This window comes from Ochrobactrum sp. BTU2 (assembly GCF_024539785.1).
Classification (GTDB): domain Bacteria; phylum Pseudomonadota; class Alphaproteobacteria; order Rhizobiales; family Rhizobiaceae; genus Brucella; species Brucella anthropi.
In genome coordinates this window covers 575,074-632,569 of record NZ_JAHWRG010000003.1, presented here as the reverse complement: position 1 = coordinate 632,569, position 57,496 = coordinate 575,074, and the positions used below count along the sequence as shown (strand labels likewise).

The window sequence follows — 57,496 nt, the reverse complement described above, 5'->3', positions numbered from 1 at the left end:
CATTGGGCCGGTAAGGACTATCTGCGATACCGTCACCATTGAGATCGAAGGCCGGATTGTCGCTCCAGTAATTGCCGCGCCCATTGACCGACCAGTCGAGGTTGCGCGTGCCGACATATTTCACCTGATTGCGGTTGTTTATGAAGGCGTTGCCGCTCATGGCATTGCCCTCGGAACCGGCAGTAAAGTGAATGCCTATGCTGCAGTTCTCGAAACTGTTTTCGGTGAACTTGTTCTTGTTGGCATTGTAAATAAAGACGCATTTTTCCGGACCGAGCCGCGAGGTTGCGCCCGTCTGGGTTTCCGTCTGGTCGTCCGCAGGAAGGCCGTGTTCAGCCTTCTGGACACCGGCATCGAGCCAGCGATCTATCGGTTGCATACGCCCGATCACGCGATTGCCGGAAATGACCGAGCTATTTGCATAATTGAGCAACAAGCCATGATCCCGGTCGCCGTCGGACAGGTTATCCTGCACCTTGAGACGGTTGGTGTACATGATCGCGAAACCGACCGAATTGTTGCGCGAAACATTGCCGATGACCTGGCTGTCATCCGTGTACATGTAATGAACAGCGAACCTGACATCCTCCATCACATTGTCGCGAAAGATATTTTTGCGGCTGGCATTGGTATAGATGCCGTCGCGCCCGTAGCGAATGACGTTGCCAATAACCTGTGCGCCGGGCGCATTCCAGATGGAAACGCCGCTGCCGGTTTGCGCCATGCGTACGCCTCGACGGCCAATGATCTCATTGCCGCTCGCGATGGAATTTGCGGCGCCATGCAAATAAATCCCGTAGAGGTTATCGATTAGTCGATTGTTCTCGACGCGTGCGCCCGTGGCGGTTTTGGCCACGAAAATTCCGGAGTTGAGGTCGGGCATGTTATCGCCCGAACCGCGCACTTCCAGCCCGCGCACGATAGCATCCGGTGCGTTGACCGTTATGGCATTGCCCGAGCCAAGTCCGTCCACAATGGCGCCCTGCTCGCCGGTCAGTTCAATGGCGCGGTCGATCGTAACCGCGCCATTGTGCTTGCCTTTCAGAAGCCGGACGACATCGCCCGGCTCCGCTTTGTCGATAGCCGCCTGTACGCCTTCGCCTGCTACGACATCGATCTGCCGTGCCTGCAAACCGTCGCAAAGAACGACGGTCAGCAGCATTGCGGCACTGAAGGACTGAAACCGGCGGGGGAACCTCATGGCAGTCAGGCCTTCTTCGGTTCCACGAGCATCCGGCCCTTCATTTCCATGTGCATGGCGTGGCAGAACCACGAGCAGTAATACCACCACACGCCCGGCTTGTTGGCCGTGAAGGTGACAGACGCGGTCGCCTGTGGCCCGATCTCCATGTTGACCCCGTAATTGATGATGGCGAAGCCGTGCGTAAGATCTTCGATCTCGTCGATATTGGTGACATACACCGTCACCTCATCGCCCTGCTGGACGGTGAACTCGGTTAGACCGAAGGCTGGCGCGGCAGACGTCATATAAACGCGCACCTTATTGCCATCCCGGATCACCTCATTCGCGTCCATCAGGTCGAGGCCATCGGCTTTCGCCTGAGTGACAGCATCGGCGAAGAATGGATCCTCACGGCTCCAGAAGTTGACGGGATTGATCTTGGAACGATGAACAATCGTTGCATCGTGCGGCTCAGCAAAACTTGGCCCGTCATGGACAATCATCATCTTCTCACCGGAAATATCGATGAGCTGGTCATTTTCCGGCTTGAGTGGGCCGACATTGAGATAGCGATCCTTGGAGAACTTGTTGAGCGAAATCAGCCACTGACCGTCGGCTTCCTTGGTTTGCCCCATGGAAGTGTGATTGTGACCGGGCTGATAATGCACATCGAGTTTCTGACGGATCGGATCGACCTTTTCACCCTTGAAGGCTCGCTTGGCGTCCTCGATATTCCATTTGCAGATCTGGCTGTCGATGAAGAGCGTTGTATAGGCGTTGCCCTTGCCATCATAAGCCGTATGCAATGGCCCAAGTCCGAGTTCAGGTTCCGCAACGACTGCATCGCGGGGCTTGATCTTGTCGTCGAAAAGCTCATCGAACTTGCGAACGTCGAACACGGTAACGGTCGGCGAGAGCTTGCCGTTGGCAACCACATGGATACCGTCTGGCGCAGTGTTGATGCCATGCGGGCTGTTCGGCACAGGAATGTAACGCGTATATTTGGAACCGTGACGTCCATCGATGACCGGCACACCGTTGATTTCCTTGAAATCACCCTTGGCAACCGCTTCTTCGATACGCTTCAGGTTGAAGATGACGATCCAGTCCTGCTCGCTCGACATCATTTCGGCGAGCGTCGTACCCTCTTCCGAATTGTAGCAGGTGGCAAAAGCATATTTGCCCTGATAATCGCAGTCGACATTGTCGAGATTGCCATCGACCATGATCTGCCAGGCAACCTTCATGGTCTCGCCGTCAACGGCCGTGAAGATCGCGTGATATTGCTTGGTATCGGTCAGATTGCTGCCGTCGTTCGGGATCGGCGCGCGATCTTCACCGTTGCAGAAGACATATCCGGTTTTCGGATATTTCTGCACGCGCAAGCCATGCACGGTGTGCTGGTTCGGGAGCTGAATGATCTTGTCGCATTTCATCACATCAAGACGGATGCGGCAGACACGCGTATTGGCCTTGTCGTTGGCGTAGAGATAGCGTCCGTCATAGGTGCCTTCCGTGAAGGACGGGTGCGGGTGGTGCAAGTCACCATTCAGGAAAATGCCCCCGCGATCTTTGAGGAACTCTTGGTCCTGCGGCAGAAGGCCTTCGGTCAGCACCTTAAGGCTTTCATTTGTCTGGCCCCAGCCGGTCGCGCTATCGCGATTGAACACCGGAATGCGCATCAGTTCGCGCATCGACGGCAAGCCGACAATACGGACCTCACCGCTCTGACCGCTGGAAAAGAAGACGTAATATTCGTCCAGTTCTCCAGGCTTCACCTCTGCACTGTGGCCAGCACCGCCGGCAGCAGCTATTGCCGGTTCGGTTGAACCTGCAAACAGCGCTCCACCAAGACCGCCTGCACCGGCAGCAGCCACAAAGGCTGACGAGCCGAGCAGCTGTCTTCGACTAAGCTGCGTTTTTTTGGTTTCTTCAGACATGCTTCTCTCCTTTAGAAAAGTCAGACAGCAGGACCGGTATCGGCAATGCCTTCAACCGGCTTTCCTTTGACTGAGATGACGGGTCTGGCCGGTCCACCGCCACGTTCGGCAGCCGCTGCGAGGGGGGCATTGCGGGCTGCGAATTTTTCACGCTTCACGCGCACCTGGATCATGTGCGGGCAGCGTTGGTCGTCGTGATAGAGTTCCTGACAATGCATGCAGTAGATGCATTCATTGACGTTGATCTGCCCCTCCGGATGGATCGCCTCGACCGGGCATTCCTTGGCACAACGGTGGCAGGGCGAACCGCATTCCGGCCAACGTTTCAGCCATTCGAACATGCGGATGCGCCCGGGGATGGCGAGAGCCGCGCCGAGCGGGCACATATAACGGCAGTAGAAGCGCTCGATGAACAGGCCTGCAGTCAGAAGTGTCAGCGCATAAATGACGAACGGCCACTCACGTGCGAATTTGAGAATTATCGAGGTCTTGAACGGCTCGACTTCCGCGAACACTTCCGCCAGTGCGACCGAATAGAGCGACAATCCAAACAGGCCGAGGAAGATCATGTACTTGAGAGGCCAGAGGCGTTCGTGCAGTCCCCATGGAAGCTTGACCTGCGGCACCTTCAGCCATTGGGCGAGATTGTTGGTAAGCTCCTGCAGGGCGCCAAACGGGCACAGCCAGCCGCAGAAGGGTCCACGCCCCCAGAACAGCAGCCCCGCCGCCACCGATGCCCACAGAATGAAGATCAGCGGCGATGTCAGGAAGAATTCCCAGTTAAAGCCGGTAATCAGGGAGTTGGTGAAGGTCAGGACGTTGACGACCGACAATTGTGCATTGTTGTAGAAACCGAGCCAGACAAGGATGAACAGAAGATAGCTGCGCCGCAGCCAGGTGAAGAAGCGCGGATGCCTGACCAGACTGTTCTGGAAGAAGAAGATGCCGACAAGAACCGTGATGGCAAAAGCGGTGATGATCACATTGGCACGATTCATCTCCCACATCCGGACCCAGAGCGGATTGCCCTCGCCCAGAATGTCGGCCGCATTGGCTTCGCCGACCGGTTGCGGCTGACGCGGTGCATCTGCAGTCGTTGCTGCAGGCTGCGCGGGAGCTGGTTCCGGCTGCTTCGCCAGATATTTTTCCGGCAAACTGTAGCCGAGATCGTAACTGATATTGGCCTTGTCCCGCGCACCGAAACCGCGCTGTACCAGAAGCTGCAAATCCCACGGTTCCGTCACGTCGAAGGCAAACCCGTCAGGCACCTCGAACAGTGCTATCTCGCGCAGACGCGGTGCGCCTTCGGCCATGATATCGCCGATACGGGTATGGTTCTTGTCGCGGAAACGTACGCCCTGCCCGTCCTGCATCAACTCGATGCGGTCAAAGATACCGCCGCGCACATATCCGGAGCCCTTGAAAGAATAGGCTCCGTCGCCCGCAACCAGGATCGCCTGATGTCCTGGCTTCAGCCGCTTTTGCAAGCGTTCGAAGCCATCCTTGCCAAGCAGGCTGATACCGATCGACGGCACTGATACCGGCGCAACATAAAGCTCGATGAATTCGTCTTCGGGATTGGTTGTTTCAGGATTGTCGGCGGCGCGATCGTGCTTTGCGTCACGGAATGCCTGTGTCACATCACCAACCGACAGTTTCAGGCTGCGGACCGAACCGTCACCGATCAGTGCCTGCCAGTCCTGCTCGTCGCGGATCTCCAGATCAACCGTGCGCTGCGCATCAGCTGCGGCGACCTGCACAGGCGCGTTGCCAAGACGCCCGCTGCGGACAAGCCCAACGGCCGAGCGAACGACACTGTCTCCCATGACGAGCACGGTAACCGTGGCACCGCTGACGATTTCCACCTGCGGAGGCTTGTTCTGGCCAGCCGCGACAGCACTCATGTCACTGTCGACCAGCGAGTTCAGCGCAGCCACAACCTTGGCTTCGGGAATGCCGATCAGCACGATCGGCTCTTTGTGGTCGACCAGTTTTATGCCGCGTATGACGCCTTTGGTATCAATGCCGACGACGATATGGATGGGTTTGCCGGAATAACCGATGGAACTGGTGAAGTCAGAATTCAAATAAGCATAACCGATCACCTCGCCCCGCTTCATCAGTGGTGCGATTGGCGGCTCGCCCTGCGGCTTGCCGATAGCATCGGCCTCTTTGAAGAGAGCGCCTGCCTCAACCTTCGGAAGGTATTTTTCCAGATCAGCAGCGGATGCTGTGGTCTGCCAGCAGAGCGCCAGAACCATCGCCGCCAACGCGACGACCCTGGCGGCTTCTAGTAAAAATGAAAATGGCTGACTGACACTTGGAAAACCCTGTTCCGGCAGTCGGAAAGCTGGAGCGACCACACGGCCCAATAATGCTATTTTCACGTCCAACCTGCATTTGCTCTGCTATTATTTGCGAGCATGTCTTTCGGTTGGAAATTATCCGATCAGACAGAGAGTTCATTGATTTGGAACAAATACAATAAGAAATCACCCAACAACACGACAAACAGAAATCCAAAGTGTTAAAGGCTCGCCGACACCAAGCCGGGCAAAGCATCCGAACGCGGCTTTCTAGAATCCTGCCACGCACCTAAGGTATCTCGCCGCGCAGATGGCTCGACAGGAAGCCCAGATTGTCCTGTCCCCAATAAACTTCATCTTCATAGATGTAGGTTGGAAATCCGAACACGCCCTTTTCGACGGCAATCTCGCGATCATTTCGCCATTTTCGCAGGACGTCCTCGTCCTGCTCCCGTGACAGGAGATAGGCCCCGTTGAAGCCTGCGGCGTCAGCCACCGCGCGGCGGACATTCGGTTGCCCTATATCCTTCGCTTCTTCCCAAAAGGCATGTTGCAGCGCCCGCGCCAGCTGCAACCAGTTCTCGCCGTCAAGATAGGCGGCGATCACCAAAAAGGAAGCAGACGTCGGGTCGCCGAGTGCCGGGCGATTTTCCACCAGCAAAGGTTTACCACGAAACTTCGCCCATCGTTTCAGATCACGCGTGCCATAGGCACGACGCGCATCGGGACGGTTTCTGGCGAATATTCCGCCATTCTCCTCGATGACAGTCGCCAGATGAGGCTTGATTTCAACCAGATGTCTTGAGGACAGCTCCTCCAGCGTATCCAGCCCGAGATATGACCACGGCGATCCGATGGAGAAGAAATATTCGATAGTTTTTGGCACCTTCGATCCTTCAGTTGCGGGGAAATAATGTCCGGCTCAGTTGAACTTCGGCAGTCCCGGCGGGTTTGTTTCGGAGCGGGGCAGCGCTTCTTCCTCCAGCTGCCAGCGCTCGAGAATTCTGGCATAGGTTCCATCCTCGATCAGACCATTGGTAGCTACCGTCAGTGCATCGGCCAGACCGCTCCCCTTGCGGGTTGTGATCGCGACATCGGAACGATCCGGCCAACCTGCGCTCAATGTTCCGACCCGCTTGATATTCTTGTCACGCGCTGCAATGAAAACGAGCTGCGCATGTGGCTGCACAATCACGTCGGCCCGTCCTGACCGGAGCGCAAGCAGGCTTGCGGCTTCATCGTCGTAATATTGCAATTCAATCGGTTTCAGACCGGCGGCAACGTTTTCCTCGCTCCATTTGACGAGAATGCGCTCCTGATTTGTCCCCGCACCTACAATGATGCGCAAACCCGCAGCATCCTTCGGTTCCTTAATAGAGGTGACCGGACTGTCCGACTTGACGAAGAACCCGTGCAGACCCTGCCGATAAGTCGAAAAGTCGAATTTTTCCTTGCGTTCCTCGGTCACGCCAACGTTTGAAATGACGGCATCATACTTGCCGGAAGCCAGCCCCAGCGGCCAGTCGATCCACTCCACCGGAACGAGCTCCAGCTGCAGGCCCAGACTTTCAGCGATCGCAGAAGCATATTCCGGATCGGCGCCGACGACCGTTCGCGCATCAGTGGCATAAGTCGCCAGAGGCGGGCCACCGGGAGCCACGGCCACGGTAAATTTACCCGGCGCAACGAATTTGAAGTCAGAGGGAATGGCTGTGGCAGCCGTCTCATTTTTCTTCGTATGAATACGACCCGGTTGCTCCGGAGAAAGGTCGAAACCGTCCCCTGCCACTGCCGTCAGAACCGGAAATGTTACCCATGCAAAGGCCGCGATCAACAGAGCTCCTGCTCTCATGTAAATTTTCTCCAATATCTCAGAAATATGCGGGTCAGTTCGCGTCCCCTCAAACCAACCCGCCCCTCGCCTTTCAACTCACGAGCCGCTCTTCGGCAGTCCCTGCGGGTTGGTTTTGGCTTCGGTGATTGCTTCCGGTCCAAGATTCCAGGTTTCCAGAACCTTCTGATATGCCCCGCTTGCGATCAAATCATTCAGGACATCGGTCAGCGGCTGGGCAAGGCCACTTCTCTTGCGCGTCGTGACGGCAATTTCAGCCGTAATCGGCCAGCCCCCGCTCACAGTGCCGACCAGCTTCGTCTTGCCGTTAATGCCTGCAGAGTAAGCTTGCGTCGCATTCACGCTGAAAACGGCGTCGGCGCGTCCGCTCTGGACGGCGAGATCCTTGACCGCATCATCATCGTAATACTGCACCTCAACGGCTTTCAGACCGGCAGCTACGTTCTGGCGGTCCCATTCCAGCAGGATTTTTTCCTGATTGGTGCCCGCATCTGTGATGACCTTGAGACCGGCAATATCTTTCGGAGACTTGATCTCGCCGATCTCGCTGTCGGATTTCACATAGAAGCCAAGCTCATCCTTGCGATAGGTGGAGAAATCGAATTTCTCCTTACGTTCTTCCGTCACCGTCACATTCGAAATCACTGCATCGAACTTGCCAGAGGAAAGCCCCAGCGGCCAGTCAGCCCATGCGACAGAAACCAATTCCAGCTGGAGGCCCAGACTATCGGCGATGATCTGCGCCAGATCGACATCGTAACCGATGACGGTCTTGGAATCCGACGCATAGTCATGCAGTGGCAGATGACCGCTGGTGCTGATGCCGATAGTCAGAACGCCGTCCTTGACGAACTTGAAGTCCTTGATCTCCTCGACACGCTTGGCGATCTTCTCGACGCGCAGCCGGTTCGGCTGTTCCGGGCTGAGATCGAATTTCCCCTCGCTGCGTGCGGCACCGGAACCAAGCAACCCAATAGCGATAACTCCGGCGGTCCAGTAGCTCGCTTTTCTGATAAATGTCATTTCCCGTCTCCTTGTTGTGTCGGTTCTTCCAGCACCGGTTCAAAGAACCTTGGCCAGAAATTCACGTGTGCGCGGATGCTGCGCGTCGTTGAAAATGCGGGATGGCGGACCGGCCTCTACGATCTGCCCGGCTTCCATAAAGACAACCGTGTCGGCAACTTCACGCGCAAAGCCGGTCTCGTGAGTGACGATCACAAGGGTGGTGCCAGTACGGGCAAGTTCCTTGATGACGTCGAGCACCTCACCGACCAGTTCCGGATCAAGCGCCGAAGTCGGTTCGTCGAACAGGATGACCTTCGGACGAAGCGCCAATGCCCGCGCTATCGCCACGCGCTGCTGCTGTCCTCCGGACAATTGACGCGGATAGGCTTCAACCTTGTCACTGAGGCCGACACGGGCGAGCAGATCGAGCGCCAATCGGACCGCTGCATCCCGCGCAAGACCGCGTACCTGGATCGGCGCTTCGATGATGTTTTCAAGAACCGTCATGTGCGGAAAGAGATTGAAGTTCTGGAACACCATCGCGATATCGGCACGGCGTTTGAGAATGTCCTTTTCCTTCAACTCATAGAGCGTGTCTCCGTCCTGACGATAACCGACCAGCGCGCCATCAACGGAAATGAAGCCTGCATCCACACGCTCCAGATGATTGATCGAGCGCAGCAGCGTGGACTTACCGGAGCCGGACGGGCCGAGAATTGCCGTCACACTGCCTGCCGGAAGGGACAGTTCCACATGGTGCAGCACCGTGTTCGTGCCGAAGCGCTTGGAAATATCGTGGATATGAATAGGTGCGCCCGCAGCCACTGTGCCGACATCGCGGAAACCCGCGACCGGAACCGTCTTATGCACTTGTCCCGACAACTCCGAGGTCAGCGGCAAGGAGCGCTTGTAGCGATTGAAGAATGCCTGGAATGGCAGGGGAACCGGATTGCGAACCGCGCCCTTGGCGAAATATCGCTCGATATAATACTGTGCCACCGAAAGCACGGTCATGATGACCAGATACCAGACCGTCGCGACCATCAGCAGCGGAATGACTTCCAGATTGCGCCGGTAGATCACCTGAACTGTGTAGAACAGCTCCGGCAAGGCGAGCACGTAGACCATGGAAGTGCCCTTGGCGAGACCGATGATCTCGTTGAAACCCGTCGGAAGGATAGAACGCATGGCCTGTGGCAGAACAATTCGCAAGGCTTGACGGTTGCGCGGCAGGCCAAGCGCGGCAGCAGCTTCATGTTGACCCTGATCGACGGAGAGAATGCCGCCGCGTACGATTTCGGCGAAGAAGGCTGACTGGTTGAGGGTCAGGCCGAGAAAGGCAGCTGCAAACGGTGTCAGCAATTGTACCGTCGGGTAATCGAACAATACGCGATCTGTGAAAGGCACACTCAGCGTGATGTTCGCATAGAGGTAACCGAGATTGTTCAGGATAAGCAGCAATACGATCAGCGGTATGGAACGCAACAACCATATATAACCCCAGGAAAGGCCTGAAAGCAGCGGCGACCTCGATACACGGGCTAAGGCCAGCAGCGTGCCGAGAATAGAACCTGATACAGCCGCGAGTGCTGTCAGCAGCAGCGTCCGCCCGAGGCCAACGAGCACCGGTTCGGCAAAGAACCATTCAGCAAAAACGTTCCAGCCCCACTGCGGATTGGTAAAGATCGAATAGAGCACAAGCCCGATCACGAGGGCCGCGAACACACTACCCACAAAGCGTGCTGGATGCTTTGCCGGAACGATCCTGTAGCGCGAATAGTCCTGCTTGCGCTCCACGGGGCGGATTGCAATCTGCACGTTTGAGAATTCTGTCGTTACTGCCATCTGGTCATTCCTTGGCCTTCAGCTCTGTGATGATGTTCACTGGCTGGCGATATGTTGTCGGTCCGTGATGTGATGATCGTTGCCGCGCCCAAGCGGAGCGGCCAGATGGCCGATCTCCTTTTCAAAAGGCAGCGTCTTGTAAATTTCAGGATCCGCACCTGTGTCGAAAAGCGCCGTATAGCCGTTGTGGAGATAGAGACCGACGGCTTCAGGCTGGCGGAAGCCGGTCGTCAGATAGATGCGGGAATAGCCCTGTCTTGCCGCCTGTTCTTCCAGTTCCACGAGAAGCTTGCGCGCCAGCCCCTGTCGCCGCAGATCCGACCGCGTCCAGATGCGCTTGAACTCCGCAGTACGCGCATCAAAAGCCTTAAAGGCACCGCCGCCGATGGTTTCACCGTCCCGGATCAACAGCACAAAATTACCGCTGGGTGGCGCAAACGCCTCGGGCGGATAGTGGTTCATTTCTGCCGCCGCACCTTCCGCGTTGAAATATGTGCCGTAACGACTGTCATATTCATACAGAAGCTCATCGATGAGCGGCTTCGCACGTGGATCAAGAGAACTGGTGTACAGAAAGATATCGCTCATCATCATCACCATCTGTTTTCGTTGAGAAAGGCTTCGGCAAGCTGCACCCAATAGAGGGCAGCTGGCGCGATGATCTGATCGTTGAAGTTGTATTCGGCGCTGTGCAGTGGCGCGCTATCGCCGTTACCGACGAAGAGATAGCTGCCGGGCTTTGCCTGCAGCATGAAAGCAAAATCCTCGCTGGCAGTGCGTGGCGCAAATGCGCTGTCTAGGGCACCATCGCCGAAGGCGTCGACTGCAACCTTGCGGGCGAATGCGGTTTCCTCAACCGGATTGATGACAGAAGGAAAGCCCAACCTATAGTCGACTTCCGCAACGGCACCAAAACTTTCAGCCTGAGCGCGAGCAAGCGCCGGGATGCGTATCTGCAATCCGCGCCGCACCTCTTCGCTGTAGGAACGGATCGTCAGTTGCAGTTCCACCGAACCAGGAATGACGTTCGAAGCTTCACCGCCATGAATGGAACCGACCGTGACGACCGCCATTTCACGTGGATCGACATTGCGCGAAACGATGCTCTGCAAGGCGGTAACGAGAGACGCAGCGGCGACAATAGGATCGACAGCATTGTGCGGTTCCGCCCCGTGACCACCCTTGCCGACGATCCTGATGACAGCCTTGTCTACAGATGCCATAGCCGGTCCCGCGACAAAGCCGAAACGTCCTGCACTGACACCCGGCCAGTTGTGCAATCCGAACACCGCATCGGCGGGAAACCGCTCGAAAAGCCCTTCGCTTATCATCTTGCGTGCTCCGGCACCGATTTCTTCTGCCGGTTGGAAAACAAGATCGAGCGTACCGCTGAAATTCCCCTCCTTGGCCAGATATCGCGCAGCCGCGAGCAGGATCGTCGTGTGCCCGTCATGGCCGCAAGCGTGCATTACACCTTTGTTTCGGCTGGCATAGGGAAGTCCCGTTGCCTCTTCTATCGGTAGAGCGTCCATATCTGCCCGGATCGCGAGACGGCGCTGACCTTCCCCCCGCACCAAGGTTGCAACCACGCCGGTTCCCGCAACTCCCGTCGTAACGTCATAGCCCCAGGAGGCGAGTTTTGAAGCAATGAGGCGGCTCGTGCGATGCTCGTTGAAGGCAAGCTCCGGATGCTGATGAATGTCATGACGAAGCGCTATGAATTCATCGAGATGCGCGGCAATGCCTTCTCTCGCGGCATCAAGCCTGTTGCGGGATCGGGAGGTAACATCCATGAAACCGGCTCCTCAGGCCCGTGCGGCCTTGTTTACCGGTTGATCTACCGCCGACGAATAACGGCTTTCGCGGAACGGCAGCCCCAGATGATCGCGCAGCGTTTCACCGCTCAGTTCCGGGTTGAAATAGCCACGCTCTTCCAGGATCGGCAGTACGTGTTGGATGAAATCATCGAGACCTTCCGCAATGACGGGAAAGCCGAGAATGAAACCATCGGCGGCTTCGCTTTCCACCCAATCGATGAGTTCATTGGCAATGGCCTCCGCCGTTCCAATAAAGGCAGTGCGTGGTGTCGCGACGTCGAGTGCGATCTCGCGTAATGTGGCGCCGGTTTCCCTTGCCGTCTTCTTGATGCGATCTGTCGTGGCGCGGAAACTGTTCTTGCCGATTTCGCCGAGTTCAGGGAAAGGCTCGTCGAGCGGATAGATGCTGAAATCGTGATGATCGAAGAAGCGACCGAGATAAAGCAGCGCCTCTTCGACCGACACCAGATTACGGATCGCCTGATACTTCGCGTCGGCTTCCTCCTGCGTCCGCCCGACAATCGGGCCAATACCCGGGAAAATTCCTACATCGGAAGAACTGCGCCCCTGCGCAACGGCACTTTGTTTGACCTGTCTGTAGAAAGATCGCACGTCCTCAATCTTGGCACCGTTCGTGAACACTGCATCGGCATGTTTACCGGCAAGCCGGATGCCCGAATCCGACGATCCGGCCTGAAACACCACTGGCTGCCCCTGTCTGGAACGGCTGATATTTAGCGGTCCTTCGACATTGAAAAAGCGCCCTTTGTGATTAATGCGACGTAGCTTGTTTTTATCGACATAGACGCCGTTTTCGCGATCGCGGACGAAGGCATTGTCATCCCAGGAATCCCAGAGTCCTTTGATGACGTCGAGATATTCGTCCGCGATTTCATAGCGTAGTTCGTGTTCCGGATGCGGGCGCCCGTAATTACGGCCTGACCCTTCGAGTGGGGAGGTGACAGCATTCCATCCGGCGCGTCCGCCAGAAATAAGATCCAGCGAAGCGAACTGGCGCGCGATGGTGAAGGGGTCGCTGTAGGACGTCGATACCGTACCTACCAAACCAATTTTTGAGGTGGAAGCAGCGAGTGCCGAAAGGATCGAGATCGGTTCGAAGCGATTGAGGAAATGCGGTATCGACTGTTCATTGACGTAAAGTCCGTCAGCAACAAAGGCAAAGGCGATCCCCGCCGCCTCTGCCTTACGCGCGGCATTGACGAAGAACTCGAAATTGGTGCTTGCATCGACGGGTCCACTTGGATGCTTCCATGCGTTCATATGGCCGCCAGCCCCCTGCAGCATGACGCCAAACGTGATTTGTTTTCGTTCACTCATGTCTTTTCTCCAAGGAAGAGTTCGACGCCATGCGTCCATCTTGCAGTTTCCGGTCGTGCTGCATTCGCACCGAGCAGCTAGACGTTTTCCATGGGGAGCAGCGTAAGCACCCCTTGGCCTGCCGATAAGAAAAGTAATTCTATAATTTTTGTATACTTTAAAATTGCAATGCAGCTTAAAACGGCACAATACAGAATATGCCATAGAGTCAATTAGATAGCGTGGTTATGACGTCATTCATTCTTGTCAGTGACAAGCTCAAAAGAAAAATCTGACTGAAAAGAGGTGGATTTTGAGACGTCTGTTCCTTGAGGAAGAATGTTTGGTGGCCCACCATTCAAACATGGATACGAGCTATACCTATATCATCATCGCCCTGCTCCCGTTTCTGCTTTGGAGCGCGATTATCTTCGTATTGTCGGAAGCCGACATCCAAGCCGATTGCCGGGACTCCGAGGATATGAATGACGATCGCCCGACCGACGATCAGATGGCCGATATCGTGACCATTCCCTACGGTCTAATTTTCCCGCTTTATTATCATACACCGACCGCATCGCGCGAAATCGGTTAAAACAGCCACTATACTGCGACACTCGGCCAGCCACCGTAAGCTATTAATTCTCTCGATTTCATGCAAAAGCATTCCGGCGAAACATCGGCGGAGTGGTTATGCTTACGAAGAAGGGCAAATACGGTCTGAAGGCTCTGGCTCATCTCGCCGCACTTGAACCGGGAGAAAGTGCGTTCGTCGCCGATATTGCCACCCAGAACAATATCTCCAAGAAATTTCTCGACGCAATCCTGCTGGAATTGCGCAATGACGGCATTCTACGGTCGAAGAAAGGTCCCGGTGGCGGTTATAGCCTTTCCAAGCCTGCGTCGGAAATTACCATTGGTCAGGTCGTCCGTGTTCTCGACGGACCACTGGCACCAATCCGTTGCGCCAGCCGCACAGCGTACGAGCCGTGCAACGACTGCGTGGATCATCGCGCCTGTCAAGTACGTCGATCCATGCTGCTGGTGCGCGAAGCAATAGCAGGCGTTCTCGATAGGATGACGCTGGAACAGTTTACCCGCAACGGTGGGTTGGAAGACGACCGCTCTGCGCCCGCTTGGGCGCAGTTAAGCGCCTGATATAGCGTCCAGAAGGCGATAGCCGCCATTGTGATACAGAAGCGGTTCACCGGAACCCGTAACGATTTTCAGAACGCGACCGATCACGATTGCATGTGTATGGCGTTCGATCACGTCTTCCACGGCGCAATCAACGGAAGCCAATGCGCCAGCAAGTGCCAGCGCACCGCTTTCTAGTGCATACCATTCAGCATCCGCGTAACGTTCAACACCCTTGATGCCACCCTTGCCAGCAAAACGATCGGCAATGGACTGATGGCCGGAGGACAGCACATTCACGCAGAAATGGTTATGGCGACTAATCGCCGACCAGACCGATGAACCACGATTGATATTTACGATAATCGTTGGCGGCTCAACCGAAAGCGCTGTGGCTGACGTCACAGTCGCCCCGGTGCGCCCTTCATCGAAACCCGCCGTGACAACACTCACGCCACCTGCAAGCTGTCTCATGGCTGCTTTAAGTTCGCCAGGAGAAACCTCGATATCTTCAGGCTCTTCAACATATTGCGGAATATTCTCGCGGAGATATGTTACCGTTGATCCCATCTCTGTTTATTGCTCCAGATTTATCAATCTGCCATACGGTAGCAGCGCTCGGCAAATTGGCCGAGAATGCCATTTCTATAATCGACTGATTTTGTAGAAAATTAGAACCCGCCTCTAAAACGGAAGTAGATGTGCGGCGGTGTCACTATGTGCCACTGATTAATGCTCGCAGCAGTTACGCTGAAAGACCCAAATTACTTACAATGTTGGTTCATTAGAATCATCTCGAAACATACTCAGAAACAGATCTTGAGATTTGTTTCATGACTTTATTCCAATCGTAAGTGAATTGATCGGAGGGCTAACCTGCCCGAACGACACTGAGTTCCGGTTTCCTTGTGCCAGATGCGGGAAGCAGCCGCCCAAAGTCCGTGAGGATTTGTGCATAATCCTCTGCGTGAAATTCATAGGGCAGCTCCAGGCGGAATTCAGACACAAGCGGCAGAACCGGGTCGACTGCCAGCTTTTCGAGAATTTCTTCCGTCGTCCCGACAATATCAGGCAAGAACAGCGTGCGGCGTGGACCATGAGAAAGCCCCGTCCGCTTATCACGTTCAGCCGCAAATTCCGCATAACGACGACGCGCGTCCGGGCTGGCGCCATCTGTAGGCAATATTACACGCCCAAGTGCGACGCGCGGCGCACGTTCATGCGCCCATTCCTGACGGAAACGTTCAATCAATGCTTTCTGCGCAGTCAGAAAACTGTCGGTGTTTTCACCGCTGACAATATTTCCAGTCAAAAGATTAAAGCCGGCTTGTCCCGCCCATTTGGCAGAATTTTGCGAACCCCCGCCATACCACAGGCGTTCGGTCAGCCCTTCCGCAAACGGTCTCAAACGCGGGATTTGGGCACCAGCGGCATTGCCTGCCTCCGTCTTGCCGGACAGTGGCTCTGAACGTAGGGCACGCGCCAGCTTTTCAGCCCGTGAGTGACTGTAATCTGCAATTGGAACGGCATCGACAAAGTCCGCGATCAGATGAGCGAAGGGCGGTTCGCCGACTGAAACACCAACATTCAGCCTGCCATTCGAAAGCAGATCGACCGTCGCCAGATCCTCAGCCAGACGAAACGGATTTTCATAGCCAAGCTGAATAACCGCGGTGCCTAGACCAATCCGTTTCGTCCGCTGCGAAGCTGCTGCGAGAAAGGTGGCCGCGGATGAAATACCGCGCTCCAGATGGCGCTGCCGCACCCATGCACTGTCGTATCCCAGCCGCTCTCCATGCTCGAAAAGCTGCAATGTGTCCTCCAAACCCTGCGCGGGATCATTTTCGCGATGACTGCCAGGAATGAGGAAGGCAAAATGTCCAATGTGTGAAAGGGGCATGGTTTGTTTCCCTGCTCATGCAGCGGCTTCGCGATAGCTTTGAAGCCGCGCCAGAATGTTTGCTTCCTGCGCCGCCTTGCGCTCCTGCACACGCTGGGTTGCTTCTTCGAAGGAGGCAGATGCTGGATAAAGTGGCGAGGAGATCTGCTGGCCCAATTTGGTGCCAATGTGCTTTTCAAAGGGCAGTGAGCGATATTGCAGAACATCGACGGATGTATCGAAAAGCGGACGATAGCCGAGTGCGATGTAGAGCGCAGTTGCTTCTGGTTGGCGGAAGCCCGTAGACAGATAAGCGCGCGTATAGCCCAGATTGCCCGCACTTTCTTCGAGCGCCAGCACAATGCGGCGCGCCAGCCCCTGCCTGCGCAAATGCGACGCGGTCCAGATACGTTTGAGCTCCACGGTTTCATCGTCGTGGCTCATATAGGCGCCACCGGCAATGGTTTCCCCATCGCGTTGAAGCAACAGGAATCCGCCAAGCGGCGGCGCAAATGCGTCCGTGGGGTAACGCAGAATTTCTGCGCGCGCGCCACCGGATCGGTCCAGATCGGCATAACGAAGATCATATTCGTGAGCCAGGCCATCGATAAGGGGCTGCGCTGCCGGATTCAAAAGAGAGGACTGGACAATAATATCAACCATGGAAAGCCTCCGCTGAACAAATGCTGCCCGACTTTGTTGAGTGGGAGCAAAAAGCCGCCGTCGAACAGTATCTTCCCTTAACGGTGCCTCTTTGCTTGCACGTTTGCACGGCATGAACGTTTAATGAGCGTGCAAATATTGGAAGATCGTTGCTCGATTAATATTCTACAAAAAACATAGATTACTCCTCATCAAATTGTTGATGAGGATGAAATGCCCTACGCGCTCAGTTTTCTCGATAAAAGTCCCATTCATGACGGCGAAGCAGCTCAAACGGCACTGGCCCGCACGATAAAGCTTGCGCAGAAAGCAGAAACCGCAGGTTTTCATCGCTTCTGGGTGGCTGAACATCACAACTCACCAGAGCTCGCCAGTTCATCACCGGAAGTGTTGATCAGCTTTTTGCTGGCACATACCAAACATATCCGAATTGGTTCAGGCGGCGTTATGCTGCAGCATTACAGCACCTACAAGGTCGCAGAAAATTTCAATCTCCTGTCTTCACTTGCGCCCGGACGTGTCGATCTGGGTGTGGGTAAAGCCCCTGGGGGACTGCCGCTTTCAACCCGTGCCTTGCAGGGCGCCTATGACCCTGATCGGAAACCATCCTTCAATGAGCAACTGATTGAGTTAGATAAATTTCTCGACCAAAGCCCGGAAAATACCGCCGACCGGAACGGCCTTGCCGCTTATCCGGTTCCGCCACAAAAACCTGAACGTTTCCTGCTGGGTGCGAGCGTCGAAAGTGCTGAGCTTGCCGCACGTCTCAACTGGGACTTCGTCTATGCCGGTCATATTCAGGGTGACCCGACAGCCATAAAGGAAGCCGTTGACGCCTATCAGGCAATCACAAACCGTCCTGCCATTTTAGCTGTCGGCGTAATCGTTGCGGAAAGCGATGCCGAGGCAGAGAGGCTTGCTGTTGATATTCGGCGCTTCCGTGTTTCAGCCGAAGGTTTGCAGCCGGTCAACGTCGGCAGCCACGAACAAGCGCTCGAATATGTAAGGCAGGCAGGCGCCACGCAATACACGATTGAAGAGCGCACGCCACGTGTGATCCGTGGCACGGCCATCCACGTTCACATTGAGCTTCAACGCCTGCACCGTGAGTTTGGCATCGCTGAGTTTATCATCGACTGCCCGGTTTCCGAAGGAAGCCATCGGCTCAAAACGATCGAACTTCTCGCCGAAGCGCGCCCGGCCATAGCGGCATAACTCTGCCACTTTCCCGACACCGGATGGTGGTTACGCATCGGTTGACGCTATGGGAGAATAGCCGTGAGTTCACCAAAATCTGCTTATTTGCTCATTCATTATCGGGCATGCCGTTCTGCTTGAGTTCGGCAAACTTGATAGCCATCGTTGGGTTACCGCGCGTGAGCCGCTTTACCGTCAGGTCCTCTGCCTTGTCGTTTGCAAGCCGCAAGTTGTTGGCCGACTTGTGAAGCGCTTCCTTCGTTTTCTCCAGATCCTTGATGGCCTCGTCGATGCGTTTGACTGCTTCCTCAAAGCCATCTGAAGCCAGACGCCAGTTGCGCCCGAATGCGGCTTTAAAGTCATCAAGCTGGGATTCGAAGTTTGTTATGTCGACATTTTGCGCCTTCACCAGTGCCAGCTCATTCTTGTAGTGGAGCGAGTTCATCGCCGCATTGCGCAGCAGCGTGATGATCGGGATGAAAAACTGCGGTCGGACGACGTACATTTTCGGATAGCGGTGGGATACGTCAATGATCCCGGTGTTGTAGAGCTCATTCTCGGGCTCAAGCAACGAGACCAGAACAGCGTATTCACAGCCTTTCGCGCTCCGGTCCTTGTCTAATTCTTTGAAAAAATCTTCGTTCTTCTTCTTGGTAGCCGTCTCGTCATTTTCGTTCTTCATCTCGAACATGATCGAGACGATTTCAGAACCTGCATCGTCCATGTCGCGGAAGATGAAGTCGCCCTTGCTACCGTTGCGCGCGTCGTTATCCTTCTCAAAATACGCACGGGGGAAAGCCGTCGCACGAATGCGGTCAAACTCGATTGAGCAGTGCTGTTCCAGCGTCTCGCCGATCATTTTTGTCGATAGTTTCGCTTTCATATCCCTCAGACGCTCGATTGCGTCGTTGCGATCCTTCAGCTGCGTTTCGTACTTGTCCCTGAGTGCAGTTTCAGCAAGCTGTTTTTCGAGCGTGATCCGAGCAAGCCCATTCTTCAGTTCGTCACGCTCTTTCTCAACCGTATTGACGGCTTCGGTGACCGCGAGCTTCTGCGAAAGCTCCCCTGCATCGAGCCTGGCCTTCAGGCTCTGGATCTCCGCGTCTTTAGTGGTGGCTGCTTTCTGTAGTTCGGCAATAAGCTTCGCCTCGGCCAGTTTTGATGCAGCCTCCTGCTCCCGTCTTGCTTTCTCAAGCTCATGCAAAAGAGTATCGCGTTGTTTTTCGACAGCACTCAGCGCCTCAGCAACTGCGAGTTTCTGCGCGACTTCACCGGATTCAAGTCTTGCCCTCAGTTCCTGGATTTCAGAATCCTTGGCTGCGGCAGTCTTCTGCAATTCATTGGCAACTTTAGCCTGTGCAAGCTCAACAGCGTTACGCTTGTCCTGATCAGCCAACTCCAAGCGCTCATGCAGCTGCTTCTCGAAATCACTGTCACGCACCTGCTTCAGGATATCGGCATAGCCCGTCTCATCGATCTTGAATGCCTTGTTGCAATGCGGGCAGATGATTTCATGCATGATTATTTCCATTAGCCTTGGCCAGACGCTCTTGGAGAAACTCCGGGAGCTGCTATTGATCCGTCATCTTGTGAACGATCACTGTCTACGCGGTCAAGGTCATTTACGGTTGCTTAACCAGGCCTGCGGTCTAGCGAACCGAAGAACCCGGCTGAAACAACATGAAGCAGTGCTCGCCGACTGACAGCACAGATGACCGGTTGATGGTCAAACGGCTGTACCAACGAATGGATAGCGCATCCGGCTTGCTTGTAATTTCAGCTATCGGCTTTAAACCAATAAATACGTCGTGGCCTGCGGGTCGAAGCCAACAATACGCTTACCTTCGTCGAAGGCAGTCAGCAGCTGTTCGCGAAGCGACAACCTTGCATTCATTGCCGCCGCCGGATCAACTGCAAGCAGGTGATCGATATCGCCCGGTATTTTCACGCGTCGAGCATCTGCGGGAAACTCAAGTTTCTGGCCTCGAGATCGAGCCTCTACACGCAGATCGTCCAATTGCCAGTCAGCCACGATCCGGTCCGAAGGCAACCCAGAATTGATGCCGACCATAGGGCCGTAATAGTCGATATGATAAGTGGACGATGTGGCCCCGAGGCTCGCAATGTTCAGACTGGCATTGACCGCCCGGATCGGATCATAGGTCCAGCGCACATGCGTAATGCCTCTCGCAAGGCACCAATCGCGCTGGAACCACTTCATCCGCGCGCCAAGTTTCAAGCCTCTTGCTTCCGGAAGAACCGCCAGACGGTGAGAATGCTGAACGCCCGGCGTTGCGCTTGGGAAACCAAAGATGAAGCCTATCATCTTCCCGCCATCGAACGCTCCGGCGACAAGGCCGCCTTCGTGCTGGATCGCAAGCAATAAGTCTGAGGCATCGACAGGATCGTCCTCTCCCCACACCAGCCGCTGCACGTTCTCCGAATCCTTCATCTCGTCGAGAGAGGCGAGCTCGCGGACCAATATTTCGCTCATACGACGAAATCCTCGCGATGGCTGGTGACCGTATCGAGAAATGCATAATCCAAGGTCACACCGATACCCGGGCCGTTCTTGGGAACGGCCATTCGTCCATTTTCGGCTTCCAGCGGCTCGTTGACAATATCGCGCGGGAAGTAGCGGCTGGCGGACGATGTGTCCCCCGGCTTGGTGAAATTTGGCAGTGTGGACAGGTGAATATTGTGCGCCCGACCAATGCCTGCTTCAAGCATCCCACCGCACCATACAGGCACATCAAAGGCTGCGCAGACATCGTGAATTGCGCGTGATGCACTATGTCCACCGACGCGACCCACTTTGATATTAATGACACGGCAAGCTCTTGCGACAAGCGCCTTGCGCGCATCCACCGAAGACCGGATGCTCTCATCCAGGCAGATGGCAGTCAGCAGCTTTTCCTGCACATGGACATGATCGGTAATGTCATCGAAAGCCAGCGGCTGTTCGATATAATCGAGTGCAAAAGCATCCATCGCTTTCAGAAGCGGCAAGTCGGAAAGCCGGTAGTCTGTATTGGCATCAACCGTCAGCTTGGCTTCCGGGAAACGCTCGCGCACCGCCTGAATCATTGCGAGATCATGACCGCGCTTGATCTTCAGCTTAACGCGCTTGTAACCGGCATCGAGCGAGGCCGCGACCCGGTCAATCGTCGTTGGAATATCGGCAATGCCAAGGCTGACACCCACATCGATAGCATCGCGAACGCCACCAAGCGCAACGCTCAATGGCAGGTTCAGTGCTTTCGCCCACAGGTCCCACACGGCCATTTCGACCATGGCCTTGCTCATTCTGTGCCCGCGCCACGGATCAAGAATTGCGGAAAGATCCGCCGGACCGGCGAAGCGTTTCCCAACGATTTGTGGCAGCAGGACGTCGCGCAGGAAAGAGAGCGAACCGGAGATGGTCTCCTCCAGATAATCCGGCAACGGATCCATCACGCCTTCAGCATAACCTTCCAGGCCTTCAGCCCGCAGGGTGAGGATCGGAATGATCTTTTCGGTCATTGTTCCGGTGGAAATCACGAAAGGCACGAGCAGCGGCAAACGTATGACCCGTATTTCAGCCGCCTCGATTTTTAACCCGGCGAAGATTGGCGCTGCGTGCATCGGACACTCCATCCGTGAGTACAAATGATCAATCTGGTCCAGGAGTTCCATGGTGACGAAACGTCATCCTAATTGTTCCCCTCGACCGAATTAAATTCCCTGTTCGCTGTCAAAAGTCCAATAGTTTCGTCAGCACTCTTACTGATGCTGATCCGACAGTGTGTCCAGGGGGAAAACCGGACGCCGCAGGCGAGCGTAGATCCGTTTCGACAGGTCCGGTGAGCTCAGACCACCAGCATCGGTAACAATAATCTGTGTTGCAATCGGGCCGAACGCCCCTTTGAAATGCTGCATTGATTTGACCGCCAGAACGGATTTTTCCTTCGGCTCGATGCCGACGATACGGAAAATGTTCTGATCGAGCATCTGCATGCGTTCCGACACGATCATAATATCGATCCCCTCCACACGCAGGCACACGGCTTTTCCGGTCGTTCCAGGCAAACCTGTAAACATCGGCCCTTCAAAGACGAAGGTACCGTCGCTGACCGACATGACACGGCCTGTCACAGTCAAAGGACCGCCACCAACAGATGGATCGGATTTGCCGCCAATCGTCACCGTAACAGTCTCGCCTATCGCCTTGGCTGCAATCTCTGCCACCGCTTCAGGATCGAGAAGCGCGCCTGCAGCGGCATTGGTCACACCCGCCTGAAGCATCGCCGCAATGAGCGCAGTGCAATCGCTATAGGCCCCCGAACCGGGATTGTCGGAGAAATCAGCGACGACAATCGTACCTTCAGCACCCCGAACCTCCTTCAATTGCCGAATACATCCATCGAGAGGCATCGGCTGCGACCACTGATCCTTATAGGCCCAGATTTCATCGCACATCTTGTCCGCGACATCGCAAGCGGTTTGTCGGCTAACGCATTTACGATCGAAGGTCACGATCACACTCGGCCCGGCCGCCCAGACATCAGCATCGGTAAACCCGGCATTGACCGCCACATTCAGGATTCCCGGTTGTTGCATCTCACGGCCTGCACTTTCGAGCAGGCGGCACATCGGACCGTTATCTGTCGTGCGACCATCATCACAACCGAGAAGCATTGGTGGGCGCCCAATGGCCAGCGCAGGTTCGATTTCCCCTTTCATCGCTTGATCCAGCAACGAACAGGCCTCAACTCCGACCTCACTCATATCGATATGAGGATAAGTCCGGAATGAAACGGCGATCTGCGCCAGATCAGCCAGTTCATCAAAAATATTCGCGTGAAGGTCTAGGGTGATGGCGATCGGAACATCGTATCCGACCACGGACCGGATCTCCCGCAGGAACTGGCTGTCGCCATCCTGATCGGTCTCCGTCACCATGGCACCATGCAGGGCAACAAATATGCCGTCAAAAGGTCCGGCTTCCTTTAGCCGCCGCAAGCACTCGCCGGTGATTTCCTGACGCGCAGTTTCAAGCACCGGTCCGTTCGGCTCCGCATGGGCTGCGGTGATATAAACAGGCGTCCAGCCCTTTTCATCCGCGACCTTTATCGCGCCACCGACCTCAGAGCCTGTACCTCGGAAATTGGCTGGAATCTCATCGCCCTTGAAGTAATGCGACGCCCGAAAATCGCTGATGCTCGTGCGATTTTGCGTGAAGGTATTACTTTCATTGATGAGTTCGATGATCGCAACACGATAGGACACGGATCGACCTTTCTTTTGTCGGCGAAGACCACTCTGTGTTGGTCGAAACGAAATGGCTGAGGCCTGACTATGCCACACGCAGTGAGCACCTGATCTGATGTGGTGTCTCAAATCAGGCACTCTGTATGTGAGGGTGGAGCGAACTACTTCGCGAAGATTTCGCTCGCGAATTTCGGCTTTTCCCTGATGTCAAAATCAAAGTACTTGGCACTGATCTTGTCGTAGCTACCGTCCTGGATGATCTCCGCAAGCGCCTTGTTGACGCGCATGCGCAGTTCTTCGTCATCCTTGCGGAATGCCATTCCAGCACCCAGGGTTCCATCTAGAAGGAACTCGTTGCCGACAAATTCGCAGCAATCCGCACCCTTCTTAATCCAGTCGCTGAGCGCGAATTTGGATTCCAGCAAGAGGTCAATGCGGCCGTTCTCGATATCCAGGAAGGCTTCTTCCAGTGTCGGATAGAGCTTCACCTCATTATCCGGGAAAAAGCGCTGCAAAGCATCGACGGCGATGGAGCCTGTCTGGGTGCCTATGACCTTGCCCTTGGCACTTTCAGGCGTCACATCCTTCAGGCCAAGCTCCTTCAAAGCGACAAACCGCATGGTGTTGTAGTAATACGGATCGGAGAAGCTGACCTGCTGCATACGCGATTCAGTAATAGCCATCGAAGAAGCCATGATGTCGAACTTCTTTGACTGAAGCGCCGGAATAATCCCGCTCCACTCGTTGGCGCTCCATACGCAATCAGCTTTCAGTTTTTCACAGATCGCATTGCCGACGTCGATATCAAAGCCTTTGAGCTGCCCGCTCGGGTCCAGATAATTGAAGGGCGCATAGGCACCTTCGGCTCCCATGCGGATTTCCTCAGCATGGGCTGGAAGGGCACCGCATACAGCGACAAGAGCGGCAATAATTCCCATTTTAGCTTGCTTAAGCACGTTTCGTTCTCCTGTTATATGCCCTTACCGGGTTCGTCGCCTGCGCGCGCCGTCATCCATGATCAGGAACAGCAGAGCTCAAACACCCAGGGGCGTTTTTTTGTTTATTGACGATTATGCTTGTGCCGAGGGTCGATCAATGCAAAAGATCTATTCAATGGTATTAGAAAAATTCATAGTGTTATGACGTCAAGGGCGAAGCGGCGAAAACTCCCAAGCTTGAGAGCCTTAAGGGCTTTTGAAGCCGTTTCGCATTGTCAAAGCTTCACTGCCGCCGCAGAAGAGCTTGCAGTCAGTCAGGGTGCTGTGAGCCATCAAGTCAAGCTTCTGGAACAGGCTTTGGGTTGTCAGTTGCTTATTCGCGGCTCGCGCGGTGTATCCGTTACCGCAGAAGGTGCGCTGCTGCTGGAGGTTTGTGCTCGGGCATTTGATGAAATCGGCGCGGTTACGACGCTGATCGGACAGGACAACAAGACCCAAATTCTCCGGGTTCGCGCCGGTCCTTTTTTCGCAATGGAAGTGATCGCAAGCAGGATTGCTGGCTTCTTGAAGCAAAATCCAGGCATCCAGCTTCACCTGAATAATCTCGATATAGATTCCATCGCTCAGGATAGAGAAGACGCACAGATAAAGTATTGTCTGCATCCGCCTGCAGGCATGTACAACATCGAACTTCTAAAAGAAAAACTGGTGCCTGTCTGCAGCCCCTCACTTCTGGCCAATGTGACAAATCCAGAAGATCTTCTCGTGAACCCTGACATTCCTCGCTTGCATTATCGGGACGTAAACGACTGGAAAAGATGGATATCCCACCACGGATTTGATGATCTAACCGCCAATTCAAACCTCTTTTTTGACGACCAACACACATTGTTGGCGGCTGCTCGTTCCGGACAGGGCATTGGTTTTTCTCATCGGCCTCTGGTCGAAAACGACGTGCAGCGCAGAAGCCTCTGCATCGTGTCCGAGCGATATTTCGAGCCCAAAGAATCCTACAAATTTATATGCAGCCACGAAAACATTGCCTCCAACCCGGCGTTGCAGCTCTTCCGCGACTGGCTTGTCAAAGAGGTTTCGACCATCAGTTAGGTTCAGACAATTATTCCAGATGGAGGAGGTAGCGGATTCACGCTTGTCCAGCGGCAGTCGTTTACGATCTGCTGACGCAGATATGCATCTCGAACCGCTGCTCGTTTGCAATTGCAAGGCTGCCGCCACTATGCGTGGCGGCCGTTTGGTCATGCTCAGAGGTTTTCCTTGTAGAATGGAATCAGCTTCGCCAATGCCTTTCAAACCGGCTCCGGCTAGCAATCAGAACCCGACGATGCGTAACCAAGTGGTTTAGCGCGATGTCGGGGTCTGCCAACATTTCCTTCAGATTGTGAAGGGCCGATCAGCTGATAAAGAGTCGGAGGACCAGAGTCTTCGTCGTGGGCAGAACTTTATCAGCCATTCGCTGATCTTCTTATGTGTTTGCCGAAACGAAAGCCGACATGCTGGTGATCAGCAGCATACCGACAGTTGCGCCTGCATCCTGAAGACCGATGGTCTTTTCCTGAAAAGCTGCGGCCTTGCCGTGCTGGGCAACCATCGTTTTGGTTGCTTCAAGCGCATCTTCTGCAGCTTTGGCTGCGGCTGCAAGCGCATCAGTAAGTGAGGCACCCGCTGATGCTTGTGCTTCAAGCGTTACGGCGATTGGATCAAGCACATCGAGAAGTGTCTTGTCGCCAACCTTTGCCTTGCCGCGCTCGGCGATACCATCGCGATAGGCACGCCAGAAGGCGGCAATCTCTGCAGTGCCCAACTCGTCGATACCATCGCAGGCCTTGCTTGCACGCAGGAAGCCCGTTGCGGTCAGCGTACCCATGGTCGATGGCGCAACGCGCGCCATGGTGGCGCCAGCTGTGCGCAGAAGCTTCGCGATGCCTGCAGCTTCACCTTCCACATGGACAGCCTCTGCCGCTGCTGCAAAGGCCTTGCTCATGGTGATGCCGAGATCGCTGTCGCCAACCTTACCGTCCAGCGCGATAAGGAATTCGCGCTGTTCTGCAAAAAGCTGCTTCCAGCTGTCGAAGAGATTGATCAGATCAGATGCTGTGATGACGTTCATGACTGCACCTCAACCCGCAAAATGCTTGAAGAATGGGGTGTTGGCGGAAGCGGCAACCAGCGGTTCCAATTCGTCATCGAGATGCAGCACGGAAACTGACGCGCCAGCCATTTCCATGGAAGTGGCAAACTCGCCGATCCAGACATGCTTGACCTTGACGCCACGCTCGTCAAAGAGCTGCGAAACGCGACGGAACATGATGTAAAGTTCTTCCAGTGGTGTGCCGCCAAGACCATTGACCAGCACGGCAACTTCATCGCCCTTGGCATAGGTCTGCTCGGCGAAAATACGTTCCATCAGCTCGTCGATAACGGCGTCGGCACTGGCAAGCTTCTTGCGGCTGATGCCGGGTTCGCCATGGATGCCCATGCCGATTTCCATTTCATCTTCGCCGATGGAGAAGGTGGCGTGACCGATTTCCGGCACAACACAGCTGGAAAGCGCAACGCCCATGGTGCGGGTGCGCAGACGTGCCTTGTCGGCAAGGCGTGTTACTTCATCAAGCGACAGACCGTTGGCTGCAGCTGCACCGGCTGCCTTGTAGACAAAAAAGATACCGGCAACGCCGCGACGTTTGTGTTCTTCGCCGACAACGGAGGACGCCACATCATCATTGCCGACAACCTGTTTGACTGCAATGCCATCAAGATCGGCAAGTTCTGCAGCCATATCAAAATTGATGATGTCGCCGCTGTAGTTGCCATAGATGTAAAGAACGCCAGCGCCCTGATCGATAGCCTTGGTGACCTGATACATCTGTTCCGAGCTTGGCGATTGGAAGACGCCGCCGACAGCTGCTCCATCGATCATGCCTTCACCGATATAGCCGAGGAACAGCGGCAGGTGGCCGGAGCCGCCGCCTGTTGCAATGCCGACCTTGCCGGATTTGGTATTGGCTGTGACCATGCAACGCTTGTCGTTGTCGACAAAGGTAAGCTCGGGATGCGCCCGATAGATGCCTTCGAGCATCTCATCCACGAAATTGACGGGATCGTTCAGGAATTTCTTCATGATTTCCTCTTGAGAGTATCGGGTTATTTCTTGCGTTGGCGGGTGACGAAGAAGGCAGCAGCCAGCAGGATGAAGCAGCCGACGACGAGACGCTGCCATGTGCTGGGGATGCCGACGAGCACGAGAACACTGTTGATGACGGTGATGAGCAGCACGCCAAGAAGGGTGCCGAAGACGGTGCCGGTGCCACCGGTGATGCGTGCACCACCGAGAACCACAGCGGCGATGACCGCAATTTCGGTTCCGACAAAATCGAAAGGGCTCGACTGGCGATTGGCGCAGACATGGATGATGCCTGCAAGGCCGGCCAGACCACCTGCATAGCCGAACAGGAAGATATGGATGGTGCGTAGATTATAGCCGAGGCGGCTTGCGATCTGGCTGTTACCACCCATCGCAAAAATCGCGCGGCCCATCAAAGTGCGGTTCAATATCCACCAGGTCAGGATTGCAGCCGCAGGCAGCACCAGAAAGTAGAATGGCATGGTGATGGTGGCACCGGTCGCCGATTCAAACTGGAACAGCGGCAGGCGACCGAAGGCGCTCATTGTCGGGGGCAGGGACATGATCCAGACCGTGCCGACAAAGGCCAGCAGGAAGCCACGGAAGAGATATTGCGTGCCGATGGTGACGATCAGTGACGGTACGTTGAGGTAATGCACCAGAAGACCATTGAGGACGCCGAGGAAAATACCGCCCGCAATCGCCATCAGAATGATGAAGATGATCGGCAGTTCCGGCATATAGGCCTGCACCAGAAGCGTCAGCGAATAGACTGTCGTGGCAGCAATTGCCGTAAAGGAAACATCAATGCCGCCAGCGGCGAGAATGATGAAGACGCCAAGCGCAAACAGGCCCATCACCACACTGGCACGGCCAATATCGATCAGTGTCGAGGCTTGCAGGAATGCAGGGTTGATGATCGAGACAATCGTGCAGATTGCCACGAGCAGGAAGAAAGTGATCGATTCCGGGCGCCTGCGAATGAAGTCACCCAGTTTGAAAGATTGGACTCGACCCAGATCCTGTTGATACTGCGACGCACTCATTAGGCAACTTCCTTCTGCGACGACATCATGGCTTGATAGAGCTGATCTTCGGTGGCCTGTGCAGCATCCAGTTCTGCGACGATGCTGCCTGAGTTCATGACGAGAATGCGGTCTGCATTCTGCAGAAGCTCCGGCAAATCATCGCTGACGATGATGAGGCCCATGCCAGCTTCGGCCAGCGCCTGAATTGCGCGGTAAATTGTGTCTTTCGATCCCACATCAACGCCGACGGTCGGACCGTGCAGGACCAGAAGCTTCGGGCCAATGCTCAGCCAGCGACCAATCAAAACGCGCTGCTGATTGCCGCCCGAAAGCGCGCCAACCGGCAGGTCGAGATTGGTTGTATTCAGCCGCATCTCTTTCATCAGCGAGGCGGCGATGTTGCGGCCCTGTTTCTGATCGACGATGCCAAGGCTGTTGCAGAGCTTTCTGAAGATCAGAGCGATCTCGTTTTGAAAGATCGATTTATCGAGGAAAAGGCCTTCTGCAAGGCGGTCTTCCGGCACATAGCCAATGCCACGCTCGATGGCTTCCGCCGGGCTTTTAACTTCGGTCTTCTGACCTTCGAGGCGGATTGAACCTCTATCAGCAGGTACAACGCCGGTGATTGCCATGGCCAGCTCGTTGCGGCCGGAATCTGCAAGGCCGGTAATGCCGAGGATTTCACCCTTACGAAGGGTAAAGCCAATGTCCTTGAAGCCCGATGCGGTAAGGCCGTCGAGTTTGAGCAGTTCGGTGTCGCCAGGCTGTGCCGTGCGATAACGCTCGGCATCAATTTCTCTGCCGATCATCAGCTCGGAGAGCTGCTTTTTGGTGTAGTTTTCGATCGGGCCCTGTGCCACACACTGGCCGTCGCGGAAGACGACTGCATTGCCGCCGATGCGATAGCATTCATCAAGCTTGTGGGTGACGAATAGCACCGCGACGCGTTCTGCGCGCAGGCGTTCAACGACTTCAATCAGATTGTCCACTTCGCGACGGGTCAGCGATGTGGTCGGTTCATCCATGATGACGAGCTTGGCACGGGTTGCGATTGCGCGTGAGATGGCAACCAGCTGGCGCATGGCAAGCGGCAGCTCGGAAACGATTGTGTGTAGAAAGGCTTTGTCAGTTGGCAGGCCAACCGTGCTCAATGCCCGTTCTGCAGTTTCGCGGAGCTGCGAAAGCTTGACACTGCGGAACAGTCGGCCATTGCCTTCAACAAGCTGCTCATTCAGCGCTACGTTTTCAGCGACGGTCAGATTGGGGATAAGTGACAGATCCTGATAGACGGTCTCGATACCGGCTGCCAGCGACTGGATCGGGTTCAGCGAAGTATAGGTTTTGCCATCGAGAATGATCTCGCCTTCGCTGGGTGCATGTGCGCCGGACATGATCTTGATGACCGTGCTCTTGCCGCAGCCATTTTCACCCAACAGGTGATAGGCCTGGCCAAGATCGATTGTCAGATCAATGCCGCGCAGCGCGTGAACGCCGCCAAACCGCTTATGGATGTTGCGCAGTTCGAGAAAACGATCCGGCGACCGGTCGCTGCTCGTCCCATTCTTCGTCGTAGTTGACACGTTAAATTCCTTTGTCGCCGCACCGCTCGCCAAAGCGATTGGGCTGGCTGTAGGACCGTTGGCTTTCGTTCGCCACGCGCTAATGTCTTGATTTTAGATAGTTCGTTTGGTTCAGGCGCCCGGATGCAGTGAAGCATCCGGGCTTTTGACACCACCGCGTGCGGCTGAACGATGTCCGCACACGATGGTCAGTCAGCCTGTAGCAGCGCTCTTAGAACAGGTGTTCCTTGTAGGTCGCCTTGTCAGCGATAACCATGCCGTTACCGATTACGAGCAGGCCTTCACCGGCACCCTTTTTGACGCTGACCTTGTTATAGCCTTCAACGCCGAGGTCGGTGCCTTCCTTGACTTCCTTCTTTTCGAGCAGAAGCTTGGCAACCGCATTCATCGCCATGCCAGCCTTCTGCGGATCCCAGAAGCCGATTGCGGTGATGGCGCCGGATTCAAGAAGATCTGCCGATGGGTTCGGAAGGCCGGTGCCGACCAGGCAAACCTTGCCGCTCAGGCCAGCTTCGTCGATCGCACGGCCAACGCCGAGAACGTCGTTACCGGCAGAGGTCTGGAAGCCCTTCAGGTCAGGATGCTTGCGCAGGATTTCCTTGGCCTTTTCATAGGTGCCGTTGGCATCGTCGAAGGATTCGTTGTTCGGATCGACGAGCTGCATGTCAGGATACTTCTTGGCGTTTTCTTCGCCCGAACCAACCCACTGCATATGCGTACGGCTGCCGAGCGAGCCAACAAAGGTGGTCCACTTGCCGCTCTTGCCCATGCATTCTGCCAGACGTTCGTTGAGCGCCGTGCCGTAATCGGCATTATCGAAAGCTTCGACGTCGGCCATGGTGTTGACCTGGTTGTCGGCTTCATGCGTCACAACAATGATGCCGCGTTCCATGGCGCGCTTGAAGGTACCTTCGAGAACAGCCGGGTCCATCGGGACGACTGCAAGTGCGTTAACGCCCTTGGCAACGAGATCCTGCACGATCTGAAGCTGCTGTGCTGCGTCTGCCGTTGCCGGTCCGCTCTGTGTTGCAACCACGTCCGGGTTGGCCTTCTGATAGGCTTCAACACCGGTGTTCATGCGGTCGAACCAAGGAATACCGCTGATCTTGACGACAGTTGCGATAACCGGCTTTTCCTGTGCGACGAGCGTGCCCGCGCTGCCCGCGACGATCGCTGCACCAATGATGGTTCCGGTGAGCAGTTTTTTCGTTGTTGCTTTCATCATTTCCTCCACACTTACCATCCCCCAAAGTCTATGTTCGGGTGCCTGAGGGTTGAGCACCGATGTTTCCCTTTTGGCGATTGCCGAGGGTAAAGAATCCCGCGATGTCGTATTTGCCGATTGCAAGGAAGGCGAGCAGCAGCAAGCCCCAGGCGAAGTCGCGGACAAAATTGGAAAGGCCGCCGAAGTTGAGCAGGCTGGACATAAGCTGCAAAGCAATAGCGCTCAGCACCACGCAGATGACACGGCCATAACCACCTTCAGGCTTCACGCCCGCCATGACGGCGATGAGAATGGCGACCAGCAGATACGAGCTGCCATAGTCGAACTTCACGTTGACGTTGCGTGCTGCAATGATGATGCCTGCAATCGCTGCCAGAAATCCGCTCGTTGCATAGGTCGCAATCAGCACGCCATTGCGCGGGAAACCAGCGAAGACAGCGGCTTTTGGATTGGTGCCCATCAGCATCAGCCAGTAGCCGTATGGGGTAAAGCGCACGACCGCTGCGATCAGCAGGGCAACCGCTATGAAAATCAGGAAGCTGATTGGCACGGCGAGGAACATGTCATTGCCGATGCGCGACAGAAGATCGGGGCTGCCGACCATGACAGCGCGACCGCCAGAGACAACAACGGCAAGACCCGTAAACGCCATCTGCGTGCCAAGCGTGCAGAGGATTGGCGTGATGTTGAAGCGCGCAATCAGCACACCGTTGACGATACCGCCCGCAAGGCCGATCACCAGTGCCAGTCCGATGAAGGCAAGGCTGAAGCCAAGCTGGTTTTCGGCGCTTGAGATGAACATCGAAACGATGACGGCTGAAAGCACACCGGAAAGGTTGGCCAGCGCAATACCCGAAAGATCGATCCCGCCATTGCCAGCGCACATGGCCAGCATGACGCCGATTGCCAGCAACCCGAGTTCAGGCACCTGACCCGCCATCGACTGCAGATTGAACAGGGATAGGAAAGATCCTCCCGAAATATACGCGCCAAGCACGAGCAATCCGAGATTGATGACAACAAGCATAGCAAGCTGATTGCTTGTCTTCTGCATGGTCTCCTCCTACCACGTTTAGTAAACAAAACTGTTATTCACTAAATAAATGACGAGATGGCATACAGCTGTCAAGCGCAATATCGGCAAATTTCCGTTGCCTGTGGATCGATTTTACCCTAATCGGTTTAATTATCGCTCATATTGTTTACTAAACATATGATTCATACCAGGATGCAAAATCGAACGTTTGCCGTTGAAAAGATGGGGCCTGTTAATTCTTGATCTGAGACCAAAACCGGCAACATATTGAATCTGGCGCCAATTGCGGATTTGAAGTTCCCGAGAGCAGATGCCATACAAATGGCAGCTGTTTTCAATCCCGGAGCCAATGTCCTTAACCGAATTCCTATAATCGTGCGGAGCATATGAAAAAGAAAAAGTCTTTTACGATCAGAGACATCGCAGAGACTGCCGGCGTTTCTCCGGCAACGGTTTCGCTTGTGCTCAACGGTAAGGGCGAAATTTCGGGCGAAACGCGTGCACGTGTCCTCGAAGCCGTTTCCAGACTGAACTATGTTCCGCGCGCGTCAAAAACTGCGCCAAGCACCGGGGAGACGATCCGCTTTCTCAAGATTGCCAAGCATGGCGAGACGGTCAACCGCGATCACAGTGTTTTTGTCTCGGATTATATTGACGGCATGTCCTCGGAAGCGACGCGCCGAAACTATACGCTGGAAGTGGTAAGTTTCGACGGGCAGCCGATCAGTGCAGTAGCAGAATCGCTTGCCGGTGCGCCGGTGCGCGGTGTGATTGCGCTTGGGACCGAGCTTTCGGCGGCAGACATCCATATGATCCAGGGCCTTGGCCTGCCCACAGTCTTCATCGATACCTTTTATGAGGTCATTGAAGCCAATTTCGTCGACATGAACAATGAGGACGCCGTCTTCAAGGTTCTGTCGCGCTTCAAGCAGCTTGGTTTTTCTCGGATCGGTTTTGTCGCCAGTCATACGGAGACAACAAACTTCCGTCTTCGTCGCGATGCGTTTTTCAAGAATATGCAGCGTCTGGACCTGAAGGTTCAGGAGCGCGATATCCTTTCGGTTGAATCGACCTATGAAGGCGCCCATCGCGATACTTGTGCGATGCTGTATTCAGGACTCGATCTGGCCGAGTGCTATTTCTGCACGAACGATATCATCGCCTATGGCTTCATCCGCGCACTGAAGGGCAAGGGTCTTCGTATTCCTGACGATGTTTCGGTGATTGGCTTCGATAATCTGCCGCAAAGCGCCACCATGGAACCGGGTCTCACAACGGTTGACGTATCCAAACGGAAAATCGGAAATCTCGCGGTCACCGTGCTCGACGATTTGATCAACACAGCGGAACCGCAACCGCCGGTAAAGATACTGGTTGGGGCAAACCTGATCCTGCGGGCGAGTGAGACTGCACTTACCCCGAAAGCTGCCAGAAGCCGTGAATTCGGGTAGCGTAAGGAAATGTGCCTGATAGAGCTGGAAACCATACTATGAAACCGGTGAGTAGCTGGTAAGCAATCCGGGTCCGACAGACCAACTTCAGAAAGACAGAAAATTGTCCAGAAACCCTCCTCGCAATCAGGCCGGTTTTGCAACACGTGCGATCCATGTCGGTCAGGAACCTGACCCTTTGACCGGAGCTGTGATCCCTCCGATCTATCATGCGACGACCTACGTGCAGGATGGCATAGGAGCGAGTAAGGGGTACGACTATACCCGCAGCGGCAATCCGACCAGAAACGGTCTTGAACGCTGCCTTGCCGATCTCGAGGGCGCGGCAGCGGCTTTCGTTTTCCCGAGCGGGCTTGCCGCGGCCGCAACATTGCTGGAGGCGCTTCCGGCCGGTTCATCGATATTGGCCCATAACGATCTCTACGGTGGTGTCTACCGACTGCTGGCCGATGTCAGACCAGTCACCGCCGCGCACAATGTGAATTTCGTGGATTTTTCCGACGAAGCTGCACTGCGCCAGGCTGTCCTCGACCATAAGCCAGCTCTGCTTTGGTTTGAGACCCCGTCCAATCCAACGCTTCGCATTGTCGATCTGTCGCTGGTTGCTGAACTTGGCAAACAGGCCGGTGCAATTACGGTTTGTGACAGCACCTTCTCATCGCCGGCAGGCCAGCGTCCTATCGATCATGGAATTCATGTGGTTGTACATTCGGCAACGAAGATGCTGAACGGGCATTCGGATCTTTTGGGGGGCGTGGTCGCGGTATCAGCAAACGCACCCGCCAAGCTTGCCGAACGGGTTGGTTATCTGCAGAACGCCCTCGGCTCGGTCATGTCACCGACAGATTGCGCTCTTCTGCACCGTTCGCTGAAAACCCTGGAAATCCGCAGCATAAGGCAATCGGAAACGGCACTGAAGCTGGCGACCAGTCTCGAAAAAAGAGCTGAAGAACTGGGACTGACCAAGGTTGTATATCCTGGCCTTGCCAGCCATCCGCAGCATAAACTGGCCGCTGAACAAATGATCAACTTCGGCTGCGTCATTTCTATCGAGGTTGCAGGCGACCTGACACGCGTCGAACGTATTCTGACTTCGACCCGTTATTTCCACTTTGCAGTCAGCCTTGGAAGCGTGGAAAGTCTCATTCAGCATCCATATTCCCTGACCCACGCGGTTGTGCCTGAAGACCAGAAAAACCACCTGGGAATTGGCGCTCAGCTCATTCGCATATCGATCGGCCTGGAAGATCCGGAAGATCTGGAAACCGATCTGGTGCAGGCACTCTCAAGCAACCGGTGATCGCCCCCATCTTGAACTTTTGCAACTGAGCCACTGTGCCGGGTGGCTCACACGCTTCTTCGATCGCAAGGAAAATTCCCGCCTTATTTGAGATACAACAAATCCGGTTTGTGACTGTCACTCTAGAATGGCTCGAATGATGATGCGGCTGTCATCATCATGCTTCGAAGCCTGACAGCCACGGAACAATCAGATGTCGGCAGAACCTGTCTCACTATCCCCCGTAATTGATGTTCGCACCATACCGCCCATTTCGCGGCATGCGACGATCTTCTCGATGATCGATTCGCTTGAACCCGGCGAAGCGCTGGAAATCATCAATGATCACGATCCGGTGCCACTGCGCCACCAGCTTGAAACCCGCAATCCGGGTGCATTCTCGTGGGTCTACAAGGAAACCGGTCCATTATGGCAGGTCGAAATCGGTCGCCGAAAAGGCCATCATGGTGCTGACCATGAGTGCACCTGCGGCAATCACTGAAGTCTTGTAGGCACAACGTCCAGGACGAATTGAGATGATCGGCGCGACGCTTTCCCGTTGGACCCTATCCTACTTTACCGCTTCGCTGGCTTTCCTTGTCTTTGGACTTGCCTTGATGGCAGGCGGTTTCGGCTTTCCGGGTCATGGAATTCGCGCTGCGGAAACACTGATAGTTGTGCACGCCATCGCTATTGGATGGCTTGCACTGCTCATGAGCGGCGCACTCCTGCAATTTGTGCCGGTTCTCGTGAACAAATCCCTGTGGGGAAGCCGGGCAAGCCTCCCGGCTTTGCTTCTGCTCGTGACAGGCTTGTCCGGACTGCTCATTGGTTTTGCGGGCATGGCTGGGCTGACGGAGAGCCCGGCATGGTTGCTTCCGGTCTCTGGCATCCTGTTGACCTGCGGATTTTCCACCATTTTTGCCATACTGGGCATGACCCTCTGGCTCGCTCGCCCAATCGCCCTGCCCGCGCGGTTTGTTGCGGCAGGCATCTGCTGCCTTATGACAACAGCTCTGCTTGGCAGTGTTTTCACCTTCGCGCTCTCCGGCTTTACGGAGCAAGCCGTTCTGCTCGATATTGCGGGAGCGGCATTGCCGGTTCACGCAGCGCTTGGTCTCGGTGGCTGGATGACTTTCACAGCTATGGGTGTAAGCTACAGACTACTGACAATGTTCATGTTGTCCCCTGATGCTGCGCGGCAAACAACCAGAATTATCTGGTGGGAAGGCGCTGCTGCCCTGACCATCCTCGCTGTCGGAATTGTCGTTGTCGCCTTGGAAATGGGATCGGTCGAAATCGCCGTCACGGCGGCTCTCATTCCCGGAATCGCCTGCATTGCGCTCTATATCGTCGATATTCAGACGATCTACCGGCAGCGCAAGCGCAAGACGATAGAACTGAACAGTGCCGCCAGTATTCCAGCCTTCATCGCGCTAGGGCTCTCGCTTCTTCTGGCAATTGGCCTGTTCTGGACAGGCACTACCGATGCGATGATTGCAGCCCTCGTCTATCTGTTCGCCTTCGGTTGGCTGACCGGCCTCAGCCTTGCCCAGCTATACAAGATCGTGCCGTTCCTGACCTGGCTCGAATGTTATGGTCCTGTCATGGGACGTGCTCCGACCCCGCGTGTGCAGGATATGGTCAGCGAACGCCGCGCACGTCAGTGGTTCGCTCTTTATTATACTGGCGTTGCCGTCGCTACGCTGGCTTTGATTACCGAATATCCAACCGTGTTTCGTTTGGCCATTACGTTGAATCTCATGGCGATCCTTGCATTGATCGTGCACTTCTTCCGCGCCCGGCGGCTTCTCGATGTACCGCACGGCCTACGCCTGCCAAAAGGGGCAACCCTGCCGCATCTCATCTATGCCGGTGAACCAATTCTCAGGAGATCGAAATGACATTCTCAGTTCAGGACATCACGCATCATGTGCTGGACGTGCGCCCTCTGATCAAGGGCGGCGTGGAACCGTTCAATGCCATCATGGAAGCAGTTGACGGTCTTTTGCCGGGACAAAGCCTCCTGCTGATCGCCCCGTTCAAACCCGCCCCGCTTTTCAGTGTCATGGAGCGAAAAGGTTTTTCCGCAAATGCGGAGCCGCTGGAGGATGGCGACTGGCAAGTCCTGTTCAGTCCGGCAATGGACGCCGCGCCTGAACTGCGGTTCTCGGACAATGTCGGTTCACCGGATGTCTGGCCTGAACCATCACGCTATCTCGATTGTTCGGACATGCAGCCGCCGGAACCAATGGTGCGCATTCTTGCGGAAGTGGAAGAGATGCCTGCAGGCGCGGTTCTGTTCGCCCTGCTGCACCGCGAACCTTTATTCCTCTTTCCCGAACTCGAAAACCGCGGTCACGAATGGGTCGGCAATTTCGATGAGACCGGCACTGCCTATCGTATAATGATCCGTGTTGGAGATGCGAGGTAGTCGTCATGCAACACACGGTACATGACCAGTTGGAGAGGCAGATCATCGAAAGTCTGCGTCTGGTGCTCGATCCCGAACTTGGGTTCAACCTCGTTGACCTTGGCATGATCTACAGTATCGACATTGGTGATGGCGGAACTGTCGATATCAGCATGACGACGACGACGCCCGGCTGCCCCGCTGCCGGTTATCTGACCGATGCCGTTCGTGCGAGCGCCGAATCTGTCGAAGGCGTTCATGCAGTCAATGTCGAACTGACCTACGAGCCGGAGTGGATTCCGGAGATGGCTATGCCCGAAGTACAAGCGCGATTTGGAGATTAATCTCCCGGTGCATATCCGCATCATCGAAACCAGCGAACAGAGCCAATCTGTTCGCTGGTTTCACTTTTGGCCAAACCCCTGCGGCTGAGCCTTTGTTCCAGCGCAAATAAAGCGGGACGGACATTAATCAGTCAACTTAAGTCATTGATATTAAACGTCTAATATTACCCAATTTTTTGTATCACCTTGATCGCAGTCAAGGAACATCGAGGCGCCTCTTCCTATAGTCGGCATGACAGAGCAGGAAATGCTCGGTCCTATCGTAAAGGAGAGTATCGATGGCCGAACAGATGCAAATCAGTCGCCGCACCATATTGGCAGGAGCCGCCCTGGCTGGGGCGCTTGCGCCGGTTCTGGCAACCACATCCGCCTGGGGACAAGGCGCGGTGAGGAAGGCAACTGCGGCAGAAATAGCAGCACTTCCACGCCAGAAGGTGGAGCTTGTGGACCCTCCCTTCGTGCATGCCCATAGTCAGGTTGCAGAAGGCGGACCCAAGGTGGTCGAATTCACCATGGTGATCGAGGAAAAGAAGATCGTCATCGACGATGCGGGAACCGAAGTTCACGCCATGGCATTCAACGGCACCGTACCAGGACCGCTGATGGTCGTGCATCAGGACGATTATCTCGAACTGACACTCATCAACCCTGAAACCAACACGCTGATGCACAATATCGATTTCCATGCGGCAACCGGTGCATTGGGCGGCGGCGGGCTGACCGAAATCAATCCGGGAGAAAAGACCATCCTGCGCTTCAAGGCGACCAAGCCCGGCGTCTTCGTCTACCACTGCGCACCTCCCGGAATGGTTCCCTGGCATGTCGTATCGGGCATGAATGGTGCGATCATGGTGCTGCCGCGCGAGGGTCTGCATGACGGCAAAGGCAAAGCGCTGACCTACGACAAGATTTATTATGTCGGCGAACAGGATTTCTATGTCCCGCGCGACGAGAACGGCAAATACAAGAAATACGAGGCGCCCGGCGACGCTTATGAAGACACCGTCAAGGTCATGCGCACTCTCACTCCGACCCATGTGGTGTTCAACGGCGCTGTGGGCGCACTGACTGGCGACAAGGCCATGACGGCGGCGGTTGGCGAGAAAGTCCTGATCGTTCACTCGCAGGCCAACCGCGATACGAGACCACATCTGATCGGGGGGCATGGGGATTATGTCTGGGCGACCGGCAAGTTCAATACGCCGCCCGACGTCGATCAGGAAACCTGGTTCATTCCGGGTGGTGCCGCCGGAGCAGCCTTCTACACGTTCCAGCAGCCCGGCATCTACGCCTATGTGAACCACAATCTGATCGAGGCTTTTGAACTCGGCGCTGCCGCCCACTTCAAGGTCACGGGTGAATGGAACGACGATCTGATGACGTCGGTTCTCGCACCATCTGGCACGTAAAGCGAATGTATGAAGGCGCTTCGCCTCCCAGAGCGCCTTTGGCAAACCTGGAGCGGCTCCAGTCAAAACGGAATCGGAACCGCTCTCTCCCTCTGCACGCATTATCCATGCGAAACCACTTCGCACATTCGCTGGAAATGCTCTGACCATGCTTTAGGATGAAAGGCTCGGGGCTGCATCCATCTGCCTCCCAGACGGATGCGGTCCCCTGATATCCGATGAACGAAGGCAAAGGAAAAAAGTGCCTGCGCGAGCTTGCCGTGGCCGTTCCGGCGGTTTTGCTGGCAGTCATCGCGGGATTGATCGTCGTTGATGTCGTTGGACGTCCGGACCGCACAATGCCGGACGCGTCGGCCGTTGGTCCGGAAATGATCGTTATCGCTCCTCGTACCATGACGTATCGGGCCGATGGCGACTTTCAGAAGAACAATTACCCCGTTGACGCCCCATTGACGACCCGCAAGCTGCAGCGGGCATTCGAGATCATGAAGTATCAGGTCAGCACATCTGACTATGAGCGCTGCGTCGCCGACGGCGACTGCCAGTCCGCCGAGGCCCTGCCGCACAATCACGATGCATCCGATGCAGAGGGTCCGATCGTTGGCGTCAGCTATGATGATGCGCAAAATTATGCCGACTGGCTTTCACGCAAAACCGGCGAAATCTGGCATCTGCCGACAGACGAGCAATGGGCATTCGCTGCTGGCTCGCGCTTTCCCGACGACGCCCTTGGCATTGAGGACGATGCTGCGGCCAATCCGGCAATCCGCTGGCTGAGAGACTACGAGAAACAAAGCGCTCGCAAGCTGGACAGGAGCCCGACCAGACGCCCCGCCGGCGCTTTTGGTATCAACGAGCTGGGCGTAGCCGATATCGCAGGCAATGTGTGGGAATGGACGCAGACCTGCCACCGCCGCGTCAATATCGATGCCTACGGCAAGCAGGTCGCGGAAGTACCGTCTTGCGGCGTTTATGTCGTCAATGGCAAGCACCGCGCTGCGATGAGTTCGTTCATTCGCAACCCGAAAACCGGAGGATGCAGCGTCGGCGTTCCACCCGACAATCTCGGTTTCCGGCTTGTCCGAGACAACCGCTGGTATGCTGTGGTATGGAAGCGCATTCAGAACATCGGCGCATGAGGGATTAATTGTGAATGCCCGATCCCCGGCTCCGAAAACAATTCCAAGCCCGCCTTGCTGTGCTAAGGTAGATACAGGGTCTTGGAGTGTGAGAAACGCAATGTCCTTGATAGATCGCGGACTAGTCAGGAAACTGTCCTTGTTCGCCAAAATGAGTGATGGCGAACTCGATAAGCTTGTTTCGTATGCAACTACAAAGCGCGTTCCTCCGGGAGAGGCGATTTTCGAGCAAGGCGACGATGCCGTTCTTTTCTACCTCCTCCTGCACGGGCGGTTGAAGGTCAATCAGATCACCCCGGACGGACAGCAGATCATCGTCCGCATGGTGCATCCGGGGGACCTTTTCGGCTTTGCCCGAGCCTTGCAGAGAAGCGATTATCCGGGCACAGCGATTGCCGTGGCGGAAAGCATCGTACTGGCCTGGCCAACCGAGCTTTGGGATTATTTTGTCGAGCAGAATCCCGGTCTGGCAATGAATGCGATCCAGACAATCGGCAAAAGGCTGGAAGAAGCCCACACGCGTATCCGTGAGATGTCGACGGAAGAAGTGGAACGGCGTGTCGCGCACACCGTTCTGCGCCTCGCCCGTCAGGCTGGCCGGAAAGAAGATGACGGCATCCGGATCGATTTTCCGATCACCAAACAGGATATTGCCGAGATGACCGGAACGACACTGCATACAGTGTCACGCATTCTCACCGGCTGGGAAGCGCAAGGATTTGTTCGGGGCGGCCGCCAGAAACTGACCGTACTCAATATGTCAGGTGTGAGACGGCTTGCCGACGGCGAACGGTAGAACAGCCGGAAACACGGTATGCCGAACGAAAGACGCCCGGCATATCGCCTTCGCCTCATCCAAAAACTTCCCGCTCCTCGGATTTCGCTGCCAGCAGCGCCTCTATCATCAGTTTTTCCGACAGGATGTGGCGGCGTACGCTCTCCATAAAGCCACGTACCATGTATGAAATGGTGTCGGAAGCAAGACGGCAACGACCGTCTGCAATTGCCATCAATGTCTGTGACAATTCCTCGGCGGCCAGCCGGTCACAACGATGTTCCGCCTTCAGGCGTTCAATGATGGCGTTGGCGAAATGGGAATGAGCCTGCCGACTGAAATCTGGAAACAGAACTTCTTCTTCAAGCGCATGGGTTTCACCAACAAGACGCGGAATGAGCGTTGATATCCGCCGGTACTCCTGCACAGAGACGCCGGTCTCAAGGTCCTCAGCGATTTCCTCCAACTGCAGACACAGTTCCAGCAGATCATGATGGTGGGCCTCGAGGCGGCTGATATCGGTCGCGTGCAAGACTGACGGCGCGTCCATAATTCTTCCCTCTACCTACTGACCAAGGAAAAGAACGGCTGCAATCACGATGGAAGCCGCAACGGCGGAGAGCGTGCCCGCGCCCTGTAAAGCTCCCATACGATAAAGAACCAGTGAAAAGCCGATGATCGCCGGTGTTGCGACCATGAGCCCGATCTGTGCATCGGTCATTGAAATTTCCTCTTCTATGGCGAGGATACAATGTCGTCGTCCGTGCATTTCTTCTTTGCCAAAACGCAAAGAAGGCCTGAACTGCGGGCGCTAGGCATGTTCCATGTCTGGAACCGAAGATTTGACCATAACTGCAATCAACGCGGAGGATCGCGCGGAAGATGATCTTCTGCTCTGGATCCTCGTGTGGAGCGAACTCGTTGCCTTCGCAATCCTGCTGATTGCGTTCATGGTGATGTCGGCCATCAATGTGGAAGGCGTTGCGCAGTTGCGCGCGCATCTCAGCCCCGGTCTGGCTGCAGCCAACACCGTTGTGCTGCTGATGAGCGGCTGGCAGGCGGCTATTGCCGTGCGCAGACGTCACAATGTCAGTCAGGCTCGCCGTCCGCTTTTATATGCCGCCCTTTTCGGCCTCGTTTTTGTAGCAATCAAGCTCATCGAATATTCGAATGAAATCCAGTTTGCTGGTGATGAAGCTGTGGGAGCGTTTTTCGAGCTCTACTTTCTTCTCACCGGTTTTCACCTCATGCATGTGCTGTTCGGATCGATCATTCTGGCGCTGGTCGCATGGCGACCATCTGCTTCCAATGTTCTGCTGATCACGACGCTCTGGCACGCGATTGATCTCGTCTGGCTGGTGATGTTTCCTGTCCTTTATCTTGCCTGAGGCCCGCAGTGTCCGATCGTGACCATTCATCCCTGACCCGTACATTCGTCGTTCTGATCATTCTCGCTTTGAGCGGTGCATTTATCGCAGGCACCAGCGCCGGGATGCTCGCAGCTATCGTCATTGTGTTGATCCTCGCTTTTGCAAAAGGCTGGTTAGTCATCCTCGACTTCATGGAAATGCGCGGAACCGACGGCATATTGAAGCCCGCCTTGTTGGCTTGGCCCGCCGTTCTGCTCACACTGGCACTGGTGCGTTCTGTCGCAGTGCGCTTCCTCCTCTGAGCAGCACGCTATCTCTTTGTTTTTACGCATTATCCGACGCAAAGCCGCTTCGCACTTTTGGCTCGGAAATGCTCCAGTCTTTGCCAAATCGCAAAGAAGGCTTTCCTCCGACCGATAGAACAGTCCTGTCCCGTGATGCTGGCGAGGGGATTGACCAGCCGCACTATCGACGGGGGATTTGATGCCGAGGCTCCGCCTTCGGCCAATGAAAGGACGAAGGGGATGGCAGAACGCCTAACCAAGACCGGCGCACGAAACGTCTTCTACGGCGGGTCTATTTTCTTTTTCGCGATCTTCGTGGGGCTGACGGCGCACAGCCATTACTACATGAAAACCACCTCCACGGATGAATCGACGCTGACCGATGCGGTCGCGCGCGGCAAGCACATCTGGGAGAAAAACTCCTGCATCAATTGCCACACACTGCTTGGCGAAGGCGCTTATTTTGCGCCCGAGCTTGGCAATGTCTGGAAGCGCTGGGGTGGCGAAGAAGACCCGGAAGGCGCACGCGAAACGATGAAAGCCTGGATGCAGGCGCAGCCCACGGGGATAGAAGGGCGTCGCCAGATGCCCCAGTTCAACCTGAGCGAACAGGAACTCAACGATCTGGCTGATTTCCTCGAATGGACCAGTCGCATCAAGACGCAGAACTGGCCACCCAACGAGGCAGGCTGAGCGCGGGATGAACGGAGTTTTATGATATGAAATATGAAAGCCAAAAGGTCGCGATGCTCTATTTCTATGGAGCGCTCGTGCTGTTCATCGCGCAGGTCGCATTCGGCGTTCTCGCTGGCACGATCTATGTTCTGCCCAATACGCTGTCGGAGCTTCTGCCCTTCAACATCGTTCGCATGATCCACACCAATGCGCTGGTCGTCTGGCTGCTGATGGGGTTCATGGGTTCGACCTATTATCTTCTGCCGGAAGAAACGGAAACCGAGCTCTACAGCACCAAACTCGCCGTCATCCAGTTCTGGCTGTTCTTCGTGGCGGCCGGTATCGCTGTTGTCGGCTATCTGTTCCACATTCACGAGGGGCGCGAATTTCTCGAACAGCCATTCATCATCAAGGTCGGCATCGTCGTCGTCTGCCTGATCTTCCTGTTCAACATCACGCTGACGGCGCTCAAGGGCCGCAAGACCACGGTGACCAACATTCTTCTGTTCGGTCTGTGGGGCCTTGCCCTGTTCTTCCTGTTCGCCTTCTATAATCCGATCAATCTCGCACTCGACAAGCTTTACTGGTGGTACGTCATCCATTTGTGGGTTGAAGGCGTGTGGGAACTCATCATGGCGTCGATCCTCGCCTTCCTGATGATCAAGCTGAACGGCATCGACCGCGAAGTCGTCGAAAAATGGCTCTACGTCATCGTCGGTCTGGCGCTGTTCTCCGGCATTCTTGGAACAGGTCACCATTATTACTGGATCGGTGCGCCGGGCTACTGGCAGTGGATCGGTTCACTGTTCTCGACGCTGGAAGTTGCTCCGTTCTTCACCATGGTCATCTTCACCTTCGTGATGACATGGAAGGCCGGTCGCAAACATCCAAACCGTGCAGCCCTTCTCTGGTCCATCGGTTGCTCGGTGATGGCCTTCTTCGGGGCTGGCGTATGGGGCTTCCTGCACACGCTGTCGTCGGTCAACTATTACACCCACGGCACGCAGCTTACCGCCGCCCACGGACACCTCGCCTTCTTCGGCGCCTATGTCATGCTCAATCTCGCAGTCATGGCCTATGCGATCCCGGAACTGCGCGGACGGGCACCGTACAACCAGATGCTCTCCATGGTGAGTTTCTGGGCCATGTGCACGGCCATGTCCGTGATGACCTTTGCGCTCACCTTCGCAGGTGTTGTCCAGACCCATCTGCAGCGTGTTCTGGGTGAAAGCTTCATGGTCGTGCAGGACCAGTTGTCGTTGTTCTACTGGATACGCCTCGGCTCCGGCGTCGTGGTGGTGATTTCGGCCTTCATGTTCATCTGGGCCGTCTTGGTTCCCGGCAAGGAACGCCGCGAAAACACCTCCGGCTTCGTACAACCCGCTGAATGATCGACACCAGGCCCCGCCTCATGGCGGGGCTTCATTGCCTGATACAAAGGAAAATGGTCATGAACCCCAGTCTCAGAAATGTTGAAAATGCCGATGTCTCGATCCCACCATACAGCCCGTCCGGTAATGAATGTGCGCTCTTCGAAATGGCCTGGATGCGTAAGCTGCCATTGCTTCTCAAAGGACCGACCGGTTGCGGCAAGACGCGGTTTGTAAGCCATATGGCCGCAAAACTCGGCCTGCCGCTTTCTACGGTTTCCTGCCATGACGATCTGGCGGCTGCCGATCTGACCGGGCGCTATCTGCTGAAAGGCGGCGATACCATATGGGTGGATGGTCCCCTGACCCGCGCCGTGCGTGAAGGCGGCATTTGCTATCTCGACGAGATCGTCGAGGCGCGCAAGGACGTGGCCGTGGTTCTGCATCCGCTGACCGACGACCGCCGCCTTCTGCCATTGGAACGCACCGGCGAACTGCTCGAAGCGCCTGACCGCTTCATGCTCGTCGTGTCGTACAATCCGGGTTACCAGAACCTGTTGAAATCCCTGAAGCCAAGCACGCGCCAGCGCTTCGTCGCCATTGAATTTGACTTCCTGCCCAAGGAACAGGAAATCGCGGTGGTGAGCGAAGAGAGCGGCCTCACGGCTCAAAAGGTTGCGCCACTGGTGGCGCTGGCCCACCGGCTGCGCGGGCTGAAAGGCCACGATCTGGAAGAAGGCGTTTCAACCCGCCTGCTGGTCTACTGCGCCACGCTGATCGACGCCGGAATGCCGCAGCGCGAAGCGGCGCGTGCCGCGATGATCGAGCCGCTGACAGATGAGCCGGATGTCAAGGCCGCTTTGATTGAAGTTGCCGATGCAATGCTGAAATAGGCGGGCATATCATGCTGGATTTTCTGGAACTGGAGGAAACCGTTGGCCGGGCTTGGCACCGCCTGATCGGCAAGACCGGATCGTGGCCGCATTATCCCCAGCACGTTGTGCAACTTGGCGATATTCGCCAGAAGCTTGCCATCTGCTTCCGCGGTTTTGGCGGCGATGTCGCCGTACAGATTGCCCCGGCCCGTGCCCGAACTTCCGGGCACAGGCTGGGATTGCGGCAGCGCATGGCTTTGGGCGAAGAGAAGCTTAGCCAGCCGTTGCGGGATGAAGCGACATTGATGCTGCCGCCCGAAATTGCGCTCTTTCCGGATCGAACGCTCAATTACGATCTCTATGTCTGGCTCACGGGCTATATGGCGGTTATGCCGACTGAAGTGGGCGAGCTTCCGCATGACCCATTGCGCCGTAATCTTGCAGCGCTTGCAGTGGCATCGGATACGGTTGCGAAGACTTGCCGGATATTTCCGGGCCTGCAGAAGCGTTATGCGCGATTGTGCGAAGCGGTGTTGGCTGTGCGCCCCAAACGTCCGCTCTATGGTCTGGAGCAACAAGTGGAGGAGCGCATTCTGGCGCTTCTGAAACAAGGCGCAGGACTGCCGGACGATGGTCTCCCTACGATCTTTCCGCATTGCGCACCCGCGAGCTATCTGCCCGCCCTGCCCGTCCCGCTCTGGCCGGAGTTGATCAGACGCGAAGAGACCGCGCCGCGCGATAACGATGACCAGCCAGTGCTGAACAGCAAGGCGGACGGTGTCGAAACCGGACGGCAGATTGCCAACCGCGAGAAGCAGGATCCGAGGCTGGCCAACCGGAGTCCGTTCATTCTCAATCGCTTTGAGAAAATCCTTGCCATGGCGGAGATGGTGAGCGTCGACAGGCCAACGGACGATAGCGACGAACAGAATGCAAAATCTGCAGACGAGCTTGACGATCTGACATTGGGCGAACGCAAGGGCAGACCTGCGGCCCGTTTCCGTTTCGATCTCGATCTACCGCCAGAAGCCGTCGATCGAACGGCTCTCGCCGCCAAACTGACCTATCCGGAATGGGACTATCGGAAAGGTGTTTATCTTCCCGATCATTGCAGTGTTCTGGCAGCACCAGCGCAGGATCGTGAAAAAGCGCTGGAACTTGATGATGAAGCGCAAAGTCTTGTGCGCCGGGTTCGCCGCCAGTTCGAGATCCTGCGGCCAGGCCGCGAATTGATGCGTGCGCAGCTCGATGGCAACGATCTTGATCTCGATGCCGTGGTCCGTTCACGATGCGATTTTGCCGCCGGAGGACAGGGCAGCGACCACATGCACCTGATGAGCCGCCCCAAGGCAAACGACCTTGCCGTCACTATTCTGGTCGATGTGTCGCTATCCACCGATGCGTGGATCGATAATCGGCGTGTGCTGGATGTGGAAAAGGAGGCACTTCTGGTTCTGGCCAATGGCATTGCTGCCTGTGGCGACCGCTGTTCCATCCAGACCTTTACCTCGCGCCGTCGTTCATGGGTGCGGGTCGAAACGGTAAAGGACTTCGACGAAACTTTCGGTCCTGCCGTAGAACACCGGATTGCGGCGCTGAAGCCCGGTTTCTACACGCGCATGGGAGCCGCCATCCGTCACGCAACAGCAAAGCTTGCCGAACAGCCCAACAGAAAGAAGCTTCTGCTGGTCCTGACGGACGGCAAACCGAACGATGTTGACCATTATGAAGGCCGGTTCGCACTCGAAGACAGTCGCAGGGCCGTTGCTGAAGCACGCACAACAGGCGTCAACGTCTTTGCCGTGACCGTTGATCGGGAGGCGAATGCATACCTTCCCACGCTTTTCGGCCGTAGAAACTACGCTCTTGTCGCCAAACTGTCGAAACTGCCTGTCGCTCTACCGGCGATCTATCGAATGATGACCGGATGAGTAATCGTCACGGACAGCATTTCAAGTCAGTGAACAGGGCATGTAGCTTGCCGGTATCTTTGACACCTTGAGTACCGAAGCAGGCCAACCCGCCGCCAGTGATCAATGGCGACGGGTCCGAGAAGCGATTTAAATAAAGTCGCCTACAGGCTGTTCACCAGACGGTGCGAGACGTTTTTCACGACCGTATAATGATGCAGTCCTTCGGCGCCGCCTTCGCGGCCGAGTCCGCTATCCTTGACACCACCAAATGGCGTCTCGGCAACAGAAGCCTCAAGCGTGTTGATGGAGACGTTTCCAGCTTCCAGTCCCGTCATCAGACGGTCCACATTTTCCGCTGAGTTTGCGAAACCATATGCCGCCAGACCAAACGGAAGCGAATTCGCCTTTTCAATAGCCGCATCAAGAGAGGCAACCGGATTGATCAGCGCCAGCGGACCAAATGGCTCCTCCGACATCGCGCGGGCATCGTCCGGCAGTTCAGCCAGAGCCGTTGGCGGGAAGAAATAGCCATTGTTCTTCAGGCGACGACCACCGAAAAGCAGTTTCGCACCTTTCGCTTCTGCATCGCTGACCAACTCTTCGAGAGCCATGACGCGGCGATCATTGGCGACCGGGCCCATCTGAACCCCCTCATCCATGCCGTTGCCCACACGGATCGATTGCGCCGTTTCGATGAAAGCCGCAGTGAAACGTTCATAATGGCTTTCGTGAACGAAGAAGCGCGTCGGCGAGGTGCATACCTGACCCGAATTGCGGTATTTGCGGCGCGCCGAGGCAATACCCGCAACGACCGGATCGGCATCCTCGCAAACGATGACGGGAGCGTGGCCGCCAAGTTCCATCAGCGCCGGTTTCATGTGGCGCGCAGCGATTTCGGTCAGGTGTTTGCCAACGGCAGTCGATCCAGTGAACGCAATCGCCCGGATTTCCGGGCGCGGGATAAGAAACTGCGAAATATCGGCAGGAACGCCGAAGACCAGATTCAGCACACCGGCTGGCAGGCCTGCATCCTCGAATGCACGCGCAATATGTGTCACCGCCGTCGGTGTTTCCTCGGAAGCTTTCAGGATAATGGAGCAACCGGCAGCTAAGGCACCCGCAATCTTGCGTGCTGGCTGGCTCATCGGGAAATTCCACGGCGCAAACGCTGCGACCGGACCGATTGGCTCGTGCACGACGATATAGCGAATGCCGGGCGCGCTCGGAATGACGCGGCCATAGAAACGAATGCACTCGCCAGCATCCCATTCGAAGAATTCGCAGCCACGAATAACCTCAAGCCGGGCTTCGCTGATCGGCTTCCCGTTTTCCAGCGTAATCGCGCGTGCAATCTCTTCCCGCCGCTCGCGCATGAGCGCCGAGGCCTTCATGATGATCGCAGCACGGGCCGCAGGCGCAGTGTTGCGCCAGACCTGATAACCGTCCCACGCCGCCTGAAGTGCCGCCTCCAGATCCTCGCGTTCCGCGACCGCAACTTGCCCGATTTCAGTCTCGTCTGCGGGATTGATGATGGGAAGCGTATTGGCGGTCTTGCGCCATTCACCACCTATGAAAAGCTGCACGTCGGATTTTTGCATCAGAAAGCCTCTGCAATCTAAAAATTCGGGCCACGCCCAGATCATCGTTACGGTCAGAATGGGATGTTTTAATTCATGCGACAATTCATCTTAAAACCATATATCCATGAGGATAATCGCATGAATTAGTATAAAGCTGACAAGTTTTGCCCGCGCGAAACCACCAGCCGCGCTTCGCTACGCGACCGTACAATTTCTTTTCGAAAGCCGATCAGAGCACGTTTCGATCTGATCGAATCAGATCGGTGCTCCAAATATTTGCTTTGAACCGCGCATCTTTTCCGAAACCCGTTTCACACTTTTCGGGATACGCTCTAACACTACAGTTGCAAATTCGTCAGGCCGTGGCGAAAAGAGTGATTTGGAGTACCGGAGCGGAGCGTACTTAAAGGTACGTGAGCACCGGAACGCAGATAAAGCGCTCTTTGCAGCCCGGCATCACGAAGAATGCAACTGTAGTGCTAACCGATGTTGCGAATACCGGCGAGCAGAGCCCGCGACATCTCGGTTTCGGACGAGCACCAGTCCATCAGAATATCGTAATGGTTCCGGTTTGCGACCTCGATGGTTTTCACCTCTCCGCCTGCTGCAGCCCAGCCTTTGGCATAAGCGCGGGACTGACGCTTGAAACCGTCAGCCTCATGCTCTGCCCATGCCACGGCGATCGGACAACCGCGCACGGGAATGTGGCGGATCGGACTGAGCTGATCGACATCGGCGGGCCCGAGATTCAGCCATTCCTGCGGAAAGGTTGCCGCCAGTGGTGCAAGCTCGAAAAGCCCGCTGACCGGCATGGCAAACTTCACAACATCCGACGGCAAACCGAAATCGTCCTGCCAGCCTTCCGCAACAAGCGCACCAGCAAGATGACCACCTGCCGAACTCCCCCCAACCGATATCCGGTCGGGATCGAGACCATATTCCCGTCCATGACGCCAGACGAAGGCAAGTGCCGCGCGCACCTCCCGCGTAATTTCCGCGAGGGAGACTTCCGGCGCCAGACGATAATCGACGACAACGGTCGCAATACCTTCGGCCGCGAGCATCCCCGCCATCATGGCAGAATCTTCCTTTGACAGCGCGCGCCAGTAACCGCCGTGAACAAACACGAAGACCGGACACGGTCCACTTTGGGAAGGCGGGCCGAAAATATCGATCCGCTGTCCGCTTTCTTCGTCATAGACCACGTCGAAATGCCGGCCCCAATCGGCCCGGGGCGCGATGCTTGCCTCGCGATAGCGCACCATTTCGGCGGCGAAAGCTTCCGGCGAAACGGTGGCCTTGGCATTGTAATCGCGATCAAGGCGGGCAGGCTCGAAACCTGCTTCTTCAGTGAGTTTTATCATGCGTTGAACACGCTGATGACGTTGGCCACATTCGCAGGCTGTTCAAGCGTCGGGAAATGGGTCGTACCGGGGAGCTTCTTGGGCTGGAACCACGGATTGCGAGCTGCAAAATCCACCTGTGCCTGCGTATATTCCGGCTCGAATGGCTGCGAATAAATATGGGTGATCGGACGGTTTTCGGCCATGGCTGCCATCCGCTGCATGGGGCTGCCCCATTTGCGATAGGCTTTGCCGATCTCCCGCCCCGAGCGGGCCCACATTTCATAGGAATAGCCCGCCATCTCGTTGTTCACGTGATTGACGATATCGGCGTTCTTCGTGTCGCCGATCCAGTAATCGAAGAAGCCTGCACGACCATTCTCCCAGACCTGCCGGTCCTGAATACCGTCGATCAGTTCGAAGAAGGTTTCGTTCGGCTGGTTCATGATCCAGTCAATAACAACCGATTTCGGCACGCGGCTTGATCCCAGCCGGTCAGTGACTTCGATATTGGCCCAGCCGCCATGAGAGGTCGAGACGGGAAGAAAGGTCTCAAGCTCCAGCGCGTCGACGAAAGCGACAAGATCGTCGGCTTGCTGGTTGATGTCGAAGTCGCCGTCATGGTCACGATGGTCGCCGTGACCGCGCCAGTCGAAGCGGATGACGCGATGATTCTTCGCCAGTTCCGGCGCCAGTGTCTTGAACAGACGGTGATCCTGACACCATCCGGAAAGCAGCACGATGGCCGGGCCGCTTCCGGTTTCATCCCAGGAAAATATATTGTTGCCAATTTTCATCGAGTTCATGGAAATCTCCATCATCCGGCGTTTCAGGCTGCGCCTGTTGGAATATGCAAAGCGGTCTTCATACGTTCGGCACCAAGCGGAGCGCATTTCCCGGTAATTTTCAGCACTTGCGAGCGCACGTCGTCGGGCCAGTAATTCATGTCGCCCAGTCGCTCCGCAGTATCCTGCGTATGTTCGGTCAGCGGGCGTTCGCGCGCCTCCCACGCAGCCAGCGCTTCGCTCACATCCGTATGTTCGTCCAGCGCAACCGCCAGCCCGAGCGCATTCATCAGAGCGCAACCACCGCCTTGTCCGAGATAAGGCGGCATCGCATGAGCGCCATCACCGAGGATCGCCACCCGGCCCTTGCTCCATGATTTCAGCTTCAGGACTTCGAATGCATCCCACCGCCCCGCATCGCCGAAACGAGCGATCAAAGATGCAAGATGCGGGAAACTTTCGGTCCAGAGCGCGGTATCGACCGGTGTGCGATAGGCCGCCTCGTCTTCAACCGATGCACAGAGCGCGATATAGAGATCAGTCTCGCTGGCGGGCGTATAAAGAATACGGCGCGAGCCGGAGAAATGCTCGATATAGCGCGGCAGATCTTCAACGGGAGCGTCTGCGCTATCACGCTTTATCATCATGCGCACGGCACCATAGCCAAGCGGTTTACGGTACATCATGAGATCGAGCGAATCTCGAACCTTGGAATTGATGCCATCCGCCCCGATGACCAGATCGGCAGCAAGTCGCTTACCGTCGGCCAGCAGCAATTCACCCTCGGGCGTTGCGCCGACAGCTTCCGCACCGGTGACGACTTCAACGCCGGCACGACGCGCAGCATTGAGCAATGCCGTCAGCAATGTTTCACGCAGGATCGTTATAAGGCGCGCTGGCCCGTTGCCATTGATTGGAATCTCTTCCATCGTTTCGTTGCGGTGATCGCGCGTATGAAACTCCGGTCCTTCATGAGCGCCGATCACGGCCTCGTCGTAAGCGCCGAGGGCCTTGAGCACATGCAGGCCATTGCTCCAGATATAAATCCCGGCGCCGAATGTGCGCAGATTGGACGAGCGCTCATGCACCCTTACGCTCCATCCGCGTTGGGCGAGCGCTGTGGCAGAAGCCAGCCCCGCAATGCCTGCGCCAGCGATCTCCGCGTGACGTTTCGTCATTCCAATTCTCCTCAACCCATTTCGAAGAGAGATTTCCAAGTCCTGCCGACAAAGGAAAGTGAATTCTGACCGCGACAGATATGAGGAAATAGAATATCTGTGAGCGGACATATCCTTGAGGAGGCGATATGGCATTGCTCACCAATCATCTGACGATCCGGTATATCCGCATCATCGATGCGATCGAGGAGGAGCGCAGCATTGCGCGCGCTGCCGATCGGTTGAACGTTACCCAATCCGCGGTCACCAAGGCATTGCAGGAAATCGAAGCCCTGACCGGATTGCGGCTTTTCACGCGCACCAACAGGGGCGTTGTCCCGACCCATGCGGGTATGCAGCTGACCACAGATGCAAGACGTCTTCTGGCTCATCTGATGGTGGCCGAACAAAATCTTGCCGATCTGCGCGACGGCACTGGCGGACGGCTGGCCATCGGAACCCTGCTTTCTGCATCTGCCGATCTGCTTCCCAGAGCCATCGCCAAAGTCCGGCGTGACAATCGCCGCATCGTGGTCAAGGTCGTGACGGGAACGGATGATGTCTTGATGCCAGCATTGCGGGCGGGTGAGCTGGACATGGTGATAGGCCGCCTTTCCGAGCGGCATGAACCGGTCAATCTCGTGCAGGAAGTCCTGATTCCGGATAACGCCGTCGTCGTTGTGCGCCGCGACCATCCATTGACGTTGCGCCCCGCACTTCGCCTTCACGATCTGATCGAATGGGACTGGATTTTGCCACCGAAGGAAACCAATCTCCGCCTTCAGATTGACCGCACATTCCGCGAGGAAGGCGTTCCGCCGCCTGCACAGTCCGTCGAATCCGTCTCACCGCTCATCAATAGGGGCTTGCTCTTGCAGGCGGATTATATTTGCGTCATGCCCGCGCAGGTGGCGCGGATTGAAGAAGCGTCGGGACAGCTTGCCATCCTGCCGGTTCAGCTTGGCGCCACTTCCGGCTTTCTGGGGATCACCACGCTTCCTGAGAGCAACCGTTCCGCCACGGCCGACCTGTTCATTCAGGTGCTTCGGGAAATTGCCCGGACAGGTTGAAGACAGGTTGAATACAGGCTCCCTCCCATCCTCGATACACCCTTCTGATATTCCTGAGCCTCATAGCAGTGCGAAGAGTGTTCAGTTTACGGACTTCAAGTTTCAGCATGAAATGACCGGCAAGACCTCCTGTCCGAAACAGCGTTTTCAAGCGCGGGACAGAGAAAAGGTCGTGAAGGGCAATCAAGAGAGGAACTTTCATGCTCAAGCTTTCACTGCTTGGTGCTTCGGCACTCTGTCTATCTCTGGCCGGAACTGTCGCGGCTTTCGCCAAAGAACCCGTCACCATCGGCATGATCACAACCTTGTCCGGCCCTGCCGGTTATCTTGGGCAGGACATTCGGGACGGTTTCCAGCTCGCAATCGATCAGAATGGCGGCGAACTGGGAGGCAAGCCGGTCGCGCTCAAGGTCGAGGATGACGGCCTCAAGCCGGGCAATGCCAAGCAGATTGCCGAAGCCATGTTGTCCGAACAGGGCGTAAAACTCTTTACCGGCATGGTCTTCGCCAATGTCGCCGGTGCGGCTCTGCCAGATATTCTCGACGAAGGCGGCATCTATATCAGCCCCAACACCGCATCTGCCGAATTTGCAGGCAAGGAATGCCACCCGAACTATTTCGTCAGCTCCTGGCAGGATGACAGCCAGGGAGAAAGCGCTGGCGCGCTGGCGCAATCAATGGATTATCCTTCGGCATTCCTGATCGCGCCGAATTATCAGGCCGGGCGCGAGACGATGGATGCGTTCAAGCGCTTCTACAAGGGCAAGATCGTCGGCGAAGTCTATACCCAGATGGACCAGACCGACTTTGCCGCTGAAATCGCACAGATCCGTGCCGCAAAGCCAGCGATGGTCTATGAATTCGAACCGGGCGGTATGGGCATTGCGTTTCTGCAGCAATATCAGCAGTCAGGTCTGCTGAAAGAAATCCCGATGGTCGTCCATCCGGCATCGCTCGATCAGGTGATCGTCAATGTTGTCGGAAAGGCAGCCGACGGCGTACGGGTGACCAGCCACTGGAACGACGATTTCGACAATCCGGAAAACAAAAAATTCGTTGCCGCCTGGAAAGCGAAATTCGGGGATCGCCCGATCACCTATTATGCCGCACAAGGCTATGATGCCGCGCTGATGATGGGTGCCGGTCTTGCTGGCGTCTCGGGTGACGAGATCGATGCCAAGACATTCCGCAAGGCGTTGCTTTCCGCGCAAATTCCTTCCGTGCGCGGAGAATTCAAACTCGGACCGAACCAGCATCCCGTTCAGGATTGGTATGCGCTGGGTGTAGCCGAAGGCGCCAACGGCAAGCCTTATCTGAAGACCGAGAAGAAAGTCCTGACCGCGCATGGCGATATCTATGCCGCACAATGCAAGATGGATGCGGAATAAAGCTTCCGAATAGAAAAAGCCCCGCTACTGCGGGGCTTTTCGTTAAGCAAGTGCATCAGATGACAGTCGTGGCGACACGGTTCTCGATCGCACGCACAAGGTTGAGCGCGGTCATTTCAGACGATTTCGGGTTGGTCGCGAGCGGACCATTTTCAAAACGCAGATGCATCCGACCGAAATCGCCTTCGGCAATGATCTCATGCGTGTTGAGACGCGCTGCCGGGTCCGCAACCAATGTGACACGGGTACGATCGAGACCAATCCCAGCAAGCGAGGTAATCACCGCGACATTGGCATTTTGCGGAAAAGCATCGGCTGCCTTGCGGGCCGTATCCGTGAAGAAGACCGTGGCCTCACTGATTTCATCGAGCGGCACCAGCTGGGCGGCCTGCGTGCCTGCCCATGCTTTTGCAGGCTTGATGATGCGATGCTCGACACTTTCAATCGAAAGCCGGCTTGCGGCCGAAAGCGCATCAATGCCGCCCAGCGCACCGGGTGGGATAATAAGCTTCGCGCCGCTGGCCGCAGCCGCATCCTTCAGCCTTTGAAACAGGGCGTCGTCGACGAAAGCCGATGTCGATGAAACCGCAAAATCCATTCCGGTGGAAAGCGCCGCCTCGCCCCACGGCAAGACGCTGGGGCGACCTGCCGCCTCCACCACGAGACTTGCGCCGCTGGCTGCAAGCTCGGCAGGATTTTCGATGAGCACGGCACCGGCAGGCAATCGGTCACGGGATGCCGACCGGTCACGCACCGCCACCGCGCCGATCCTTACTGAACTTTTCCGCTCAGCGAGAAGGTCCGCAACCCGCTTGCCGATAGCGCCCCATCCAACGAGGACGATCGTCTCAGATACCGACATAAGCATGCACCTGCTCACGGTCGCGTTCGAGATCGGCACTCGTCCCGCGCCAAACCGTTCGACCTTTCTCGACAATATAGTGGCGATCCGCCAACTTCTTCAAAACCGCGATATTCTTATCGATCAGAAGGATCGACTGGCCCATTTCGCGCAATTGCATGATGCAATGCCAGATTTCCGTGCGAATGACGGGGGCAAGCCCTTCCGTCGCTTCATCGAGGATCAGAAGATGCGGGTTCGTCATCAATGCACGCCCGATGGCCAGCATCTGCTGTTCGCCACCTGAAAGCGTGCCCGCCGTCTGATCCGCCCTCTCCTGCATGCGCGGGAAAAGCGCATATATCTTGGCAAGATCCCATGGCGACTGTCGCTTGCAGCGGTTGGATGCGGTTGCGACCAGATTTTCCCGCACGGTCAATGTCGGGAAAATCTGTCGGCCCTCCGGCACAAGACCGACGCCAAGGCGTGCCACTTTTTCGGGGCTGTAGCTGGTCGTGTCGCGCCCCGCGATCTGGACCTGTCCCCCTTTTGGAGCGAGCAGACCCATCAATGTGCGTATGGTGGTGGTCTTGCCCATGCCGTTGCGGCCCATGAGGGTGACCAGTTCCCCTTCATTCACCTCCAGCGAGACGTCGAACAATACCTGCGAATGGCCATAGGCGGCCTGAAGTCCTTCGATTTTCAGCACAGTTCCTCCTCCCCGCCGAGATAGGCTTCCCGCACAGCTTCACTTGCCCGAATGTCTTCCACCGTACCTGTGAGGATGAGGCGACCATAGACCAGCACCGATATGCGGTCAGCGAGCGCAAACACCGCCTCCATATCGTGCTCGACGAGCAGCATCGAAACCTTGCCGCGCAGCCCCTGCAAAAGCTCGATCATTTCCTGGCTTTCGACATGGCCGAGACCAGCCATCGGTTCATCAAGGAGCAGAAGCTTCGGCTTTCCGGCCAGCGCCATCAGCAGTTCCAGCTGCTTGCGCCCACCGCTCGACAGATCGCCTGCAAGCTTCTCCGGGTGATTGGCCAGACGGCTTCCGGCAAGGATTGCATCAACCTCACGCCAGATGGCGCTGCGGCCTTTCAGACTGTCGAGAATCCGGAAATTGTGCCCCTCGCGCGCCTGCACCGCCATCGCGATGTTCTGGCGCACACTCATATCGTTCAGGAGCGTCGATATCTGGAATGTGCGTCCCAACCCGCGCCCGACACGCGTTGCTGCGGGTAGATTGGTGATATCTTCACCCATCAGGCTGATCGTCCCCGATGTGGGAGCCAGCTCACCGCACAGCTGGTTGATGAGCGTGGACTTGCCCGCTCCGTTCGGGCCTATCAGGGCATGGATATGCCCTTCCGTGACGTCGAGCGTCACATGATCCGTCGCGACCAGTCCGGCAAAGCGCTTCACCAGATCGCGGACCTGCAATATTGCAGTCATGCGGGCACCTCAACTTTCCGGTCTTTGCGAAACGGACGGCAAAGCGCGCGCCAGCCGCCGACAATGCCGCCCTTGGTTCCCAAAACAACGACGAGCAGAATGATGCCCATGGCAAGCTGCCAATGTTCAGTCCAGGAGGCGAGATAGGTCTGCAGGATCAGGAAGGCGGCTGCTCCCCAGATCGGCCCGAAGAACGTGCCGACCCCACCCAAAATGACCATCACCATCAACTCGCCC

55 protein-coding genes (2 of these 55 running past the window's edge) are annotated in these 57,496 nt (G+C 55.9%); 21 read left to right on the top strand and 34 right to left on the bottom strand.

Annotation, left to right across the window (positions count from 1 at the left end; all coding sequences use genetic code 11):
• The 10 genes from KWJ32_RS11860 to KWJ32_RS11810 all read right to left on the bottom strand — a co-directional run.
• Positions 1 to 1,201 carry the 5' portion of a nitrous oxide reductase family maturation protein NosD gene (locus KWJ32_RS11860; RefSeq protein WP_012093629.1) on the bottom strand. 188 nt of this gene lie to the left of the window's left edge, so 1,201 of the gene's 1,389 nt are visible here — the first part of the coding sequence; it begins with the start codon at positions 1,199 to 1,201; its stop codon lies off the left edge, out of view.
• A 5-nt stretch (positions 1,202 to 1,206) separates the two neighbouring features.
• Entirely contained in the window at positions 1,207 to 3,123 is a 1,917-nt protein-coding gene (nosZ, locus tag KWJ32_RS11855) for a TAT-dependent nitrous-oxide reductase (RefSeq protein WP_012093630.1), read from the bottom strand.
• A gap of 20 nt (positions 3,124 to 3,143) precedes the next feature.
• Positions 3,144 to 5,384, bottom strand: a complete 2,241-nt coding sequence (locus tag KWJ32_RS11850; protein ID WP_151610216.1) for a regulatory protein NosR — start codon at positions 5,382 to 5,384, stop codon at positions 3,144 to 3,146.
• Positions 5,385 to 5,718: 334 nt separating this feature from the next.
• Positions 5,719 to 6,315, bottom strand: coding sequence for a DsbA family protein (locus KWJ32_RS11845; RefSeq protein ID WP_094515414.1), 597 nt, complete (start codon positions 6,313 to 6,315; stop codon positions 5,719 to 5,721).
• Positions 6,316 to 6,351: 36 nt separating this feature from the next.
• The gene (locus KWJ32_RS11840; RefSeq protein ID WP_094515415.1) at positions 6,352 to 7,281 is read right to left on the bottom strand and encodes an ABC transporter substrate-binding protein; all 930 of its coding nucleotides are present in this window, start codon (positions 7,279 to 7,281) and stop codon (positions 6,352 to 6,354) included.
• Positions 7,282 to 7,359: 78 nt separating this feature from the next.
• On the bottom strand, positions 7,360 to 8,304 hold the full coding sequence (locus KWJ32_RS11835) for an ABC transporter substrate-binding protein (protein ID WP_012093634.1): 945 nt from the start codon (positions 8,302 to 8,304) through the stop codon (positions 7,360 to 7,362).
• Positions 8,305 to 8,343: 39 nt separating this feature from the next.
• A complete protein-coding gene (locus KWJ32_RS28220; RefSeq protein ID WP_151610122.1) occupies positions 8,344 to 10,131 on the bottom strand; it encodes an amino acid ABC transporter permease/ATP-binding protein in 1,788 nt (595 codons plus the stop codon).
• Positions 10,132 to 10,167: 36 nt separating this feature from the next.
• Positions 10,168 to 10,719, bottom strand: a complete 552-nt coding sequence (locus KWJ32_RS11820) for a GNAT family N-acetyltransferase (RefSeq protein WP_012093636.1) — start codon at positions 10,717 to 10,719, stop codon at positions 10,168 to 10,170.
• Positions 10,720 to 10,724: 5 nt separating this feature from the next.
• On the bottom strand, positions 10,725 to 11,924 hold the full coding sequence (locus tag KWJ32_RS11815) for a M20 aminoacylase family protein (protein ID WP_012093637.1): 1,200 nt from the start codon (positions 11,922 to 11,924) through the stop codon (positions 10,725 to 10,727).
• A 12-nt stretch (positions 11,925 to 11,936) separates the two neighbouring features.
• Entirely contained in the window at positions 11,937 to 13,286 is a 1,350-nt protein-coding gene (locus KWJ32_RS11810; protein WP_012093638.1) for an LLM class flavin-dependent oxidoreductase, read from the bottom strand.
• A 325-nt stretch (positions 13,287 to 13,611) separates the two neighbouring features.
• Here KWJ32_RS11810 and KWJ32_RS11805 point away from each other — a divergent pair, with 325 nt between their 5' ends.
• Positions 13,612 to 13,860: a hypothetical protein gene (locus KWJ32_RS11805; protein ID WP_010660641.1), complete on the top strand. Its 249-nt coding sequence runs from the start codon at positions 13,612 to 13,614 to the stop codon at positions 13,858 to 13,860.
• Positions 13,861 to 13,958: 98 nt separating this feature from the next.
• Entirely contained in the window at positions 13,959 to 14,423 is a 465-nt protein-coding gene (locus KWJ32_RS11800; RefSeq protein WP_012093639.1) for an Rrf2 family transcriptional regulator, read from the top strand.
• Here KWJ32_RS11800 and KWJ32_RS11795 read toward each other — a convergent pair.
• From KWJ32_RS11795 to KWJ32_RS11785, 3 genes are all read right to left on the bottom strand, one after another.
• Positions 14,412 to 14,972, bottom strand: coding sequence for a flavin reductase family protein (locus KWJ32_RS11795; RefSeq protein WP_094515420.1), 561 nt, complete (start codon positions 14,970 to 14,972; stop codon positions 14,412 to 14,414). The two genes, KWJ32_RS11800 and KWJ32_RS11795, sit on opposite strands and share 12 nt — an antisense overlap.
• Positions 14,973 to 15,273: 301 nt before the next feature.
• Positions 15,274 to 16,302 (bottom strand): LLM class flavin-dependent oxidoreductase, encoded by a 1,029-nt coding sequence (locus KWJ32_RS11790; protein ID WP_012093641.1) that lies wholly within the window; start codon positions 16,300 to 16,302, stop codon positions 15,274 to 15,276.
• Between the two features lie 15 nt (positions 16,303 to 16,317).
• A complete protein-coding gene (locus tag KWJ32_RS11785; protein ID WP_125334634.1) occupies positions 16,318 to 16,944 on the bottom strand; it encodes a GNAT family N-acetyltransferase in 627 nt (208 codons plus the stop codon).
• Positions 16,945 to 17,157: 213 nt separating this feature from the next.
• On the opposite strand from KWJ32_RS11785, the gene KWJ32_RS11780 reads away from it, so the two are divergent.
• Positions 17,158 to 18,159: an LLM class flavin-dependent oxidoreductase gene (locus KWJ32_RS11780; protein ID WP_125334635.1), complete on the top strand. Its 1,002-nt coding sequence runs from the start codon at positions 17,158 to 17,160 to the stop codon at positions 18,157 to 18,159.
• Positions 18,160 to 18,250: 91 nt separating this feature from the next.
• On the opposite strand, the gene KWJ32_RS11775 is transcribed toward KWJ32_RS11780, so the two are convergent.
• The 5 genes from KWJ32_RS11775 to KWJ32_RS11755 all read right to left on the bottom strand — a co-directional run bounded on the left by KWJ32_RS11775 (position 18,251) and on the right by KWJ32_RS11755 (position 24,347).
• Complete coding sequence (locus KWJ32_RS11775) at positions 18,251 to 19,660, bottom strand: DUF2130 domain-containing protein (protein WP_094515423.1); 1,410 nt, start codon at positions 19,658 to 19,660, stop codon at positions 18,251 to 18,253.
• A 270-nt stretch (positions 19,661 to 19,930) separates the two neighbouring features.
• The gene (locus KWJ32_RS11770) at positions 19,931 to 20,635 is read right to left on the bottom strand and encodes a GNAT family N-acetyltransferase (protein WP_125334636.1); all 705 of its coding nucleotides are present in this window, start codon (positions 20,633 to 20,635) and stop codon (positions 19,931 to 19,933) included.
• Positions 20,632 to 21,765: an o-succinylbenzoate synthase gene (gene menC / locus KWJ32_RS11765; protein ID WP_151610124.1), complete on the bottom strand. Its 1,134-nt coding sequence runs from the start codon at positions 21,763 to 21,765 to the stop codon at positions 20,632 to 20,634. Before menC ends, KWJ32_RS11770 begins: the two co-directional genes overlap by 4 nt.
• 138 nt (positions 21,766 to 21,903) lie before the next feature.
• Complete coding sequence (locus KWJ32_RS11760) at positions 21,904 to 23,409, bottom strand: M81 family metallopeptidase (RefSeq protein ID WP_040128528.1); 1,506 nt, start codon at positions 23,407 to 23,409, stop codon at positions 21,904 to 21,906.
• Positions 23,410 to 23,552: 143 nt separating this feature from the next.
• Positions 23,553 to 24,347, bottom strand: a complete 795-nt coding sequence (locus KWJ32_RS11755; protein WP_012093648.1) for an ABC transporter substrate-binding protein — start codon at positions 24,345 to 24,347, stop codon at positions 23,553 to 23,555.
• A gap of 219 nt (positions 24,348 to 24,566) precedes the next feature.
• On the opposite strand from KWJ32_RS11755, the gene KWJ32_RS11750 reads away from it, so the two are divergent.
• Positions 24,567 to 25,436: a LysR family transcriptional regulator gene (locus tag KWJ32_RS11750; RefSeq protein WP_235823031.1), complete on the top strand. Its 870-nt coding sequence runs from the start codon at positions 24,567 to 24,569 to the stop codon at positions 25,434 to 25,436.
• Between the two features lie 376 nt (positions 25,437 to 25,812).
• On the opposite strand, the gene KWJ32_RS11745 is transcribed toward KWJ32_RS11750, so the two are convergent.
• From KWJ32_RS11745 to KWJ32_RS11720, 6 genes are all read right to left on the bottom strand, one after another.
• On the bottom strand, positions 25,813 to 26,457 hold the full coding sequence (locus KWJ32_RS11745; RefSeq protein WP_012093650.1) for a dihydroxyacetone kinase subunit L: 645 nt from the start codon (positions 26,455 to 26,457) through the stop codon (positions 25,813 to 25,815).
• 9 nt (positions 26,458 to 26,466) lie between these two features.
• Positions 26,467 to 27,468, bottom strand: coding sequence for a dihydroxyacetone kinase subunit DhaK (locus KWJ32_RS11740; RefSeq protein WP_010660625.1), 1,002 nt, complete (start codon positions 27,466 to 27,468; stop codon positions 26,467 to 26,469).
• A gap of 23 nt (positions 27,469 to 27,491) precedes the next feature.
• Positions 27,492 to 28,517 (bottom strand): ABC transporter permease, encoded by a 1,026-nt coding sequence (locus KWJ32_RS11735; RefSeq protein ID WP_012093651.1) that lies wholly within the window; start codon positions 28,515 to 28,517, stop codon positions 27,492 to 27,494.
• Complete coding sequence (locus KWJ32_RS11730) at positions 28,517 to 30,079, bottom strand: sugar ABC transporter ATP-binding protein (RefSeq protein ID WP_094515430.1); 1,563 nt, start codon at positions 30,077 to 30,079, stop codon at positions 28,517 to 28,519. The genes KWJ32_RS11735 and KWJ32_RS11730 overlap by 1 nt, the downstream gene beginning before the upstream one ends.
• 211 nt (positions 30,080 to 30,290) lie before the next feature.
• Positions 30,291 to 31,301: a substrate-binding domain-containing protein gene (locus KWJ32_RS11725; RefSeq protein WP_012093653.1), complete on the bottom strand. Its 1,011-nt coding sequence runs from the start codon at positions 31,299 to 31,301 to the stop codon at positions 30,291 to 30,293.
• A gap of 31 nt (positions 31,302 to 31,332) precedes the next feature.
• Entirely contained in the window at positions 31,333 to 32,358 is a 1,026-nt protein-coding gene (locus KWJ32_RS11720; RefSeq protein WP_151610126.1) for an ABC transporter permease, read from the bottom strand.
• A 368-nt stretch (positions 32,359 to 32,726) separates the two neighbouring features.
• Here KWJ32_RS11720 and KWJ32_RS11715 point away from each other — a divergent pair, with 368 nt between their 5' ends.
• The 9 genes from KWJ32_RS11715 (at position 32,727) to KWJ32_RS11675 (ending at position 41,171) form a co-directional block, all read left to right on the top strand.
• Positions 32,727 to 33,791, top strand: a complete 1,065-nt coding sequence (locus tag KWJ32_RS11715; RefSeq protein WP_151610128.1) for a LacI family DNA-binding transcriptional regulator — start codon at positions 32,727 to 32,729, stop codon at positions 33,789 to 33,791.
• 103 nt (positions 33,792 to 33,894) lie between these two features.
• Positions 33,895 to 35,091, top strand: a complete 1,197-nt coding sequence (locus tag KWJ32_RS11710; protein WP_012093656.1) for a PLP-dependent aspartate aminotransferase family protein — start codon at positions 33,895 to 33,897, stop codon at positions 35,089 to 35,091.
• A 193-nt stretch (positions 35,092 to 35,284) separates the two neighbouring features.
• Complete coding sequence (locus KWJ32_RS11705; protein WP_151610129.1) at positions 35,285 to 35,572, top strand: DUF2249 domain-containing protein; 288 nt, start codon at positions 35,285 to 35,287, stop codon at positions 35,570 to 35,572.
• 34 nt (positions 35,573 to 35,606) lie between these two features.
• Positions 35,607 to 36,974 (top strand): hypothetical protein, encoded by a 1,368-nt coding sequence (locus KWJ32_RS11700; protein WP_151610130.1) that lies wholly within the window; start codon positions 35,607 to 35,609, stop codon positions 36,972 to 36,974.
• Positions 36,971 to 37,504 carry a DUF2249 domain-containing protein gene (locus KWJ32_RS11695; protein ID WP_151610131.1) on the top strand — a complete coding sequence of 178 codons (534 nt, stop codon included), beginning with the start codon at positions 36,971 to 36,973 and terminating at the stop codon, positions 37,502 to 37,504. Before KWJ32_RS11700 ends, KWJ32_RS11695 begins: the two co-directional genes overlap by 4 nt.
• A 5-nt stretch (positions 37,505 to 37,509) precedes the next feature.
• The gene (locus KWJ32_RS11690; protein WP_012093659.1) at positions 37,510 to 37,827 is read left to right on the top strand and encodes a metal-sulfur cluster assembly factor; all 318 of its coding nucleotides are present in this window, start codon (positions 37,510 to 37,512) and stop codon (positions 37,825 to 37,827) included.
• 278 nt (positions 37,828 to 38,105) lie between these two features.
• On the top strand, positions 38,106 to 39,236 hold the full coding sequence (nirK, locus tag KWJ32_RS11685; RefSeq protein WP_010660614.1) for a copper-containing nitrite reductase: 1,131 nt from the start codon (positions 38,106 to 38,108) through the stop codon (positions 39,234 to 39,236).
• A 218-nt stretch (positions 39,237 to 39,454) separates the two neighbouring features.
• Positions 39,455 to 40,375: a formylglycine-generating enzyme family protein gene (locus KWJ32_RS11680; protein ID WP_012093661.1), complete on the top strand. Its 921-nt coding sequence runs from the start codon at positions 39,455 to 39,457 to the stop codon at positions 40,373 to 40,375.
• Between the two features lie 100 nt (positions 40,376 to 40,475).
• Positions 40,476 to 41,171, top strand: coding sequence for a Crp/Fnr family transcriptional regulator (locus tag KWJ32_RS11675; RefSeq protein ID WP_010660612.1), 696 nt, complete (start codon positions 40,476 to 40,478; stop codon positions 41,169 to 41,171).
• Between the two features lie 55 nt (positions 41,172 to 41,226).
• Here the strand turns inward: KWJ32_RS11675 and KWJ32_RS11670 are convergent, their stop codons facing one another.
• Entirely contained in the window at positions 41,227 to 41,700 is a 474-nt protein-coding gene (locus KWJ32_RS11670) for a hemerythrin domain-containing protein (protein ID WP_012093663.1), read from the bottom strand.
• 15 nt (positions 41,701 to 41,715) lie between these two features.
• A complete protein-coding gene (locus KWJ32_RS11665) occupies positions 41,716 to 41,871 on the bottom strand; it encodes a hypothetical protein (RefSeq protein WP_010660610.1) in 156 nt (51 codons plus the stop codon).
• A gap of 103 nt (positions 41,872 to 41,974) precedes the next feature.
• Here KWJ32_RS11665 and KWJ32_RS11660 point away from each other — a divergent pair, with 103 nt between their 5' ends.
• The 6 genes from KWJ32_RS11660 to KWJ32_RS11635 all read left to right on the top strand — a co-directional run bounded on the left by KWJ32_RS11660 (position 41,975) and on the right by KWJ32_RS11635 (position 47,655).
• Positions 41,975 to 42,538: a cytochrome c oxidase subunit 3 family protein gene (locus tag KWJ32_RS11660; RefSeq protein WP_151610132.1), complete on the top strand. Its 564-nt coding sequence runs from the start codon at positions 41,975 to 41,977 to the stop codon at positions 42,536 to 42,538.
• Positions 42,539 to 42,546: 8 nt separating this feature from the next.
• Positions 42,547 to 42,822 carry a cytochrome C oxidase subunit IV family protein gene (locus KWJ32_RS11655; protein ID WP_012093665.1) on the top strand — a complete coding sequence of 92 codons (276 nt, stop codon included), beginning with the start codon at positions 42,547 to 42,549 and terminating at the stop codon, positions 42,820 to 42,822.
• A gap of 222 nt (positions 42,823 to 43,044) precedes the next feature.
• Positions 43,045 to 43,497 (top strand): cytochrome c, encoded by a 453-nt coding sequence (locus KWJ32_RS11650; RefSeq protein ID WP_010660607.1) that lies wholly within the window; start codon positions 43,045 to 43,047, stop codon positions 43,495 to 43,497.
• Positions 43,498 to 43,523: 26 nt separating this feature from the next.
• Positions 43,524 to 44,870, top strand: coding sequence for a nitric-oxide reductase large subunit (locus KWJ32_RS11645; RefSeq protein WP_012093666.1), 1,347 nt, complete (start codon positions 43,524 to 43,526; stop codon positions 44,868 to 44,870).
• Positions 44,871 to 44,929: 59 nt separating this feature from the next.
• Positions 44,930 to 45,742 carry a CbbQ/NirQ/NorQ/GpvN family protein gene (locus tag KWJ32_RS11640; protein WP_012093667.1) on the top strand — a complete coding sequence of 271 codons (813 nt, stop codon included), beginning with the start codon at positions 44,930 to 44,932 and terminating at the stop codon, positions 45,740 to 45,742.
• Positions 45,743 to 45,753: 11 nt separating this feature from the next.
• Positions 45,754 to 47,655, top strand: coding sequence for a nitric oxide reductase activation protein NorD (locus KWJ32_RS11635; RefSeq protein WP_256885982.1), 1,902 nt, complete (start codon positions 45,754 to 45,756; stop codon positions 47,653 to 47,655).
• A gap of 143 nt (positions 47,656 to 47,798) precedes the next feature.
• Here the strand turns inward: KWJ32_RS11635 and KWJ32_RS11630 are convergent, their stop codons facing one another.
• The 4 genes from KWJ32_RS11630 to KWJ32_RS11615 all read right to left on the bottom strand — a co-directional run bounded on the left by KWJ32_RS11630 (position 47,799) and on the right by KWJ32_RS11615 (position 52,523).
• Entirely contained in the window at positions 47,799 to 49,235 is a 1,437-nt protein-coding gene (locus KWJ32_RS11630) for an NAD-dependent succinate-semialdehyde dehydrogenase (protein WP_012093669.1), read from the bottom strand.
• Positions 49,236 to 49,696: 461 nt separating this feature from the next.
• On the bottom strand, positions 49,697 to 50,581 hold the full coding sequence (locus KWJ32_RS11625) for an alpha/beta hydrolase (protein WP_012093670.1): 885 nt from the start codon (positions 50,579 to 50,581) through the stop codon (positions 49,697 to 49,699).
• Positions 50,578 to 51,366 carry an alpha/beta hydrolase gene (locus tag KWJ32_RS11620; RefSeq protein WP_012093671.1) on the bottom strand — a complete coding sequence of 263 codons (789 nt, stop codon included), beginning with the start codon at positions 51,364 to 51,366 and terminating at the stop codon, positions 50,578 to 50,580. The genes KWJ32_RS11625 and KWJ32_RS11620 overlap by 4 nt, the downstream gene beginning before the upstream one ends.
• Before the next feature lie 23 nt (positions 51,367 to 51,389).
• Complete coding sequence (locus KWJ32_RS11615) at positions 51,390 to 52,523, bottom strand: NAD(P)/FAD-dependent oxidoreductase (RefSeq protein WP_012093673.1); 1,134 nt, start codon at positions 52,521 to 52,523, stop codon at positions 51,390 to 51,392.
• A gap of 128 nt (positions 52,524 to 52,651) precedes the next feature.
• On the opposite strand from KWJ32_RS11615, the gene KWJ32_RS11610 reads away from it, so the two are divergent.
• Together KWJ32_RS11610 and KWJ32_RS11605 are read left to right on the top strand one after the other, a co-directional pair.
• A complete protein-coding gene (locus KWJ32_RS11610) occupies positions 52,652 to 53,572 on the top strand; it encodes a LysR substrate-binding domain-containing protein (RefSeq protein ID WP_010660599.1) in 921 nt (306 codons plus the stop codon).
• Between the two features lie 200 nt (positions 53,573 to 53,772).
• Positions 53,773 to 54,960: an ABC transporter substrate-binding protein gene (locus KWJ32_RS11605; protein WP_010660597.1), complete on the top strand. Its 1,188-nt coding sequence runs from the start codon at positions 53,773 to 53,775 to the stop codon at positions 54,958 to 54,960.
• 55 nt (positions 54,961 to 55,015) lie between these two features.
• On the opposite strand, the gene KWJ32_RS11600 is transcribed toward KWJ32_RS11605, so the two are convergent.
• The 4 genes in view from KWJ32_RS11600 to KWJ32_RS11585 are tightly spaced (each overlapping or abutting the next) and all read right to left on the bottom strand, a layout consistent with a single transcriptional unit that may run on beyond the window.
• Positions 55,016 to 55,822: an aspartate dehydrogenase gene (locus KWJ32_RS11600; RefSeq protein WP_012093674.1), complete on the bottom strand. Its 807-nt coding sequence runs from the start codon at positions 55,820 to 55,822 to the stop codon at positions 55,016 to 55,018.
• On the bottom strand, positions 55,809 to 56,510 hold the full coding sequence (locus KWJ32_RS11595; RefSeq protein ID WP_012093676.1) for an ABC transporter ATP-binding protein: 702 nt from the start codon (positions 56,508 to 56,510) through the stop codon (positions 55,809 to 55,811). The genes KWJ32_RS11600 and KWJ32_RS11595 overlap by 14 nt, the downstream gene beginning before the upstream one ends.
• Positions 56,504 to 57,259: an ABC transporter ATP-binding protein gene (locus tag KWJ32_RS11590; RefSeq protein ID WP_012093677.1), complete on the bottom strand. Its 756-nt coding sequence runs from the start codon at positions 57,257 to 57,259 to the stop codon at positions 56,504 to 56,506. The genes KWJ32_RS11595 and KWJ32_RS11590 overlap by 7 nt, the downstream gene beginning before the upstream one ends.
• On the bottom strand, positions 57,256 to 57,496 hold the final stretch of the coding sequence (locus KWJ32_RS11585) for a branched-chain amino acid ABC transporter permease (RefSeq protein ID WP_012093678.1). Its footprint extends 761 nt past the window's final position; 241 of the gene's 1,002 nt are visible here — the last part of the coding sequence; the start codon falls outside the window, past its right edge; the stop codon is at positions 57,256 to 57,258. Before KWJ32_RS11585 ends, KWJ32_RS11590 begins: the two co-directional genes overlap by 4 nt.

Coding starts and splice junctions, on each gene's coding strand:
- KWJ32_RS11640 (WP_012093667.1), top strand. CDS start 44,930: ATGAACCCCAGTCTCAGAAATGTTGAAAATGCCGATGTCTCGATCCCA.
- KWJ32_RS11725 (WP_012093653.1), bottom strand. CDS start 31,301: ATGAAAGCAACAACGAAAAAACTGCTCACCGGAACCATCATTGGTGCA.
- KWJ32_RS11700 (WP_151610130.1), top strand. CDS start 35,607: ATGATCGGCGCGACGCTTTCCCGTTGGACCCTATCCTACTTTACCGCT.
- KWJ32_RS11810 (WP_012093638.1), bottom strand. CDS start 13,286: ATGAGTGAACGAAAACAAATCACGTTTGGCGTCATGCTGCAGGGGGCT.
- KWJ32_RS11650 (WP_010660607.1), top strand. CDS start 43,045: ATGGCAGAACGCCTAACCAAGACCGGCGCACGAAACGTCTTCTACGGC.
- KWJ32_RS11645 (WP_012093666.1), top strand. CDS start 43,524: ATGAAATATGAAAGCCAAAAGGTCGCGATGCTCTATTTCTATGGAGCG.
- nosZ (WP_012093630.1), bottom strand. CDS start 3,123: ATGTCTGAAGAAACCAAAAAAACGCAGCTTAGTCGAAGACAGCTGCTC.
- nirK (WP_010660614.1), top strand. CDS start 38,106: ATGGCCGAACAGATGCAAATCAGTCGCCGCACCATATTGGCAGGAGCC.
- KWJ32_RS11675 (WP_010660612.1), top strand. CDS start 40,476: ATGTCCTTGATAGATCGCGGACTAGTCAGGAAACTGTCCTTGTTCGCC.
- KWJ32_RS11740 (WP_010660625.1), bottom strand. CDS start 27,468: ATGAAGAAATTCCTGAACGATCCCGTCAATTTCGTGGATGAGATGCTC.
- KWJ32_RS11620 (WP_012093671.1), bottom strand. CDS start 51,366: ATGAACTCGATGAAAATTGGCAACAATATATTTTCCTGGGATGAAACC.
- KWJ32_RS11615 (WP_012093673.1), bottom strand. CDS start 52,523: ATGACGAAACGTCACGCGGAGATCGCTGGCGCAGGCATTGCGGGGCTG.
- KWJ32_RS11705 (WP_151610129.1), top strand. CDS start 35,285: ATGTCGGCAGAACCTGTCTCACTATCCCCCGTAATTGATGTTCGCACC.
- KWJ32_RS11635 (WP_256885982.1), top strand. CDS start 45,754: ATGCTGGATTTTCTGGAACTGGAGGAAACCGTTGGCCGGGCTTGGCAC.
- KWJ32_RS11665 (WP_010660610.1), bottom strand. CDS start 41,871: ATGACCGATGCACAGATCGGGCTCATGGTCGCAACACCGGCGATCATC.
- KWJ32_RS28220 (WP_151610122.1), bottom strand. CDS start 10,131: ATGGCAGTAACGACAGAATTCTCAAACGTGCAGATTGCAATCCGCCCC.
- KWJ32_RS11790 (WP_012093641.1), bottom strand. CDS start 16,302: ATGCCCCTTTCACACATTGGACATTTTGCCTTCCTCATTCCTGGCAGT.
- KWJ32_RS11735 (WP_012093651.1), bottom strand. CDS start 28,517: ATGAGTGCGTCGCAGTATCAACAGGATCTGGGTCGAGTCCAATCTTTC.
- KWJ32_RS11745 (WP_012093650.1), bottom strand. CDS start 26,457: ATGAACGTCATCACAGCATCTGATCTGATCAATCTCTTCGACAGCTGG.
- KWJ32_RS11695 (WP_151610131.1), top strand. CDS start 36,971: ATGACATTCTCAGTTCAGGACATCACGCATCATGTGCTGGACGTGCGC.
- KWJ32_RS11590 (WP_012093677.1), bottom strand. CDS start 57,259: ATGACTGCAATATTGCAGGTCCGCGATCTGGTGAAGCGCTTTGCCGGA.
- KWJ32_RS11780 (WP_125334635.1), top strand. CDS start 17,158: ATGCCCTACGCGCTCAGTTTTCTCGATAAAAGTCCCATTCATGACGGC.
- KWJ32_RS11840 (WP_094515415.1), bottom strand. CDS start 7,281: ATGAGAGCAGGAGCTCTGTTGATCGCGGCCTTTGCATGGGTAACATTT.
- KWJ32_RS11610 (WP_010660599.1), top strand. CDS start 52,652: ATGGCATTGCTCACCAATCATCTGACGATCCGGTATATCCGCATCATC.
- KWJ32_RS11835 (WP_012093634.1), bottom strand. CDS start 8,304: ATGACATTTATCAGAAAAGCGAGCTACTGGACCGCCGGAGTTATCGCT.
- KWJ32_RS11775 (WP_094515423.1), bottom strand. CDS start 19,660: ATGCATGAAATCATCTGCCCGCATTGCAACAAGGCATTCAAGATCGAT.
- menC (WP_151610124.1), bottom strand. CDS start 21,765: ATGCACGCAGCGCCAATCTTCGCCGGGTTAAAAATCGAGGCGGCTGAA.
- KWJ32_RS11715 (WP_151610128.1), top strand. CDS start 32,727: ATGAAAAAGAAAAAGTCTTTTACGATCAGAGACATCGCAGAGACTGCC.
- KWJ32_RS11680 (WP_012093661.1), top strand. CDS start 39,455: ATGAACGAAGGCAAAGGAAAAAAGTGCCTGCGCGAGCTTGCCGTGGCC.
- KWJ32_RS11800 (WP_012093639.1), top strand. CDS start 13,959: ATGCTTACGAAGAAGGGCAAATACGGTCTGAAGGCTCTGGCTCATCTC.
- KWJ32_RS11820 (WP_012093636.1), bottom strand. CDS start 10,719: ATGAGCGATATCTTTCTGTACACCAGTTCTCTTGATCCACGTGCGAAG.
- KWJ32_RS11670 (WP_012093663.1), bottom strand. CDS start 41,700: ATGGACGCGCCGTCAGTCTTGCACGCGACCGATATCAGCCGCCTCGAG.
- KWJ32_RS11605 (WP_010660597.1), top strand. CDS start 53,773: ATGCTCAAGCTTTCACTGCTTGGTGCTTCGGCACTCTGTCTATCTCTG.
- KWJ32_RS11795 (WP_094515420.1), bottom strand. CDS start 14,972: ATGGGATCAACGGTAACATATCTCCGCGAGAATATTCCGCAATATGTT.
- KWJ32_RS11785 (WP_125334634.1), bottom strand. CDS start 16,944: ATGGTTGATATTATTGTCCAGTCCTCTCTTTTGAATCCGGCAGCGCAG.
- KWJ32_RS11850 (WP_151610216.1), bottom strand. CDS start 5,384: ATGGTTCTGGCGCTCTGCTGGCAGACCACAGCATCCGCTGCTGATCTG.
- KWJ32_RS11625 (WP_012093670.1), bottom strand. CDS start 50,581: ATGATAAAACTCACTGAAGAAGCAGGTTTCGAGCCTGCCCGCCTTGAT.
- KWJ32_RS11600 (WP_012093674.1), bottom strand. CDS start 55,822: ATGTCGGTATCTGAGACGATCGTCCTCGTTGGATGGGGCGCTATCGGC.
- KWJ32_RS11630 (WP_012093669.1), bottom strand. CDS start 49,235: ATGCAAAAATCCGACGTGCAGCTTTTCATAGGTGGTGAATGGCGCAAG.
- KWJ32_RS11770 (WP_125334636.1), bottom strand. CDS start 20,635: ATGAGCGAAATATTGGTCCGCGAGCTCGCCTCTCTCGACGAGATGAAG.
- KWJ32_RS11660 (WP_151610132.1), top strand. CDS start 41,975: ATGTCTGGAACCGAAGATTTGACCATAACTGCAATCAACGCGGAGGAT.
- KWJ32_RS11815 (WP_012093637.1), bottom strand. CDS start 11,924: ATGGATGTTACCTCCCGATCCCGCAACAGGCTTGATGCCGCGAGAGAA.
- KWJ32_RS11720 (WP_151610126.1), bottom strand. CDS start 32,358: ATGCAGAAGACAAGCAATCAGCTTGCTATGCTTGTTGTCATCAATCTC.
- KWJ32_RS11690 (WP_012093659.1), top strand. CDS start 37,510: ATGCAACACACGGTACATGACCAGTTGGAGAGGCAGATCATCGAAAGT.